Origin of the sequence: Tsukamurella sp. PLM1 (assembly GCF_023168325.1) — a bacterium.
Classification (GTDB): domain Bacteria; phylum Actinomycetota; class Actinomycetes; order Mycobacteriales; family Mycobacteriaceae; genus Tsukamurella.
The window spans coordinates 1,533,711-1,591,381 of the sequence record NZ_AP025688.1 but is presented as its reverse complement, the minus strand read 5'-3'; the positions used below and the strand labels follow the sequence as shown (position 1 = coordinate 1,591,381).

The following is a 57,671-nucleotide window of genomic DNA, read 5'->3' as shown; positions in this document are numbered from 1 at the left end:
TGGCGAACTGCGCCATCACCAGTTGATCGAAGCTGCCGCCGCCGGTGAACGGCACGCTGTGCGGGTTCGCCTTCCACGCGGCGGCGAGGTCCGCCACCGTCTTGTAGGGCGAGTCCGCGGGGACCACGAGGACGTCGTACTCCTCGAAGATCCGCGCGATCGGTGTGACGTCGTTCAGCGTCACGGCGGATTTCGTCTGTTGGACGCCGGCGAGCAGGCCGGTCCCGCCGACCATCACGACGTCGGCCCGCCCCGCCATCGAGTGCAGCCGGGACAGGCCGATGGTGCCGGCCGCGCCGGGCACGTTGACGACCTGGATGTTGGTGGCGATCTTGTGATCTCGCATGATCGCCTGCGACTCGCGCATCACGAGGTCCCAACCGCCGCCCGCTCCCGCGGGGGCGATCAGCGTCGCCTTGTTGCGGATGTCGGCCGAGAGGCCGCCGCGCTGGAACGAGAATCCCACCGCCGTCGCGATGACGACTACGGCGATGACGCCGTAGATCGCCAGCGCGATCACGTTCCGTTTGCCGGGCGGACGGTCCGCCTCGTTCTGTTCCGCGCTCTCCGTCACGTCCATGACCTCCTGGTCGAGCTGATGTGATGTCAGTCTCACCCAGTCCGTCATATGAGCGTCAGCATTTGGTCAAGGCCCGAAAGGGACAGAACGCGCGAAACGCGCAGAAGTCGAAGCCGGCGCAGGAGCAGTTGCGCCGCAGACGAAACGGCGCGGCAGACGATGTTCCTCGCCTGCCGCGCCGCTCCGGTGTTCGGTGGTCAGTCCGTCTGGATCTCGCTGCGGTCGCCGGACCACAGGGTGTGGAAGGTGCCGGGCTTGTCGACGCGCTTGTAGGTGTGGGCACCGAAGAAGTCGCGCTGGCCCTGGACGAGGGCGGCGGGCAGGCGGTCGACGTTGAGCGAGTCGAAGTAGCTCAGCGCCGTCGCGAAGCCCGGGACCGGGACGGCGGCCTGGGTGGCGGTGATGACCACGCGGCGCCACGCCTCCTCGCCGTCGCGGATCGCCTGCGCGAAATACGGGGCCTCGAGCAGGGTGTTGAGGTTCGGGTTGGCCTCGTAGGCGTCGGCGAGCACGTTGAGGAACTGCGCGCGGATGATGCAGCCGCCGCGCCAGATCTTGGCGACGGCGCCCTTGTCGATGTTCCAGCCGTACTTCTCCGCACCGGCGATGATCGCGTCGAAGCCCTGGGCGTAGGCGACGATCTTGGAGGCGTACAGGGCCTTCGCGACGTCGTCGACGAAGTTCTCGCCCACCTGCGGGGCGGTCGGGCGGGCGATGCCCAGGGCCTGGACGGCGTCGCGCTGGTTGCGCTTGGAGGAGACGGCGCGGGCGAAGACGGCCTCGGCGACGCCGCCGACCGGCACGCCCAGGTCGAGGGCGGTCTGCACCGTCCAGACGCCGGTACCCTTGCTGCCCGCCTGGTCGGCGACGATGTCGACAAAGGGCTTGCCCGTCTCGGCGTCGACGTGCTTGAGGATGTCGATCGTGATCTCGATGAGGTAGCTGTTGAGCGGCCCCTCGTTCCAGGTCTTGAAGATGTCCGAGATCTGCGCGGGCGTGTAGCCGGCGACGTTGCGCAGCAGGTCGTAGGCCTCGCCGATGAGCTCCATATCGGCGTACTCGATGCCGTTGTGGATCATCTTCACGAAGTGACCGGCGCCGTCGGTGCCCACATGCGTCACGCAGGGCTCCCCCTCGGCGACCGCGGCGATCGACGCGAGGATCGGGCCCAGGGTCTCGTACGACTCGGCGGTGCCACCGGGCATGATCGACGGGCCCTTGAGCGCGCCCTCCTCGCCGCCGGAGATGCCGGCGCCGACGAAGTGGATGCCCGTCGGCGCGATCTTCGCCTCGCGGGCGATGGTGTCGTGGAAGTTCGCGTTGCCGCCGTCGACGATGATGTCGCCTGGCTCGAACCGCTCCTTGAGCTGGTCGATCACCGCATCCGTGCCCGCGCCCGCCTGCACCATGATGATCGCCGTGCGCGGCTTGGCGAGGCTCGCGACGAACTCGTCGATGGTGTCGCTGGCAACGAAGTTCGCCTCGGGGTGGTTCTTGACAACCTCGTGGGTCTTCTCCGGCGAGCGGTTGTAGATCGCGACGGTGTTGCCCTCACGGGACGCCAGGTTGCGGGCCAGGTTCGAGCCCATCACTGCCATCCCCACCACTCCGATGTTCGCCTTTGCATCGTTGCTGCTCATCGCTTGTTCGTCCCTCTTCCTCGTGGTGGTTCACACTCGGCCCCTACGTTACGTCCCCACGCCCGACGGTGCCCCACCTTCAGCACCGCTGTCTCACCCCACGGAAACACTGCCGCAGTACCACCCGAACACGCCCACTAGGAAAGCGAGTCGAGTAATACCGACAACGCCTTGCTACGTTCCTATCTCAAAACCCATCGCGGCTACCCGATCCAGAATCCCCACCAACAACTCAGACTGAAATTCGGTGGGCATCTTGGCGGAATCGCAAACAACCCTAAGAGCGCGAACATCCTTCTCGGTCAGCGCCACCCCCTTATTGAGGGCATGCAGACGAACTTCACGCCACTTTGATGCGGGGACGCTCAGAGCTCGAACCTGCGCATCGATTCCTCGATCCATGCTCTGAAGCTTCGCAGCCGACTTCTTCTGTTCGGCACGCACATCAGCACTCACAAGGAGGGCGCGAACTTCGTCCGACAACACATGCTTCACAGCCTGCACTTCCGACCACAATTCCGCCTTCTTTGCCCACTCAGTCACGTTCTGCACCGGCCTATTTGACTTAGTCAACAGCGACCGAACAACGAGACCTATTTTCACAATCTCGTCCAAGATTGACTGATGAACGCCCTGCGAGTCCCATATCGCTCCAAGATCAACATTCTTTCGCCCCGGAAGCTGGCCTACCTCGAAAACAAACTTACCGATTGAATATGCTACAATGTTCGCCAAGTAACCAGGGGTGTACCATTCCGCATGACTGATACCTCGGCGAACCTCATTATAGAGCATCGCCTTCGCCACGAGTTCTTTAAAGAACAACTCATCGAAGCTGTCGGAGTTTCGCTCCCACCTCTTCGACATCATCGCAGCGAACTCAACGAAATTCTTCTGGGCACCCAGACTCACAACGTTAGGCGCCATCTCGAAGCACATGAAGTACTTCGCCGCATCACTCTTCGAGATCACCTGTGAGCGCGGAAATCTCCGCTCAAACTTGCGGCGTTCGACGCCAGTCAACCGTGAACGCTCATTTGCCCATTGTCCACGCGCTCGTTCATAGAACCATCGAGTCTGAACAATGTCACCTTCGCGCGCCGGAACCAATACTCGACGGGAGTGAACTTCCAGTCTTTGATGAACAGGACTATTGGCAAAGAAGTCAACGTCGCTAACGCGATTCTGACTGTTTGCCGATCGAGAAATCTTCGGGACCATCTCATCACTCCGTGCAGAATCCACTATAACCAGCTTCATCTGAACAGCCACATCTGACAGGTCGACCCCTTTCCGATCGCGGCGAGCGTAGAACAAACTAGCAGTCGTCTGCCCCCCGTTCACGATCTGCAGATCGGATATTCTTCGCATCCGCGTGCGGCCCGCTACGTTCGATACAAGTACATTTGTCGCGGTGGCAGTGATACCGTTATTCAGAGCGAGGAACAAGTCCGGTTCCGACATCGCCGTCTGCTGAATCCCCTTGTTTACCTTCCCTCGGGCGCTCAAATAGGAACGAACATTGCTCTCAAGAAGACGACTTCCATAGAGCTCGTACAGATCAGCAATAATATCACCCGGGACCGCAGTCAAGAACGTCCTCACCGCAGCATTTGTCCCCGCTGCTTCTATCGCATCAAGGCCACCAGGAACCCATCGTTCCAAATCGATCGACAAATCGAGTCTCGCGGACGCCGCAGATGCGACATCATGGACACGAGCAATATCCCAGATTGAGAACTCTGAACGAACCGATCCAATCGTCGCGGTGGCGGGCAAATCGATCGAACGGCGAACCTCGCCGTCCGCAATCACCAAGAGAACAAGTCGCGTAATGGTACCACCGCGCATTCTCAACAACTCACCAAGCTGATAAGCGTCAGAACTTTCTTCGTGCGCTGCCGAGAAACGCCCCGACAGACACTCCTCCGCAAATCCCTCAAGTTCGGAGATTGCCTTACGCACGTCAACGACCGAGGTACCGCCCAATACATTCGATCCAGAGTATGCCGCCCTAATCAGTACCACGGACCCGTCGGGATCGTCGGCAAAGTAAGCATCCACGCCAATGCGTCGCCCGCGGGCTCCCACGCCATCGAAATAGCACGCCTCGATGCCGCCGATTTCCATCGCGTCGACCAATATATCGCCTACAGCGCCAACGAACGCCGACCGCATGTAGTCGTTCTCAGCCTCAGCTCTCGCGGCAACCTCTCCGACGAACTCCGCGTAGTACTCATTCAGAGTATTCATTGTTATCCCCTGTGAAGAAGTCGTAGGAAGAGAAAGAACGCCGCCGATAGCAAAAGTCCGGGAGCACCGAAAACTACTGATCGATTCAAGATCTAATTCATAGCTGGCAGAAACTATGGCGCCACTGGTATTCTCGCTTGCAATCCTAGGAAACGGTCCCGTCACAGCATATACATCAGGGCCGGCGACTAAATAGCATGCCTCGATCGCCGGGTCATCCTCATAGACTCCAATAGATCGCAATCGCTGCTCGAACACACTGGCAGATTCTCGCTCATTGAACAAGCTACGAACACGATCTATTTCCTGCTTCAGGGAAGTGCCCGCACCGTCAGCAGCAGGACTGAGCCGGTAGACAACCAAGAACACTTCTGGCACCGAGGCTAGGGAAAGTTGCTCCAAAGAGGAGACAGGGATCGAAGAGCGATCCGTGAGTACCGTCTTCACCTCGAACGCCCGGCGCCCAAGTATGTAATCCTTCGGCCATCCCATCGGACCCCGCCAAGCGTGAACGACATCTGCGGGCGAGTACTCAGAGATCAATTCATCGAAGCCCCAGAGTAGTTCACCGATCAGCCCGCGAACACTCCTATCTGAGAGCCTCCGCCGCGATTCCACAAACAACGCCCTCCAGCGGGCAATCGACCGATCAAGAACACGAATCGCTTGCGCCTCCGTCGAGGTACAAGTCAACTCCTCGACCAGGTCACTCGCTAGGGTGAGAAACTCATGAAGATACTCACGATGCACTAGTATAAAAGCCAGAGTCCACCTACCGTCAGAACTGCGACGCGAGCGCGAAATCTGCACGGCATCCGACAACACACGATCGCCAGGATCGTCGTAAAGGATAAGGAAGAACATCGCGCGGCCCAGGGAATCTGATCCGAACGCAACATGCGCGGTTCCCGCGATTCGCTCGATTCCATGCACATTCGGTGGGCCATCTAAAAGAGCCTTCCACCGTGCAGAAATGCGTTGACTACGACTCGAGGTCGTCATAGTCGTCCCCCGCCAGTGACGGATCCTCGAAGTTCGCGAACCAGCTTCTGATCGCTACACTATTCACAACATAAGTAACATCTTCTTCATCATTAAATTCGATCGACGAACCCGGGAAAGCGACCTTAATAGCGACATCAATAGAGCTCGCCAAATCGCCCCCGGATTTGGACTTACGACGCAATGGATACACCAGAAGAGCGGGGCGAGGAATATGCGCATAGTAGGCATCCTCGCTCGTGGCGTTAGCTGGTTCATCATCAGATGATGCGAACAAGTTGCTAAGATCGTCCTTGCCCGCGAGCCTAGAACTGCGGCCAGAGATTCGAAGATACGACTCACGCTGTTCCATCGCGCGCTCGGCAGTCCTGAACGTCACTCCCCCGTGAGTCTCTTCTGCCCCCCTGCCCCCAATAACTGTCACATCCCAGCTTCGGAGACGCCGGCTACGGGTGCTCCCGACAAATCTCGACATCGAGCCACCTGTAAAGGCCATCTGCGATGAGTGAGCCTGATACTTGTCAAGGAATTCTGCGATGACCTTCTGCGGAATGCCACGCCATATCGGATTTCTTCGCCTCGTCTGCTCTTCGACCGCACCGCAAGACCTGATATCAGACAACAGCGAAATGAACGCCTCATAATTCTGCGCCGACACGTCTTGGTCATCGATCAAACGTGTTATCTCAATATTCCTGCCTGCAAGTGAGATCTGACGAGGTCTTTCCTCCGCCGACCGCATCTTGTTGCGTGCGGTAACCAGGAGTGATCCAGGATGCTTTCGTACCGCCAAACCGAAGTCTTGAGGCGTATAGTTCCGCGCCATCATTTCTCGCAGGTCCGACCTTAGTTCAGCAACAGACGACGCGACAAACACGAAATCGTCGGCGACGCTTTCGTCCATCCACACTCTACATAAATCATCGTATCCGGGCCTGTAGCCAAACCACCGTGCCATCTGTAGCATCGTGTCGGACGCACCGGCCTTCCTGAAGAAGTAGCTGATCGTCAAGCCATCTAATGTCACCCCGCGGCTCAGTACATCGCCGCCTACCGCGACCATCCGATTAGGAGCTTCGCGCGCCTGCTCCCCTAGCGCAATACTCTTATTGCGGTCCGAATTATACAGTCTCGGACGTATATCTCGCACGGCCGACGGAAGCGCCATCAGCACGCTTTCCCAATTCTCGGGACATCCTCCAAAAATCTCGCGAAAGACGCTTCGGAATTCATCAATAACCGAATTCTCTCGACCGCGACCATAAGCCTCCGCATACAGCTCGACCGCGTTCTTCAGATCGAGGATCTCGTTCTCGACAAGGTCAAACACCTGCTTTTGAACATTCTTGAATCGGGATACGTTCACGAGCATGGATCGCGGCTTGCGATCCTTTCGAAGATCTCGGATAGAATTCGCGATGAAGAAGGCGATGAGTGCTCGCCTTAGCGAAAAAGGAAGCTCGTAGACATCCAAACTCGACTTGTGCTTGAATGGGAATATCTCCTCGGCATCATCGATGGCCACTACCACATCGGATGTTCGCCCGTCGGCGGTACCGAACGTTCGCTCAGAGCCGAAGTAGTTGGTCGGTGTCTCAAGAGCGTAGATGAAGTCACGCGGGAACAGATCGTTGTCATTCTCATGATCGATAAATATGTTAGCGAATGGAGTGGCAGTGAAAGCGACGTAGCTACTCGCAGCGAATGAGTCTAAGATCTTTCGGATAGACTCGTTGATAACAGTCGGGTCCTCCTCTTCCCGAGTGTTAACCGACGCGTAGTCAGATTCATCATCCAGGACAATCACTGGAAGATCGATTCGCCCATTCTGTCCAACCTGTTTGTTGAGCCACGAAAGGAGCGCACCGAGGACCGAACGATTCTTCTTTAGGACGAACACCCAAGGGCTGTTCTCGGCGGCCCGGACGCCGAAATTGGTTCCTTCATCGCTCGATCGTGTGAAACCTGACTTAGGTCAAATTAGTGCGCAAGGATTGCGTTGATCGCGTCCTGTAGTTCCGCGGGGACGGGGTCGGCGGCGGTGATGCTCTGTGGACCTGCCTGGATTTCGATGGTGCGGTAGCGGCGGGCGGTGGTGACGAACTTCTTGATTGACCATCCGGCCCGCCCCTCGACGAGCCTGGTGATCGCGAGGGCGGCGAAGACGATGGTCAGGTGCGCGTCGATGCTCTCGCGGAGGCGGTGGTAGATCGGGCGGGCGGCGAGATCACTTTTGGTCATCCGGAAGCTCTTCTCGATCCGCCACAGCTGGTGGTAGGAGCCGATCACGAACTCCGGTGTCGGGGCGTCGATGTTGGTGACGTACGCCTTCCATCCCGCGACGGCTCGGTTGCGGGCTTCGAGGTCACGGTTGACGCTCTTCTTCGCGTCCTTGATGGTGACGAACCGGTTCCGCTTGATCGGGATCTTTCCGTCAACAGCCCTCTGCGCCTTGATGATCTGCTCGTCGATACCCTTCAATGTCCGGCGGGCCCGGGCGGCCCGGTACTGGTAGTAGACAACGTGATCGCGGCGTTTGTCCGTCGGGCCGGCGGGCATCGGCTGGATGAGCACGAGTTGGTCATCGGGTTCCTGCCCGGGATGCCGTTTGCGCCAGTCGTCGATGATCCACGGCACGCTCGCGCCGAGGCGTTCGCCGATGATGAACCGCAACCCGGCGGCTTCGAGGGCCTGCTTGTTCGCCGCGGAGACCATCCCGGCGTCAGCGACCACCGTGACCTGCCCCGATTCGAGGTGGTGGGCGGCGGTGAACGCGGCAATCGTCGGCAGCATCGTGGTGGTCTCCGCCCGATTGCCCTCGAACGCTTCGATCTGCAACGGGAACCCCGACGGATCGGTCAACAAGCCCACAGTGATCTGCGGCTCAAGGCGGCGTTCCTTGGAGAAACCGGGCCTGCGGAACTCGTCCTCGGTGTCGGTTTCGAAGTAGAGCGTGGTCACATCGTAGAGCAACAACGTCGCCGGCCCGATTCCGGCGTGGTCGGCGCACGCGGCTGATAGTGCTTGCCGCCAAGCCGGTTTCGCATACACGGGCAGCCGCCGGGTGATCGTGCGATAGGACTGCGCCACGCGGCCGACCTCATCGAGCACCCGCAGCGAATCGAGTTTGCTCGTCGGTTCGATGATCCGGGCGAGCACCAGATCCCGGAACACAGCATCGCCGCCGGTCGCGGTATCGAATCCGAGCCGCCGGTAGGCGCCGTCGAGGGCATCCCACAGGACGGCCATCCGCGAGGCGGTGATCGGCAACGGACCCACCTGCGGCGCCTCGCCGATACCCAGATCCAACATGGTCTGACCTGCTGCGATCTTCTCCTCACCAGCAGCGCGCAGCGCGGCGAGCTGCTGCTCGTCATGCGCGGACCCCAGATGTTCAATCTTGCGGGACCCGCGGGTCGAGGACCAGACGATCTGCACCGCCGTCGCCCCCGACGCGGTCTTCACCGTCCTCACGTACGCCACCCCAGCAGCCTACGAACCCCACAATTTAGTGCGCAGATCCGCACCAACACGACACGATCACCGCAGCTCACCGCGGTGCATGCACGCGCATGTCCGAATCGTGTCCTAAGTCAGGTCCAACCTGTTTGTTGAGCCACGAAAGGAGCGCACCGAGGACCGAACGATTCTTCTTTAGGACGAACACCCAAGGGCTGTTCTCGGCGGCCCGGACGCCGAAATTGGTTCCTTCATCGCTCGATCGTGTGAAATCTTTAGTCACAGTGGTCATCCCGAACGCCGGAGGAAGGTCCGGGTTCACCGTTCCGACGCCAATATGTCTTGACTGGACCTTCACCCCTGGCCGTTGCAGCAACGTCGACGAGTCACGTCCGATAATTCCGCTGTCAACCCGCTCCTGCGTCTGCTGTCGGAGTGATTCAGTGTTTCCTGCCAGCACAATGACAATCCTGTAGCCGCAGTCGATCGCCTTATTCAGCAACCCCAGATAGGTCGCTGTCTTTCCGGACTGGACATCGCCCAAGACAAGGCCTCTTCGAGCCCATGAACCTTCACGGGTCGGATCGCCTGCCAAGTCGAGAATCGCGTCAGTCGACTCATCGAGTCGATCTAGAACTTTCAGTCCCATACCTGATGATCCTGCGAGATAGGTCTTGTACGCCAACCAACGTGACCAGTCAATTGATTGTTTGGCGTTGACAAGCCACGGTTCGTAATCATCTGTCCGGAGCACCGTCCCTACCTCGACCTCGACTCGATGTCTGTTGATCAAGGTAAGTAGCAACTCTTCAAGGTCTGAATCAGCTAGGTCCGGCGCGATAGTTGGCCGCATCCCGCACACCAAGTCTCGTATCGATTCCTCCGCAAAAGGTTCGGGCGTGTACTGCAGAACTAGCGAAACTGCCTGGTCCAGTCTCGCGACCACGTCGTCATGCGAAATGTTGCTGTTCACCGTGCTACATCCTCCACGATCTTAGATATATCGTCACGTCCCGCGAACGGTTCGGTCAGTTTCAGAATTGAAGTGATCGCCGCTATTCTTTGCGCCCCAGTGACTCCGCCCATATTGTCCCATATCGCTCGAGCAGTGTTCACCAATTCCAGATACTCCACTCTGGTCGATGGTGTCATTTCGTCTCTGACTCGGCCTGCCGCCTCATAGATCGGAAAGGTAGACTCGATGAGCCGAAGGAGGCTTTCTGTTCCTGAAGGGTCGCGAGCGAGCGCATCGGCGAGCGTCGGATGCCGGCGATTCACTTGGTATCGAAATTCGGATCGTTCACTAATCATTGTCCAGACTCGCTCTACACCATCGTTTCTATCAATCGATCTGCCCCGGTACGAGTGCGCGTCTCTGCTTGGCTTCGCCATTCTATCGACGATCCGCTTGAGTTGACTTTTCACCTCAGGAGGAGGCGCAGCCACCGCCTTCTTGATATCAAGGCTCCACAGGTGGTCTAGGGAGTTTGGAATGTCTACAACCACTCGCGTTAGACGGGTGTGCTCATCCTTCTTGATCATTCTAAACCAAGTAGCCCATATTACGAGTCTGTCGTTGCGATAGATGTAGAATCCTTGGTCATCTTTGAACGACGCACCAATTGAAGCCAACTGACGGTCTTCACGGGTCATCTTGTTCAGGAATGGCAGCGTATAGGCTTGGACCCGCACGCGAGAATTGCCGGTGCTGATATATTCCTCAGGACCTTTTTGAGTTCCCGGCCTGTTTGCCAAGAACGGGTCTACTCGATCAATGGACCGCCCGTTGACAGTAATTCGGATTCCGCGTTTCTCAATGATCCTGTGGAACACGAGGGCTATGTGCCGACGGACCCGAACTAGATCTTCGTTCAGTAGGCGCGCTGTGGTTCCCTTTTTCCCAGCCAGCACGTCCAGCTTCCGCCATATCACCATAGTCCCGTGTTGGTTCGCGTCTAAACTGGCGACTCCTGGGACTCCTTGAATCTCCGCCTCGTCAAGTTGGATTAGGCTCCATCTTCCAGTCTCGGCGAGGTGATCTAGATCCCAAGCGAATCCAACCAGTTGCCCGAACTTGGTCTTCGATACGACGGTAAGATGGCGACACTGCGAGAACGATGCGGTCTTCAGCCCGAGCCCAAATCGTCCGAGGTCGGTACTGGCGCGCCCCGCTAACGGGCTGTCACCAGCCAGAGTCATCGCCTTGATGACTGCATCAGCATCCATACCAATTCCATCATCTAGAATGGTCAATGCTTCCGGCCTCTCACTATCGAACTCTAGCTCGATTTGTGTGGCGCTTGCCGAAATGGAGTTGTCGATGATATCCGCGATCGCTGTTTCTACGCTGTATCCGATGGAGCGCATCGATTCTAACAGCTGGGGATCCGGTGGAGCGCTTATCTCGCTAGTCATGATAGGTCTTCCATCAGGTATCTGTCTGATCCAAAATCTGACATATGGTTGCACAATCAAGGTCTCGAATTGCACACATTCGTAGCGCCGCCTCTGACCCGACTGATACTAGTTGCGCGAGTGCTACTTTGACGTCGCTGTTCATTCCCTGATTACCCTCGGGAAGACGCATCAGGCTGACTACAGCCGACTTGACGCTACTATTTAGAACAAGTTGCGGTTCGCCGCATAATAGCTGCATTAGCCGTTTCTGAGCAGGGCTTAGATGCTCTATCAGTTCGTCGCTGGTGTACTGCAACCACTCTATTAGGGTGCCAATTTGCTTCCTCTTGACGTTGGAGGTGCTGGAGGCAAGTATGTCCTCCAGCAGATTTCTGTTCATGCCCTCTGCGCATTTCACAGGCTCCATCAATAATCTCGCCGTGCTTTCACCACAACGGTGCACCTCCAGATATGACGCTATAAATGCTGCGGTGGGCGTCATAGCTGGTCCAGTACAGCCACCAGACGGCTCGGCGACGCTGAACGGCGCGGTTCTTTAGCGCCTGGCGGATAATTGGTACTCTGTCGAGTTCCCGCTTTCCCGGTCTCTCAGCGATCGCGGATGCGACTGCCGCTCCGAGAAATGGGGGAACCGCGTTGCCAATTTGACGGAATGCGTCACTCCTAGTCCCGGCGAATCGAAATTTGTCAGGGAAGGTTTGGATACGCGCTGATTCGCGTACCGTCAAAGTTCTGTGCTCCCGAGGATGTATATACCAATACCCATCCTTAGCAATGTGTGCGGTGATTGTGCGACTTAGTCCGTGCCAATCTAGCCTCTTGTACTTGTCATCGAAAGTGTCTGCACGATACCTGCGCAGTCGCTCAGGTAGATCCGAATAGAGGGTGGTCGAGTCCATCAGTTCGAATGCTTCTCGGTCGTCGCTTCGCACCGGTCGAGTGATGTGATCGTAAACGACGCTCGGCTTTGTGCCATCCCGGAGGATTTTCGCTATTGAGCTACTGCTATCGGCATCGTACTGCATTTCTCGTTTCCCTGTGGTGCCCATGAGGTTTGGTAGATCCCCGATGGCGTCGCCAACAGTGGTAATGACACTACTCTGCTCGGGCCAAGAATTATTCTTTCCGTCGTTTCTCGCCTGGAGGATGAACCTCTTTCTATGTTGAGGCACCCCGTAGTGCCACGCGTCGAGTAGCCTGTAGTCGACTGCATATCCGGTTGCCTCGAGAATTCCCGCGATGGTTCGAATTACTACAAGATCGTCGCCAATTGCCATATCTGGCACGTTTTCCATTATGATCGCGCGCGGTCGTACTGCGCGCGCGACGTCGATGAAGGAGCGCCACAGTTCTTTCCGCTCGTCGATTGGAGATCTGGTGCCGGTGGCCACAAGGTGCTTAATCTTCGATCGACCGGCACGGCTAAACGGTTGACATGGAGGCCCTCCGACAATCAAGTCTACTGGAATACCCTTGAGTGATTTTATGATTCTTGACACTTGCGCTCGCTGGGACATGTCGATGTTTAGTGCAAGGCCGCGAAAATTGGCGCGGTGAGTCTCTATCGACTTCTGATCGTTGTCGACGGCAGCAATGACGGTCCAACCAGCCATTTCTACGCCGAGCCCTAACCCGCCTGCTCCTGAAAATAGATCGATCGCGAGTGGGCGCCCTGCGGCGTGTTCCTTCAGACACCATTGCTTAAAGTTTGTCTCGTCCGGCGCATCCACGTGTCGGTCCAACGCCAATGGTGTCGACCGTTCCAGCTTGACCCCATACGACCCCATTTGCTGATCCTGTCCGCGTCTTCGTAGTTGTCCAGACGACTCCCGCTTACGGCCTGTTGGTGGCCGTGTTGGCGCTGCGTGCGGGCAGTCGATGCCCTATCATCGCAGACTCGACTGACAAGTTCTGCGACGGATCGGCGTGTCGTTCGCGTATAGACGTACTGCTCACCGAGCGGGTGTCTGCACCCATCACCGAGCGTTATCGCAAGGATGATCACAGCTACACCGGCAGGGCGCCCAGTTCCTGGCCACGGATCCGCTGGGAGATCACTTGGGTGATTCCATCTCCGCGCATCGACACGCCGTACAGCGCGTCGGCGACTTCCATCGTGGGCTTCTGGTGCGTGATCACGATGAGCTGACTCTTATCCCGCAGCTGCTCGAACAACGAGATCAATCGCCGCAGGTTGGTGTCGTCCAGAGCGGCCTCGACCTCGTCCATCACATAGAAGGGCGAAGGCCGGGCCCGGAAGATGGCGACCAGCATCGCAACGGCGGTCAACGACTTCTCACCACCGGACAGCAGCGAGAGCCGCTTCACCTTTTCCCCGGCGGCCGGGCCTCCACATCGATGCCGGTGGTCAGCATGTCCGAGGGCTCCGTCAGGATCAGGCGGCCCTCTCCTCCGGGGAACAGGGTCTTGAACACCTCCACGAACTCGCGCTCCACATCCACCCAGGCCTCGGTGAACACCTGCAGGATCTTGGCGTCCACCTCCTCGACCACGCTCAGCAGATCCTCCCGCGCGGATTTCACGTCTTCGAGCTGCGTGGAGAGGAAGTTGTAGCGCTCCTCCAGCGCCGCGAACTCCTCGAGCGCCAGCGGGTTCACCCGCCCCAGGGTCGCGAGATCCTTCTCCGCCAGCTTCAGCCGGCGCTCCTGCGCCGCCCGCTCGAACGGCAGCCCCACGGGCCGCACCACGGTCTCGCCGCGCTCCCGCGCCGCCTCGTACTCCTCGAGCTCCAGCGACGACGGCGGCAACGGCACGTCCGGCCCGTACTCGGCCACCAGATCGTCGGGGGCCATGCCGAACGACTCGAGCACCTGCTCCTCGAGCTGCTCGATCCGCAGCGCCGCCTGCGCCCGCGCCACCTCGTCGCGATGCACGGCATCCGTCAGCTGCGCCAACCGCGCGCTCAGCGACGTCGCCTCCTGCCGCGCGACATCCAGCGCGCCGGCGCGCTGCGCCCGCGAGGCCTCCAGCGCATCACGATGCGCGGCGGCCCTCGAGACCGCACGCCCCAGCCGCGGCGTCACCAGCGCCGCGCCCTCCGCCACCGACGAAGCCACCGCAGCGGCGGCCAGCCGCGCAGCGGCCGCCGCCTCCGCCCGCTCCCGCGCGGCCCGCTCGGCTGCGGCGGCCCGTCGAAGACCCTCGGCCTTACCCCGCACGCCGGCCGCACGCTCCTCGGCGGTGCGCCGCGCAAGCCGGGCCTCCATCTCCACCGACCGCGCCGCGGCCAAAGCGGCAGCCGCGGCGTCCCGTTCGTCCGTACCCACGGCCGCGGACTCGTCCGGCAACTCCTCGGCGAGCCGCAGCCGCTCCTCGTGCTCCACCAGCGCGGCCCGCGTCTCGTCCCGCGACGCCTCGATCCGCTCCCGCTGCGCGACCAGCCGCTCGGCCTCGTCCCGCGCGCTCCGCGCCGCCTGCCCCAATCGGGCCAACTGCTCGTAGATCGCGCCGAGCTGCGCGTCCGACTCGTGCAGCGCCGCCAGCGCCGACTCCGTCACCTCGCGCCGCGCGGCCAGATCCTCGTTCGCCCCGGCCAGCGCCGCCGACAACGACTCCACCGACCGCCGGGTCTCCCCCAGCGTCGCCTCCGCGGCGTCGATCGCCTTCTGCACCTCCAGCGTCGACTGCCGCGCCGCCGACCCGCCGGTCAGCACCCCGTGCGAGATCACGTCACCGTCGGACGTGACGGCCCGCAGCTCGGGCCGCTCGGCGACCACGGCCACCGCGTCCACGACGGACCGCACGAGCACGTGCCCGGCCAGCGCCGCCGTCACCGCGCCCGCCAACTCCGACGGTGCCTCCACGCACTCGACGGCCCAGACGGCACCGTCGGGCAGGGAGCCGGTGGGCACCGCGCCGGGCGCGACGCCCTCGACGACGATCGCCGCCCGTCCCCCGTCCGCGTCGCGCAGGGTGGAGATGGCCGAAACGGCCAGATTCCGAGAGCCCGCCGCGACAGCCTCCGCCACCGGACCCAACGCGGCCGCCACGGCCTTCTCGTACCCGGCCCGGATCGCGAGCCGCGACGCCACGCCCGCCGTCACGCCGTCCACGTGCTCGACGACCCAGGCGGCGCCATCGCCGCGGTCGAGGTTCATCGTCAGCGCCTCGATGCGCGCGACCAGCGAGGCGACCTTCTGCTCCGCCTCCCGCTCCGACGCCCGCAACTCCTCCACGCGGGCCTGGGCGGCGTGGAGCGCCGCGGAACTGCGCTCGTGGTGCTCGTCGAGCGAGGCCTCGGAGGCATCCAGCTCGGCGATCCGCCCCTGGACCTGCTCGAACTCGGCCTCGGCCGCCTCGGCCCGCTCCACGGCCTCGGCGATGGCGGCCGTCAGCCGTCCCGACTCCGCCTCGACGGACTCGGCCCGGGTCCGCAACGTCTCCACCTGGCCGGCCAGTCGCGCCAGCCCTTCCCGACGGTCCGCGATCGCCGCGACCGCGGCCATGTGCGCCTTCTCCGCGTCCCGGGCGGTCTCCTCGCGCGAGGCGAGCTCCTCCGTGGCCTCCTCGAGGATCATGGCGGCCTCCTCGAGGGCCTCCATGAGCTCGGCCTCCTCCTCGGCGACGCGCTCGGCCTCGGCCTCGAGCTCGTCGGGGTCGCGGCCGGGGGCGTGCTGCACGGGCTCGGACAGCAGGCGGGCGCGCTCGGAGGCGATGCGCTCCGTCGACGAGACGCGCTCGGCGAGCGCCGAGAGCGAGAACCAGCCCTCGCCCGCGGCCTTGACCGCGGGATCCAGCTCGGCGACCGCCTCCGAGTGCGACGCGACCAGCGCGTTCGCCTCGTCCAACTGCTCCGCGACCAGGTTCTGCTCGGCCCGCACGGCCGCCTCGTTGCCGCTCTGGTCGGCGAGCTCGGCGCGCCGGCGCACCAGATCGTCGGCGGCCAGGCGCAGGCGGGCGTCGCGCAGGTCCGCCTGGATGGTCTGCGCGCGCCGCGCCACCTCGGCCTGCCGGCCGAGCGGCTTGAGCTGGCGCCGCAGCTCCGTCGTGAGGTCGGTCAGGCGCGCCAGGTTGGCCTGCATCGAATCGAGCTTGCGGACCGCCTTCTCCTTGCGGCGGCGGTGCTTCAAGACCCCCGCCGCCTCCTCGATGAAGGCGCGACGCTCCTCGGGCTTGGACTCGAGGATCGCCGCGAGCTGCCCCTGCCCCACGATCACGTGCATCTCGCGGCCGATGCCCGAGTCCGACAGCAGCTCCTGCACGTCCATCAGACGCGCCTTGGTTCCGTTGATCTCGTACTCCCCGGCGCCGTCGCGGAACATGCGGCGCGTGATGGAGACCTCGGAGTAGTCGATGGGCAGCGCACCGTCGGAGTTGTCGATGGTGAGGGTCACCTCGGCGCGCCCCAGGGGCGCACGGCCGGAGGTTCCGGCGAAGATGACGTCCTCCATCTTGCCGCCCCGCAGCCCCTTGGCGCCCTGCTCGCCCATCACCCAGCGCAGCGCGTCGAGGATGTTCGACTTACCCGAGCCGTTCGGCCCGACGACGCAGGTGATGCCCGGTTCGAGCCGAAGAGTCGTCGCCGAAGCGAAGGACTTGAAGCCCTTCAGCGTCAGAGACTTGAGATACACGATCAACGAGACTACCCGCTGTTCCGGGCACCTCGTCCGCCCGACGCGGCTACGCGTCCTCCCAGATCGACCCGAGACGATGGGCAGTGGCCTGCGTGAACCGCGCGGTGCCCGATTCCGCGAACAGGATCGCCGAGCGCACACCCTCGCCGAGAAAGACGAGCGAGCTCACGCACTCCGCGCCGTCGCCCACGAAGACCTCGACGGATCCGCGGTCCACGACGATGCGCAGCCGCAGGGCGTCGCCGTCGAACGGCGCGGCCCGATAGCCGCGCTCGCCGTACCCGGCGCGCCGGCGGTCGATCAGCACCCGCTGCGCGAGATCGTCGTAGGCGATGAGGATCTCGTTGCCGGTCTCGGTGCGCAGCACCATACCGACGCGCTCCGCGTCACCGTCGGCCAGTGAGACGGTGAGTTCGATGTCTGCGGCGTCGAGGTCGGGAAGGAGCGTCAGCTCCTCGTCGCGCCCGATCGTCACCTCCCCGAGGTCGACGGTGGCCGTGCGTAGCTGAGCGAACTCGGCCACCGGCATCGCGCACACCCGGAGATCGTCGGCGAGCGTGAGCTCCCGCGCCACGGTGAGCTGGCCGCACCAGGAGTCGCGCTGCGAGACGATCGGATGATCGAAGCCGCCCATCCAGCCGAAGGCGATGCGCCGTCCGTCCGGTGCCGTGAAGCTCTGCGGCGCATAGTAGTTGCCGCCCCAGTCCGCGGGCCGGTAGTCGGTGAGCTGGACGAAGTCCTCGCCCGGCGCCCAGTCCCCCACCACGTAGCCGGCGTTGTGCCCGTTGCGGAGGCCGTAGCCCTGCGGCTTGGGACCCATCGGGCAGTACACGATGACCCACTTGTCGCCGAGGGGGAACATGTCCGGGCACTCGAGCATGAAGGCGTTCGGGTCCGGATCGCGGAAGACGACGCGGTCGAACTCCCACGCGGCACCGTCGGTGGAGGTGTAGAGCCAGACCTCGCCGCGCTCGTCGGCCGAGCACACGCCGAAGACCATGTACCAGGTCTCGCCCATGCGCCAGACCTTCGGATCCCGGAAGTGCGGCAGCTCCGGCGGACCGGTGACGACCACGCCCTCCTTGACGAAGGTGATCGCGTCCGTGGACCGCGCGACGCACTGGACCTGGAGGTTGCCCTCGTCCTCGTTCACTCCGTTGCGCCAGCGGTGGCCGGTGTAGAAGACGACCAGGTCGTCGCCGTCGACGATCGCCGAACCGGAGAAGACGCCGTCGCGGTCCTCCTCGAGGCTGGGCGCCAGCGCGATCGGCTCGTGCCGCCACGTGACCAGGTCCGCGCTGGACACGTGGCCCCAGTGCATCGGGCCCCACTGCGCGCTGTAGGGATGGTGCTGGAAGTACACGTGGTAGCGGCCGCCGAAGTAGCACAGGCCGTTCGGGTCGTTGATCCAGCCGGCGTTCGCGGCGATGTGCGTCAGCGGGTACCACCGGTCCCCGCGTCCCGCGGCCAGTGCTGCCACCGCGGCCTCGGCGCGTGCCAGTTCCGCTTCCATGGTCACCCCGGTCAAGTCCCTGCCGTTCATGGTCTCTCCGTTCGCTTCCGTGCCGTGGATGCTCGTCATGCGTCGGCCTTGGCGGTGTCGAGCGGCTCCTGGCCGTCTCGGTAGAAGGGATCGCCGTCGACCTCTTCGTCGTCCTTCTTGAGGATGAGGTACCCGACGGTGCTGGCCACCGCGACGATGCCGGAGATGATGAAGAACGTGGTCTGGTAGCCCATGGCGTCGCGCAGTGCGCCCAACGGCGGCGAGAGGATGACCACGCCCACCTGCGAGGCGATCTGGAAGCCCACCATGTACAGCGTGGCCGACAGCTTCGAGTTGAAGTGCAGCGTGAAGTAGCGGAAGACGCCGAGGATGCACAGCGGCACCTCAAGGGCGTGGAACATCTTGACGATCGAGACCATGATCGGGTCGCTGAAGATCGCGGTGCCCAGGATGCGCAGCGTCATCACGGTGAAGCCGAGCAGCAGGACGTTCCGCACACCCACCTTGCGCATGAGGATCGGGACGACGCCCATCATGGCGGCCTCCAGGAACACCTGGACCGAGTTGAGAACGCCGTACACCTGCTCGCCCTGTTTCACGTCGCTGAAGAGGTGGGTGTAGAAGTCGGGGAACATCTGCTGGTCGTAGACGGTGTAGAAGGTCCAGGTGCAGAAGACGATCAGGATGATCTTCCACAGTCGGCCCATCTTCAGCAGCGCGGCCATCTCGCTCAGGGACGGAGTGCTCGGCTCGACGTGCGTCGCGGCCTCGGCAGGAGTCTCGTCCTTCCAGAAGATCTGGACCAGCAGGCAGGCGATGCCGAAGGCGGAGCCGACCATGAAGTTCAGGTGCGGATCGATCGAGAACAGGAAGCCGGCCACCAGGGCGACGATCGCGTAGCCGAAGGAGCCCCACATGCGGGCCTGACCGTACTCGAAGCCGAACCGTCGGCTGGTGCGCTCGCTGACGGCCTCGAGCAGGCCCGCGGCGGCAAGGAAGCCGAAGGAGAGGTAGATCGCGCCCACGATCACGCCGAGCATGAACGAGCTCTTGAGCAGCGGCTCGTAGACGAAGATGAAGAACGGGCCGACGGCCGCCATCGCCACCGAGGCCAGGATCACCAGGTGCCGCTTGAGCCCGAGCTTGTCCTGCACCGTGCCGTACACGAACATCACGATCAGTGCGGCGATCGAGTTGGTGGAGTACACCGTGCCCTGCTCCGCGCCGGTGAGGCCGAGGCCGCCCTCCTCCGGGCTCTTGAGGAGCCACGGGGAGAAGAACGACCACCAGATGCCCCACGAGCCGAAGAACAGCAGGAAGGTGACCGAAGAATGTAGGTAGGCCCTGTTCTTCAAGGCCTGAGTGAACGATGCCATGCGGGTGTTCCAAACTCTCGCTGTGATACAGCCGACCGCCGTCGCCTGAATGTGACGAAGACTACAACGATGAACGCACGCTGACAAGAGGTTAAACGATTTAGTGAATCGTTTTAACAGCCGGATCGCCCCAGCGCCCTTCTCACTTCTCACTCCCGCGGACCGCGACGTCGGCTCAGCGGAGCGCGATCGAACCCCGCTCCACGAGCGCCATCGGCACCTCGTGGACGACGGGGACCAGATCTCCGGCGACGAGCAGGTCGACCGCGCGCGCACCCATCTCACGGTGGGGCAGGGCGACCGATGTGAGGCCCGGCCGCATCCAACCGGCGAGCTGGGAATCGTCGAAGGAGACGACCGAAACATCGTGCGGCACAGACAGTCCGGCGTCAGAAAGCGCCTGGTACGCTCCGAAGGCCGTACGGTCGTTCGCGCAGATCAGGGCCGACGGCATCGTCGACTTCAACAGCGCGGCCACCACCCGGCGGCCCTCCTCCGGGATCCACTCGCACTCGACTGTGCTCGCGAGTTCGATCCCAGCGGCCGCGAGTTCCTCCTCGATCCCCCGCAGACGCTGGTGACCCGCGTAGATCCCGTCGGGATGCAGTGCGGATATCTGCCGGCCGCCGACGTGGTGGATCCCGTCGCGGTGACCGGCGCGCAGGAGTGCGCCGGCGGCGGTCCGCCCCGCGGTCATCTCGTCGGGGATCACCGCCGGTCCCGTCAGCTTGTCGGGCAGGCAATTGAGGAAGACGTGCGGGACGGTGGAGAGTCGCGCGGGCGGCACGACCTCGCGGGTGTACATGGCTCCGTACATCAGACCGTCCACCCGCCGGTCGAGCATCGCCTCCACGAGATCCGCGCCGTCGGACGAGTAGTCTTCGGTCTCCGCAAGGATGACCATCCGTGACGTCGCGGACGCCTCTTCGATCGCGCCGCGCACCATGTACCCGGCGTAGGGCTCGGACCCGATCGTGTCGGAAACGAGTCCGAGGGTCATCGTCGACTGCGCCCGGAGGCTCCGGGCCGCCAGGTCGGGCCGATACCCGAGCCGCTCGCTCGCGGCGCGCACCCGGTCGGCGGTGGACTCGGTGATCCGCATGCCCTCCCGCCCGGAGAGCACGAACGACACCGTCGTCACCGAGACGCCCGCCTCCCGGGCGACGTCAGCGAGGGTGACTCGGTGCTGCTTCACGACGCGACCGTCAGAGCACCGCCATGGCCACGATCAGGCCGAGCGCCACGTGCGACGCCGCGATCACGCGGGCCTGCGGCAGGAACACCTCGGAGTACATGAGCTCGTCCATGTCCACGCCCGTGACCAGGTCCAACACGCGGACGGACACGATCTGCGCGACGATGCCGACCACGCCGTACACCAGGGAGTAGACGATGCCCGCCCACAGGTCGCCGCCGCCGGTGTAGTTCGCGTAGATCGCGACCACGATGATGAACGCCATCGAAAGCATGCCCGCGCCGGTGATGTAGGTGGCGTTCGGCTTGCCGGCCTTCACCAGGTCGCGCAGCTTGCCGGGCGTCGAGAGGTCGACGGCGTAGAAACCGGCCACCATCAGTACGAGGCCCACCAGGGCGTAGAGGCAGATCGCGCCGATGCCCTTGCCCAGGGTGCCCAGGTCGGCGGCGGCGAGGAGGGTCGTGTTCATGATGCGGTCGTGCCTTTCGGGGTGATGCGGTGCGGGATGAACGCGGCACCGTCGTCGGTGATGAGTCCGGAGGTCTCGCGGATGCCGATCCCGGCGGACTCGTCGCCGACGACCCAGGCGCCGATCACGGGACGGTAGCCGTCGAATTCGGGCAGGGGGTCGAACATCTGGTACACGTAGCCCTCGGCACCGTAGACGCCGCCCGTCGCGGTCTCGCGGCCCGAGTCCACGATCGTGAGGTTCGCGCCCTCCCTGCCGAGCTTGGGCTTCTTCACGTACTCGGTGAGGAATCCGGGGCTGTCGATGAAGGCGGGCAACAGGTTCGGGTGGTCGGGGTACATCTCCCAGAGCACCGCGAGGATCGCCTTGTTGGAGAGGATCGCCTTCCACAGCGGCTCGATCCACGTGGTGGCGGGGATCGATTCGACGACCCGCTTACCGAAGTCGTCCTCGAGGATCCACTCCCACGGATAGAGCTTGAACACCGAATGGATCGGGGCGTCTTCGAGATCGACGAAGGTCTTGAGGTCGTGATCCCAGCCGATGTCCTCGATCGGCAGGCCGACGGTGTCGAACCCGGCCTCGGCGGCCGTCTCCTGCAGGTAGCCGGTGGTCACGTGGTCCTCGCCCGTCGCGTCCGCGCCGGACCAGGTGAAGTGCAGCTCCGACGGCGGGATCACGTTGCGGACCTCGCCCCAGCGCGCGACCAGCGCCTCGTGCAGCGAGTTCCACTGGTCGTAGCCGCCCTCGTCCCAGGAGCGTTTGTCCGGCACGGTGTCCTGGAACCAGTACCACTGCACCACAGCAGCTTCCAGCAGCGAGGTGGGCGTATCGGCGTTGTACTCCAGCAGTTTCGCGGGCCGTCGGCCGTCGTAGCGCAGGTCGAACCGGCCGTACACGTGCGGGTCCTGCCGCTTCCACGACTCCTCGATCGGGCCCCATGCCCACTCGGGGATGCCGAAGTCGGCGTACCGCTCGGTGAGGATGACGTTCTCAACGGCCTTGAGGCACATCGAGTGCAACACCTCGACCTGGGCCTCGAGGGCGAGCACCTCGTCCATGTCGAACTCGTAGAACACCGACTCGTCCCAGTAGTTCCGGCTGCCGCCTGCGCCGTCGCGGGCGGGGGTGCCGAACACCAGACCCTGCGATTCGACGGTGCGCTGCCATCCCTCGCGGGGCGTTCCCCGCATGCGCCGCATCTACGAGCCGCTCGACTTCGAGCCGCCGGAGCTGCCCTTGTTGGACGCGCCGAGGCCGCCGCGGTCGATGTTCTTGCTGCGGCCGCTGCTGCTCCCCGCGTTGCTGCCGCCCTTCGTCGAGCTGCCCGAATTCGCCGCGGGCGGAGCGGGTTTGCTGCCGGCGTTGGTCTGCCCGCTCGACCCGAACGACGTGGTCTTCGCCGGGTCCACCGCCGTACCCGACCGCGTGCGGAACGCCGTGTTGGTCGGCCGGTCGTAGGTACCGCCGGTGAGCCGGCCGTTGCTATAGGTACCGCCGTAGTTGTAGCGGTAGCTCATGCCGTTGAGCAGAATGAAGCCGGTGACGGGATTGTACGTGCCGCTCGAGCAGTAGCTATCGGCCACCACCTCGCCGTTCGCCGTGCAGTACGCGGTCTGGGTGTTGACGTTGCGCGCACCGTCGTTGTCCGGGATCGCGACGTACAGCAGGGCGATCGCCCCCACGACGCCCACGCCGACACCGGCGCCGATCATCTGCTTGCGCCTGCGGGACTTCTTCCGCGCTGCCTCCGCGGCCTCCTGAGCCTCGCGCGCCTGATCCTCGGCCCGCTGGCGCTGTGCCCGCTGCCGGGCCCGCGCCTCGGCCACGGACTCGGGGCGGGCGGTGGTGTTCTCGTCCTGCTCCCGGATGCGCCCCGGCCGCCGCGGCGGTTCGACGGTGCCGGGCAGGTTCACCTGCGGCGGCAGGCCCGGGGTGGGCGGGAGATAGTCGGCCTCCGGGCCGGGGATGTAGCCGGATGGGCGGTTCTCAGGTACGGGCGGCTGCATCGATCACCTCTCCTCGAAGACCGGGAGCCCGCCGCGCGCGGGCCGTACAGTTCCACCACCACGTCCACTCGGCCGGGCGAGTCGCCCGACCACAGACGTTCGAGCAGAGTGTCGCACGCCTCGCGGCTTCCCTCCACCACGACCCGCACTCGGCCGTCCGGCTGGTTGGCGGCGTACCCGACCAGCCCCAGCTCCAGCGCCTGGGTCTTGGTCCAGTAGCGGAATCCGACGCCCTGCACGTGGCCGTGCACCCACGCCGTCATCCGGGCCTGCTCCTCGACCACGAGCTACTCCGTGGTGATGTCGAGGTTGACCGTCGCGCCGGCCTTGATCGTGCGGCCGACCGTGCACACCTGGTCGACCGAGCGACGGGCCACCGTGAGCAGCCGCTCCCGCGCCGCCTCGTCCAGCTCCGACATGTCCAGCTCCAGGACCTCGTTGAGCTCCGGGTACACCTCGTTCTCGCGGTCGGCGTCGCCGGACACTCGGACGGTCGCGTCGTAGTCGTCGCCGAGGCGCCGGGCGAGCGGCAGATCGGTGGCCATGCCGGTGCACGCGGCCAGCGCGATCTTCAGTAGCTCACCGGGGGTGAACACGCCCTCCACGTCCGCCGAGCCCACGAGCACCTCGGCGCCGCGGGAACTGCGGCCGGTGTACCGGCGCACGCCGGTGCGCTCGACCCAGAGTTCGGTGGACGGTGCCTGCGAATCAGCCATGCCGCCAATCTACCGCGCGGTACTCACGCGGATCGGACACGGTTTCGGCGGTCGAACACCGGCGAGTCGCCCGCCGGTTCCGCGTCCGATACCAGATCTGTAGCATTGCGAACATGAGACCTCGGTGGTGGGTGTTCCTCGGAGCCGTGATCGCGTGCGCTGCGTCGCTGGCCTGGGCGGCATCGTCGGGCCCGGACCCGTTCCCGACGCACTGGAACGCGAGCGGCGAGGGCGATGCGTTCTCCCCGCGCGGCACGGCGCTGGCGATCAACGCGGCCGTGGCCGGCGGGGTCGCCGTGCTGTTCGGCCTGCTCGCGAAGTGCGCTCCCGCGATCCCCGATTCGCTGATCAACCTGCCGCCCGGCGCGCGGGCCTACTGGCTGACGCCGGAGCACCGCGGAGAGTTCGACGCGATCCTCGAGCGCTCGATGCTGCTGATCGGCACCGGGGTGATGCTCCTGCTGAGCATCACCGTGGTGGGGACGATCGTCAGCTCCGGGCCGAATACCGTTCTCGCCGTCTCGACCTGGGTCTTCCTCGCCCTGGTCCTGGCCAGCGTCGCGCACATGGTCTGGGTGCTGGTGCGGACGCCGAAGCGCGCGTCGTAGCCCCGCCGGCCGCTACCCTCGACCCATGGCCGACGCACTCGATGACGGACCGTTCTTCCACGGCACCACTGCCGATCTGCGGCCGGGCGAGCTGCTCAGCGCCGGCTTCCGCTCCAACTACCGGCCCGACGTGGTGATGAACCACATCTACTTCACCGCCCTCCGGGACGGCGCGGGGCTCGCTGCGGAGCTCGCCGCCGAACTCCAGTCCGACGGTGCCGCCCCGCGCGTCTACGAGGTGGAACCCACCGGCGCGTTCGAGAACGACCCGAACGTGACCGACAAGAAGTTCCCCGGCAACCCCACCCGCTCATTCCGCAGCACCGAGCCGCTGCGTGTCGTCGCCGAGGTGCACGACTGGACGCGGCTGACGCCCGAGGCGCTGCAGATGTGGCGCGACACCATCGTCTCGAAATCACCCGCCGACCGCGGCGAGATCATCAACTAGCGCCGGCCAGCACGTCCCGCAGGGCGACCGCGAAGGCGCGGGCGTCGCGGGACACCAGCCGCGCATAACTGAGCACGAGTCCCGAGACCCGGTGTCCGGCGCACTGGCTCGTCAGTGATCGGGTCCTCCAACCCGCCACGTCGAGAGCGCGGACCACGTCCTCGTCGTCGTGCCGCGGCAGCAGGACCACCAGGTGCAGGCCGGCCTCCACGCCGATGACTTCCAGACCCGGGCATTCCTCGACCAGCGCGGTCACCAGCCGCTCGCGTCGATCGCTGTAGACGCGCGCGGACCGCGCCAGGTGCCGGTCCATCGCGCCGGAGCCGATGAACTCCCCCAGCGCGTCCGCGGGCAGGGCCGACGGTCCGCGGCGGTGCACGGCGAGCCACCGTTCGAGCGGCCGGCGCAGCGCCGCGGGCGGCAGGCACCACGCCACCCGGAGGTCCGGGGCCACCGACTTCGACGACGTGCCCACGTAGGCGACGTGCTCGTCGGCGCCCGGAAGCGTCACCAGCGCCGGCAGTGGCGCGACCCCGTAGCGGTACTCGCCGTCGTAGTCGTCCTCGATCACCAGCGACCCCGTGCGGCGCGCCCACTCCACCAGCGCGACCCGGCGCTCCACGCTCATGCGGTGGCCCAGCGGGTACTGGTGCGCGGGCGTGGTGAACGCGATCGCGGCCTCGGCGCCGCACGCGCGCGCGTCGAGACCGTCCGGGTCGGCCGGGTGCAGGCGCACGTCGAGACCGAGGTCGCGGGCCACCAGCAGCGCACCCCGGTATCCGGGGTCCTCTGCATGGAGGGTGACGGTGCGCGCGCGGGTGCGGCCGTCGCGGTGGGCGGCACCGTTGTCGCTGCGGGCATCACCACGGTCACCGTCGCGGGTGGCCACGACGGCGGCGCACAGCGCGGCGATCGCCGAGCGCGAGCTGTCGAAGAGCAACGGGTCAGCGTCGGCGATGCCGCGGTGCCGGCGCAGGTGCCCGGCGAGCGCCGCCCGCAGCATGGGGCTGGGCTCTTCCCACGGGTTCACACCGGTCATCCCCTCGGCCGTGGCCGCCCGGACCGCCCGGCGCCAGGCCCGCGGATCCACCAGGCCGGCATCGGGGATCCCGGCCGGAGATCCCGCGGCGAGCGTCCGGCACGCGGCTGCGCGACGGGGACCGGCGCACCGTCGGACCCGCCCCGCGTGCGCGCCCCCGCCCGGGCCGCCTGCCCCGCGCCCGCACTCACGCGCGTGCCGGAACCGCGCGCGGAGACGACGAAACCCGCCGCCGCGAGCTCGTCGAACGCGCGCACGACGGTGCCCCGCGACACCCCGGTCTGCTCGGCCAGGGCGCGGGTGGACGGCAGCCGGTCACCGTCGGCGAGGGCGCCGTCGGCGATCCGCTCGACGATCGCCCCCACCAGATCGGCGGCGCCGGTCACCTCGCCGAGGACGAGCGATCCGGGACGGGCGGTGCGAGCCATGCGACGAGTCTAAGTGGACCCGTCGAATCGACCGAAGTGGACCTTTCACTTGAACCTCTTGCGCGGTGGAATGGTCGCCATGACCACGTACCGGCAGTCCGACCGCCTCCGCGACGTGCGCTACGACGTGCGCGGCCCGATCCTCACCGAGGCGATGCGCCTCGAGCGGGAGGGCCACGACGTGCTGCGCCTGAACCTCGGCAACCTGCGACCGTTCGGGCTCGACGCCCGCGACGAGATCGTCGGCGCCGTGGCGGCCAATCTCGGCGCGGCGCAGGCGTACTCGGACTCCCGCGGCATCCCGTCGGCCCGCGAGGCCGTCGCCGGACACTACCGGCGGCGCGCCGGCCTCGACATCTCGGCCGAGGACGTGTTCCTGGGCAACGGCGTCAGCGAGCTCATCACGCTCACGCTGCAGGCGTTGGTGAATCCGGGCGACGAGATCCTCGTGCCCGCACCGGATTACCCCACCTGGACGGGCGCAGTGAACCTCACCGGCGGCGTGCCGGTGCACTACCTGGCCGACGAGGCGAACGGGTGGAACCCGTCGCTCGAGGACATCGAGTCGAAGGTGACGCCGCGGACCACGGCGCTCGTGCTGATCAACCCCAACAACCCGACCGGCGCCGTGTACAGCGCGGAGACTGTGCGCGGCATGGCCGACATCGCGCGGCGCCACGGCCTGGTGCTGCTGAGCGACGAGATCTACGAGGAGCTCGTGTTCGGCGAGGCGCGGCACCACTACGCCGCCGCGGCGGCCGGCGACGACGTGCTGTGCCTGACGTTCGGCGGGCTGTCGAAGGCCTACCGCGTGTGCGGCTACCGCGCCGGCTGGGTCGTGACGACGGGGCCGCTCGACCGCGCGGGCGATCTGCTCGAGGGCATCACACTGCTGTCCAACATGCGGGTGTGTCCCAACGTCGCCGGGCAGCACGCGATCGAGACCGCGCTCGGCGCAGGATCTCCCGGCTCGTCGTTGCCAGCCGGGATCGTCGATCCGGACGGGCGCCTGGAGAAACAGCTCGCGCTGACCGCGGACGCACTCAATGCGATCCCCGGTGTGAGCTGCGTGGCCCCACGCGGCGCGCTCTACTGCTTCCCGCGGCTCGATGTGGAGGAATTCGGCATCGTCGACGACGAGGAGTTCGTGCTCGACCTGCTGCGGACCGAACACATCCTCGTCACCCACGGCACCGGGTTCAACTGGCCTGCGCCTGACCACTTCCGGATCGTGTGCCTGCCCGACGCCGCGGTGCTGGAGCGGGCCGTATCGTCCATCGGCGACTTCCTCGAGCGCCGGCGCCGCCGCGCCGCCTGACACCGCCGCCGGCCCGCCGGCGCAGATTCGGATGCGATTCCGGCGGCCGTTCACCGGCGTGTCGCCCGCCGGAACCGTATCCAATGGCGGAGAAGTATGCTGCTCGCATGGATTTCGCGGTGTGTAGTCTCGCGGAATCGGTGTCGAAGGCGGACGCAGCGGCGACGAGGGAGTTCTACGCGGCGAGGCCCGTGGTCTCGGCGATGACGAGCCACGCCGAGGTGGTGCGCGCACGAGCGTCGCGCGACGGACGCATCATCGGGTCCAGTCGAGCGGAGGCGGCGCAGCTGGACGTGGGTGGGCGCACCGTCGCGGTCCGGATCATCGAGCCACGACACCGTCCGATCACCGGTGTCCTCCTGCACCTTCCGGGTGGCGGCTTCTACCTGAGCTCTGCCGTGGCCGACGACGAGAGGAACGTGCGCCGCGCCGACGCCACGGGGCTCGTCGTGATCAGCGTCGACTACCGCCTCGCCCCCGAGCATCCGTGGCCGGCCGCCCCGGACGACTGTGCCGCGGCCGCCGAGTGGTTGATCACGCACTCGCGCATCCGATTCGGCACGGACCGACTCCTCCTCAGCGGCTTCTCCGCGGGCGCGACCCTGGCCGCGGCTACCCTGTTGCGGCTCCGGGACGACGGCACCGTCCGCGCGTTCCACGGCGCGGTCCTGGAAGCCGGCACCTACGACCTGACCGCCCACTGCCCCTCCGGAGCGGTCGTCGTCGACGACTACTTCGTCGAGGCGTACGCCGGCCACGTCGAGGACCGCGCCGCCCCCGACGTCTCGCCCGCATACGGGGACCTGCGCGGCCTGCCGCCCACCTTGATGGTCGTCGGCGCTGACGACGTCGTGCTGCCGGACAACCTGCTGATGGCCGCGCGCCTGTCAGCCGCCGGCAACGACATCGCGCTGCGGATCTATCCGGACGTACCGCACGGATTCTCGAATCATCCGACGCCCGTGGGCCGCACCGCTGCTCTCGCCATCGACACATGGCTCCGCAACACCGGAACCGCCCGGTGACCCCAGCGATTCAGATGCGGTTCCGGCGGCCGTTCACCGGCGTGTCGCCCGCCGGAACCGAATCCAACAGCGCGGTCAGCCCGACAGCGCGGTCAGCGGCGCGGGTGAGCCCGGAAGCGCCGGCGGAAGTCTCGTCATCGCGCGTTCTGGCTCAACGAATCGAGAGGAAGGCGAGGAGCCATGGATATCACTGAACTGGTTGACCGAATTTCCGGCAACCTCAGCGAGCGCGTTGCAACCAGCGTGGAGACCGCTCATCCTGGTTCGTACGCAAACCAATGGTGGCGTGCTCTGGGAAGCGACGCTCGAGTCAATGCGCACATCGTTGCCGACCATCTGGACCTGGTTCTGCCCGATGATCTTCGCGACTTCCGACGGGTCGTGCGATCACATTCTGCAGTGGCGCCGGTCAATGTGATTCAGGAGAACGGGCAGCCATCCTCAGCACTACTCTACTGCATACCTGAAGACGGTCATGACCTCGACGACGTGGAGTACTGCCACTACTTGCTCGGGCTTGATCCAGTTACACCCGAGACAACAGAAGCTTCGCGCTTATACGGTTCACTGAGCGGATCATTCCAGAGATTCTACTCTCTGATTCACAATGGGTTCGCCGTTGATATTGAGCACGACGTAGGCGGGATTCCCACCCTCGAAAACATTGCCACCTGGAGAGATCGCACCGGTGACAGCTCACCCGACGATATTCGTCAGAGCCTATTAGGGGACGAACCTTACGCTCCCGACCCCAATCAGATGGTGATCGTATTCGACGGGGGCGGCGACCTGGTATTCACCGTCTTGGACCATTCGAATGATAACTGGCAATACGCAGGAGGGTCCTTCTTCTACTATTCCGAGATCTCAAGGTCCGGCCGCAGGATCACGCCACTGGTCCTCATCGAAATGCTGATCCTCGACAGCTATCTCGACTACGCCATGCCGATGCCGTTCGAGTAGCCGACACCGCAGCAAGACGCCGAGTCGATCCACCTGCGCCTGATGGTCATCACCGAGCACACACTCGTCTCCCACAACACCGTTCAATCGGCTCGTGCCGGGACCGATTCCCTCCCCGGGGAATCAGATGCGGTTCCGGCGGCCGTTCACCGGCGTGTCGCCCCGGAACCGTATCCCACAGCGCAGTCAGCCCGACGGCGCGGTCAGCGGCGCGGCTGGGGCTGGCACTTCGGGCAGAAGTGCGAGCCGCGGTTCATGAACGACTCCCGCCGCATGATGGTGCCGCAACGGCGGCAGGGGTCACCGTCGCGCCCGTAGGCGTCGAGGGACCGCGAGAAGTACCCCGACTGGCCGTTGACGTTCACATACAGCGAGTCGAAGCTGGTGCCGCCCTGATCGAGCGCCTGCCGCATGACGTCGGTGGCGTCGTCGATGAGCCGGCCCAGCGCGGGCTTGGTCAGCGCGGAGGCGCGCCGGCGTCCGTGCACCTGCGAGCGCCATAGGGCCTCGTCTGCGTAGATGTTGCCCACGCCGGAGATCACGGTCTGGTCCAGCAGTACGCGCTTGATCTCGGTGTCCTTGGCCTTCATCCGCCGGACCACGGCGTCGCGGTCGAACAGCGGATCCAGCGGATCACGGGCGATGTGCGCCACCGATTCCGGTACGAGCGTCCCGGAAACCTCCACGAGCGGGTCCACGGCCCAGCTGCCGAAGGTGCGCTGATCGACGAAGCGGAGCACGGCACCGTCGGACAGTGCGGCCCGGATGCGCAGGTGCGATTCGTTCCCCGAACCGTCCACGAGCATCTGCCCGCTCATGCCCAGGTGCACCACGATCGCGGCATCGGCGGGGCGCCGCCGCGTGCCAGCGGCAGCCACAGGAACTTCCCGCGCCGCTGCGCGGATTCGACGGTGGCGCCGGTGATCTGGCCGATGAGATCGGCCTCGCCCGCGGCATGCCGGCGCGCGGCACGCGGGTGCAGCACCTCGACGGTGACGACGGATCGGCCGACCAGGTGGTCGACGAGCCCGCGTCGCACCACCTCGACCTCGGGCAGCTCGGGCATCAGGCCGGCTCGGCGTCCGGCGCGTCCACGACACCGGTCCCCACCCCGGCCTCGGCGCCGGAGTCCGCGGTCCCGGAATCGGAGGCCTCGTCGGAGTCCAGCGACTTCCACGCGGCCGCAGCGGCCTTCTGCTCGGCCTCCTTCTTGGTGCGGCCCACGCCCTCGCCGAGGTCGCTCTCGTCCACCACGACGACGGCGGTGAACTCCTTGTCGTGGTCGGGCCCCGTCGACGAGATGCGGTAGGCCGGCGCACCCAGGTCACGCTCGGCGGCGAGTTCCTGCAGGGAGGTCTTCCAGTCCAGCCCGGCGCCCATCGACGACGACGCGGTCAGCAGCGGCTCGAACAGCCGCAGCACCACCTCGCGGGCGGTGTCGATCCCGTGCTCGATGTGCACGGCGCCCAGCAGCGCCTCGGTGCCGTCGGCCAGGATCGAGTCCTTGTCCCGGCCACCGGTGAGCTCCTCGCCGCGGCCCAGGTACAGGTGCGCGCCGAGGCCGCCCTCCCCCAGCCCGCGGGCCACCCGCGCGAGGGCGTGCATGTTCACCACGCTGGCGCGGATCTTCGCGAGTTCGCCCTCGGGCTTGTCCGGGTGCGTGGTGTACAGCCATTCGGTGACGGAGATGCTGAGCACGCTGTCGCCCAGGAACTCCAGCCGTTCGTTCGTGGGCAGCCCGCCCGCCTCGTAGGCGTACGAGCGGTGGGTCAACGCCAGGGTGAGCAGCTCGTCGTCGAGCTCGACGCCCAGCGCTTCCAGCAGCGGGGCACGATCCGAAGCCGGAGGCACCGGGAGACGCTTGCTCACTTGCCGTCGGCCTCGCCCTCGGAGGCGAACTTGGCGAGCCCGGCCCACCGGGGATCGATCTGCTCGTGCGCGTGCCCGGGCTCGAGATCGGCGAGCTTCTCGCCGCAGCCCTGGCACAGGCCCGGGCAGTCGTCCGAGCACGTGGGATCGAGCGGGAGCTCCATGCCGACGGCGTCGATGATCGCCTGCTCGAGATCGATCAGATCGTCCTCGATGCGGTACACGTCATCGTCGTCCGACGTCTTGTCGGTCTCGCTGTCCGGGTACGCGTACAGCTCGGTGAGGAACAGGTTCAGCGCACCCGACACGTCGCCGAGGCAACGCGCGCACTGCCCGCTGGTATCGGCGCTGACGGTGCCGGTCACGAGGACACCCTCGGACACGGCTTGGACCTGCAGGTCGAGGTCGATCTCCTCACCGGCGTCGATGCCGACGAGATCGACCCCGATCCGCTCGGGAGCGGCAACGGTGCGGTGCACCTGCGCAGAGGTGCCCGGCCGGCGTCCGAAGGCGCGCACGTCGAGGACGTACGGCTTACCGGCCGGCTGGCGCACGGCCGCACTGGTTTCGTTCACAATTGACCTCGGTATGTCTCGGGTTGGTTCGGCTGGTCGAGCCAAACACCCCATTGTACGTCACCGGGCGGGTGGGGCGCTCTCAGCGGGCGTCGACACGGGATTCCGCGAACTCCTCGAGGTAGCCGTCCGCGGCCCCGTGGTCGCTGTAGTCGTGCACACCGGAGGCGGTGCGCAACTGCTGGCGGCCGCGGTTCACCGACCGCATGGTGGCGCCCAGCACCTCCTCGAACTGCGAGAGCTTGGTGTCGACGTACACGTCGCACTCCCCGCGCAGGCGGTCCGACTCGGCGTGCGCCGCGTCGATGATCCGGTCCGACTCGGCCTTCGCGGCGGCCACGACCTCGGTCTCGGAGACGAGGCGCTCCTGCTCGGTGATGCCCTCGGCCACCGAACGCTGGTACGCGGCGTTGCCATCGGCCACCAGACGCTCGGCCTCCGACCGGGCCCGGCCCGTGACGGCCTCGTACTCGCGCTGCGCGCCGCGGCGGATGCGCTCGTCCTCGGCGCGGGCCTCGGCGACGAGGCCGGTCGCGTGCTGGTGAGCCTCGGCCACCATGCGGTCTGCCTGGGCCTTCGCGTCCGCGAGCAGACGGTCGGCCTCGGCGCGCGAGCGACTTAGCGTCGCGTCGGCCTCGGAGTTGGCCTGGGAGACGGTGGTGTCGTAGTGGCTGCGCGCCTCGCCGATCAGCCGGTCCTTCTGATCGAGCACGTCCTGCGCGTCGTCCAGGTCGGCGGGGAACGCGTCGCGGATGTCGTCGAGGAGCTCGAGCACGTCACCGCGGGGCACGAGGCATCCGGCGGTCATGGGGACGCTGCGCGCCTCCTCCAGGATGGCGCCCAGCTCGTCCAGGGCTTCGAATACGCGGTACATGCTCCCATTGTGACGCGTGGGCCCCTGCGATGCCGGTATCCGCCCCGGCCGCGTGTCGAGCTCGGGCGCGTGTCGAGCCCGGGCGCGTGTCGAGCCCGGGCGCGTGTCGAGCCCGGGCGCGTGTCGAGCGGGCTACGCCAGCTTGGCGCTCAGCGCGGCCTGCACGTTGGGCGGGAGCAGGGCCGACACGTCACCGCCCAGCTTCGCGACCTCCTTGACCAGCGAACTCGACACGTACGAGTACTGGGGCGCCGTGGTCAGGAACGCCGTCTCGACCCCGGTGAGGTGCATGTTCATCCCGGCCATCGGCAGCTCGTAATCGAAGTCCGTCGAGTTGCGCAGGCCCTTGAGGATGCACGCGACTCCCTGCTCCTTCGCGTACTCCACGAGCAGGCCCGTCCACCGGTCGACGGTGACGCCGGGCAGGTCCGCGACGTTCTCCTCGATCAGCGCGATCCGCTCGTCGATCGAGAACATGCCCTGCTTGTTGGGGTTGACCACCACGGTGATCACCAGCTCGTCGAAGATCTTCGCGGCGCGCCGGAAGATGTCCAGGTGGCCGTTGGTCATCGGGTCGAACGACCCGGGCAGCACGCCTTGCTCATGACGCCCGATCCTGCCAGACGGCCACCTCGATGCGGGTCTCCCCGTAATCCCGCGCGAGTTCCAACTCGAGGCCTTCGGGCCACGTGACCGCAGGGGTGCGCGCGGACCGCTCCACCACGACGAACGCGTCGGGTGCGAGCCACCCACCGGTCAGGGCGGCGAGTTCGCCGTCGACCACGTCGGCGGGAACGTCGTACGGCGGGTCCAGGAAGACCAGGTCGAAGGGCCGGGCCGGGAGCTCCAGGAACGCCCTGGCGGTCCGACGGTGCGCCTCGGCCCCGTCGAGGCCCACGGCCCGCGCGTTGCGGCCGAGCACGGCCACGGCCTTGGGATCGGAGTCCACGAGAACGGCGCTCCCCGCGCCCCGCGAGAGCGCCTCCAGGCCCAGCGCCCCCGAGCCCGCGTACAGATCGAGCACGGCGGCACCGTCGAAGTCGAGGCGGGAGGCCAGCGCGCTGAACACCGCCTCCCGCACACGATCCGACGTGGGCCGAGTGCCGCGGGGCGGCACCGCGAGCCTGCGCCCGCGTGCCGCCCCGGCGATGATCCTGGTCATCGCACCACTGTAAACGCGCCGTCAGCTGGCCTTGGCGAGCCGCGCCTCCTCGATCTGCGCCAGCCGGGTGGCGTCGGTGTCCGGGCCCGGGATCTCGGTGCCGCGGATCGAGCAGCCCTTCGTCTCCTGCAGGAACGGAAGCGCGATCAGGCCGATCACGCAGGCGCCCATCATGTACCACGCGGGGAACACGCTGGAACCCGTGGATTCGATCATGGCCTCATTGACGTACGGGGCGGTGCCACCGAAGGCCGCCGTGGCCACGTTGTAGGAGATGGCGAACCCGGCGAACCGCACCGGAGTGGGGAACATGGCGGGGAACGTCGCCGTAATGGTGGCCAGCTGCGGGATGTACAGCACGCCCAGCACGACGAGTGCCAGCATCGCCAGGGCGGTTCCCTGCTCCATGAGCTGGAACAGCGGCCAGGCGAGAACCAGCAGACCGATCAGCGAGATCCACCACATCGGTTTGCGCCCCGTGCGGTCGGACAGGGCGCCGAAGAACGGAATCAGCGCGGCCATGATCACCTGGGCGACCAGCAGTACCTTGGACCCGGTTTCGGGATCCATGCCGATGGCCCCGTGCAGGTAGGTGGGCATGTACGCGATCAGCGTGTAGTTCGAGACGTTGAGCGCGATCACGAGACCGAAGAGGATGAGGATCGGGCGCCACTGCTGAGTGAGCAGCTGCTTGAGCCCGCCGACCGCCGAATCCTGGTTCTCGTGCTGGTCCTGGATCTCGACGAACACCGGGCTGTCGTGGATCTGGTTACGCAGGTACCAACCGATGAAGCCCATCGGCAGCGCCATCAGGAACGGGATGCGCCAGCCGTAGTCCTGCATCTGCTCCTCGGAGAGGATGACCTGCAGGAGCAGGACGATCGCAGTGCCTCCCGCGAAGCCGCACATGGTGCCGAACTCGAGGAAGCTGCCGTACTTGCCGCGCTGGCGATCCGGTGAGTACTCGGCCATGAAGGTCGCGGCGCCACCGTACTCGCCGCCCGTCGAGAAGCCCTGCACCATGCGGAGAACGATCAGGAGGGCGGCACCGAGCCACCCCGCGACGGCGTAGGTCGGAAGGAACGCGATCAACGTGGTCGACCCGGCCATCAGCAGGATCGTGGTGGCGAGCACGGCCTTTCTGCCGATCTTGTCGCCGAGCGGCCCCCAGACGAATCCACCGAGTGGCCGCAGGACGAACGAGATCGCGAACCCGAGCAACGTACCGATCGTGCCGTTCTCGGGGAACAGGGCGTTCGCGATGTAGACGGCCGTCGAGGCGTAGACGCCGTAGTCGAACCATTCGGTGAAATTGCCCATCGCAGACGCACCGATGGCTTTGTGCAGCGACTTCTTTCGCTGCGACTCCGTCTCCTGGAGTCCCGCGAACGAGAGCGGCGAACTTCCGGGTGTTGTTGAGTTATCAGGCATGCAGATCAGCCCCTGGCGTTGGTCACCGTGCGGACCGGGCTTGCCTGTGGCTAGACACTGCTGGGCCCACCGGACGTGTGATTACCGCGCGTTCGACGTTAACACCAATCAACGACCGTTTCCCCGCCGGACGGTTCACCTGGTGGACACCCCACGGCGTCGCCGCTGGTAACCCTGCGTTCCCCCGTCGGGAACCCGATTGGGGCAACGTCATCGCAATGCCCCTCAGTCGAACCCCGCTGTCCCGCCGTTCCGTTCTCCAGGCCGGTTCCGCCGCCGCGCTGCTCATCCCCGCCGGCTCGTTGCTCTCCGCCTGCGGCTCCTCGTCCGACGGTGCCGCCGCCTCCTCCTCGCCCGGCGTCGTCCGCGGCCGCCCCACCCTCACGCACGGCATCGCATCGGGCGATCCGCGCGCCGACGGTGCCCTCATCTGGGCCCGGTCCGACGCCCCCGCGAGGATGATCGTCGAGACCGCGTCGTCCGAGGCCTTCGCGAACCCGCGCCGCTTCGAGGGCCGCGGCTCGATCCCTCGTCCGACGGTGCCGGACGGTTCCGCATCACCGGCCTCGAACCCGGCCAGACGGTGCACTACCGCGTCACGCTCGAGGGCGAGAGCGGCGCGACGTCCGAGCCGCTCACCGGGACGTTCCGGACAGCACCGTCGGCGCCCGGGAACGTGAGCTTCACCTGGTCCGGCGACGTGGTGGGCCAGGGCTGGGGCATCAACCGCGACGGCGGCATGGCGATCATGGGGGCCATCGCCGACGCGCGGCCCGACTTCTTCCTGCACTCGGGCGACGCGATCTACGCCGACAACCCGGTGCCGGAGACGCAGAAGCAGAACGACGGCGACACGTACCGCAACGTCACGGCCGAGGCCAAGAACCAGGTCGCGCAGACGCTCGACCAATTTCGCGGCAACTACGCCTACAACCTCACGGACGAGCACTACCGGCGGTTCGCCGCGAACGTGCCGCAGCTGATCCAATGGGACGACCACGAGGTGGTCAACAACTGGTTCCCCGGCGAGAGCCTCGCGGGGCAGAACCGCAAGGGCTACACCGAGACCGACGTGAACAAGCTGGCGGAATTCGCCTACCGGGCGTGGCGCGAGTGGCAGCCGGTGCAGCCGACCGAGGCGGCCGACGGTCGGCTGTACCGCAAGATCTCCTACGGCCCGCTGCTCGACGTGTTCGTGCTCGACATGCGCAGCTACAAGGACCCGAACCCGAACGCGTGGGCCGAGGAGAACGACGGCGGGATCCTCGGCGCGAAGCAGACGCAGTGGCTGATCGACGGGCTGAAGGCGTCGACGGCCGTGTGGAAGGTGGTGGCCAACGACCTGCCGCTGAGCATCGTCGTGCCCGATAAGGCGACCGACCCCAAGGACGGCGGACCGAAGTCGATGGAGGCGGTCGCGCAGGGCGACAACGGCGCGCCGCTGGGCCGCGAGATCGCCTTCTCGCGCATCCTGTCCCAGACCAAGGGCGTGCCGAACATCGTCTACCTCACGGCCGACGTGCACTACACCGCGGCGATCTCGTACCACCCGGACAAGGCAGGGTTCCAGGACTTCTCCCCGTTCTGGGAGTTCGTGTCCGGCCCGCTCAACGCGGGCGCGTTCCCGCAGAGCCCGCTCGACGGCACGTTCGGCGCGCAGTACGAGTTCGTGCACGCCCCCGACGAGGCGAACGTCTCACCGGCGGAGGGCTTCCAGCACTTCGGCCAGGTGAGCATCGACGGCGGCAGCCGCACACTCACGGTGCACCTGCGCGACGCCAAGGGCGCCGCGCTCTACACCAAGGAGCTCACGCCGGCGTAGGAACGGCGCTGCTGTAGCGGAACCGCTGGGCGGGGTGATCGGCCGCGAGCCGGTCACCTCGCCCGAACAGCTTGTTGCGCAACGTGCCCGGCGCGTACTCGGTCGGGTACACGCCCCGGCGGCGCAGCTCGGGCACGATGAACTCGACGATGTCCTCGAACGTGCCCGGGGTGATCGCATATGCGAGGTTGAACCCGTCCACGTCCGTCTCATCGACCCACTCCTGCAACTCGTCGGCCACCCGGGCAGCGGATCCGACCAGCACGGGCCCCATCCCGCCGATCCGGCCCCACTTGCCGATGTCCTCGACCGTCCACTCCTTGCCCGACGGGTCCGCCTGCTGGAAGTTCGAGACCGCCGAGATGATGGCGTTCGACTGCACGTCGCCCACCGGATCGCTCGGGTCGTACGCGCCCAGGTCCACGCCCATCCATCCGGACATGAACACCAGCGAGCCCTCGACGCTGGCGTAGCGGTGGTACTCCTCGAGTTTCGCCTGCGCCTTCTCCTCGGTCTCGTCCGTGACGATGGTCAGCAGCGTGTAGACCTTGGCCGAGTACGGGTCCCGGCCGTTGGCCACCAGCCCCTCGCGCACCGTCCGGACCACGCCCTTGAGGATCGCCTTGGTCGGGGCAGCGACGAAGATCGCCTCGGCGTTGCCGGTCGCGAACCGCAGGCCGCGCGGCGACGCCCCGGCCTGGTAGATCACCGGGCTGCGCTGCGGCGACGGCTCGCCCACGTGGATGCCGGGTACGTCGAAGTACTTGCCGTGGTGGTTGATCGGGTGCACCTTCGACGGGTCCGTGAACACACCCGTCTCCCGGTCACGGATCACCGCGTCGTCCTCCCACGAGCCTTCCCACAGCTTGTAGAGCACCTCCAGGTACTCGTCGGCGTGGTCGTAGCGCTCGTCGTGCTGCAACTGATCGAGCTGGCCCATGTTCTTCGCCGCCGACGGCAGATAGCCCGTCACCACGTTCCAGCCGATCCGGCCGTTCGTGAGGTGGTCGAGCGTGGTGAGCCGGCGGGCGAACGGGAACGGGTGCTCGAAGCCGGTACCGGCGGTGATGCCGATGCCGAGGTGCTCGGTGGCGCCGGCGATCGCCGAGGCCAGCAGGATCGGGTCCGAGACCGGCACCTGCGCGGCGTGTTTGATCGCGGCGTCACCGTTGCCGTTGTACGCATCGTAGATCCCCAGCACGTCGGCGATGAAGATGCCGTCGAACGTGCCGCGCTCCAGCAGCTTCGCCAGCTCCGTCCAGTAACTCAGTTCCTTGTACCGGTGCGACTGGTCCTTCGGGTGCCGCCACAGGCCGGGCGACTGGTGGGCGACGCAGTTCATGTCGAAGGCGTTGAAGCGGATCTGGCGGGTCATGGGGCCCGACGGTAGGCCGTGGTCGGGCACGCGCCCACCCTTGCGCTCACCGTGACGCCAGCGCGCTCACGCCAGGTTGAGCTGCCAGGACACGCCGAACCGGTCGCCCACCCAGGCGAACGCGGTGGAGAAGCCGTAGGAGTCGAGCGGCATGTAGGTCTTCCCGTCCGCGCCGAGGACCTCGGTCAGGCGCTCGAGTTCGGCGCGGTCGTCGCATTCGACGAACAGCGAGGTGGACGGCGTGAAGTCGAACGCGTGCTGCACCGCACTATCGCTCACCAGCACCCGCTGGCCCTTGAGTTCGAGCTCCGCGAGCTGGATCCCCTGGGCCGGGTCGCCGTGCGGCACCGAGGAGACGACGGCACCGAGGAGACGACGGCACCGTCGAAGGTGCCGATGTAGAGCTCGATGGCCTGCGCGGCCACGCCACCCTGGCACATGAGGAACGGACGAATCGAAGTCATGCGCCGAGGCTACGGGGTGCTCCTTCACGATTTCGGGTTCTGCGGCACCGGATGCGTTCTGCGCACTTCCGGTGCCGCAGAACCCGGCATCGTGAACCACACCGGCCGGCGGATCGGGTTAGTGTTCGGCTATGACGTCGGTGGTCGTGGTGGGCAGCGTGAATCTGGATGCGATCACGGTGTGCGAGCGGTTCCCGCGGCCGGGCGAGACGGTGACCGGGGTGTCGGTGGCGTTCGGACAGGGCGGCAAGGGCGCGAACCAGGCTCGGGCGGCCGCTCGGGCGGGGGCCGCGACGGTGTTCGTCGGCGCGGTCGGCGACGACGATGCGGCGGACACCGTTCTGGGGTCGCTCGAGTCCGCGGGAGTGGACGTGTCCCGGGTCCGGCGCACCGGCGGCAGTACGGGTTTCGCGAACGTCACCGTGGACGCGTCCGGAGAGAACCACATCATCGTGGTGCCTGGCGCCAACGCCTCGGTCACGGCCGACGACGCGGCGCGCGCCGCCATCGCCGATGCCGACGTGCTGCTCCTACAGCTGGAGATCCCGCTCGACTCGGTGCTCGACGCCGCCCGCGCGGCGCGCGACGGGGAACCGTCGTGCTGCTCAATCCCTCCCCGGTGCAGAAGCTCCCGGGCGAGCTCATCGGGCTGCTCGACGGCGTGATCGTGAACCGGGACGAGGCGCGAGCGCTCGCGGACGCCCTGGCCCCGGTGCCGCACGTCGTCACCACCCTCGGGGCCGACGGTGCCCGCGCGTCCGGGCCGGACGGCGAGGTGTCGACGCCGGGCTTCGCCGTGGACGTCGTGGACACCACCGGCGCCGGCGACGCGTTCGCGGGTGCCTTCGCCGCGTCCTGGCACCTGCCGGCCGCCGAACGCCTGCGCCGCGCCGACGCCGCGGGCGCGCTCACCGCCACCGCGCCCGGCGCCGCGGCCGCTCCGACGGCCGCCGACGTCGACGCCTTCCTCGCCGCACAGGAGACCGCCCGATGACGATCACCCTCCACGACGTCCCCGGAGACGGCCCGTACGCCTTGACCACCGGCCCGGACGGCGCCCTGTGGTTCACGCTGGTCGGCAGCGGCGAGATCGGCCGGTACGACGTCGCCACCGGCGAAACGGTGCGGCATCCCGTGGGCACGGACACCGGGCCGACGATCATCACGGCGGGCCCCGACGGCGCGCTGTGGTTCACGGAGTACCGCGCCCATCGCCTCGGCCGGATCACCGTCGACGGAGATCTCGCGCACGTCGACCTCCCGCCCGGATGCGGCCCCTTCGGCCTCGCGGCCGGGTCCGACGGCGCGCTGTGGTTCACCGCGACGGCCACCGACCGGATCGGCCGGGTCACCATCGCGGGCGACGTCACGGAGTTCGACCTGCCGACCCCGGGCGCCTTCCTCCGCGATCGCCGCCGGACCGGACGACGCCCTGTGGTTCCCGCTCAACCAGGCCGACGCGATCGGCCGCATCGACGCCGCGGGGGCCGTCACCGTGTTCGGCCTGGACTCCCCCGGCTGCGCGCCGGTCGGCATCGCCGCGGGGCCGGACGGGGCCCTGTGGTTCGCCGAGATCGGCGCGGGACGGATCGGCCGGATCACGCCCGACGGGGACGTCACGCACCACCCGCTCCCCGATGCCGCCGCCCGCCCGCACGGCGTCTGCGCCGGCCCCGACGGCCGGGTGTGGTTCACCGAGTGGGCCGGCAACGCCCTCGGTTCGGTCGACGCCGAGGGCGAAATCCGCAGGTACGAGCTCCCCGAGGCGGCCTCGGAACCGCACGGGCTCGCCATCGGGCCCGACGGTGCCGTCTGGGCGGCCCTGGAGGCGGGGGCGCTCGCCCGAGTGACGCCCTAGCTACACGGATGTGATCCATCTCACATTGACCCGCCTCGCTGGGGATACTCGGGGGTTCCGATGCCCGATTCCGAACGCCGGGTGACTTACTCACACGCGGTTGTTAGCGTCGAACGCGATGAGCCCGTCTCACAAGAGCGATCCCACGGCCACCGCGCAAGCGGGGTCTCCACCCGACGTCCATCCCTCGAGGACGGTGTCAGGTTGTGGGAGATCGCACGCGACACCGAGGTTCTGGACCTCAACTCCACCTACGCGTACACGCTGCTGTGCCGCGACTTCGCCGACTCCTCCATCGTCGCCGAGCGCGACGGTGCGGTCGCCGGCTTCGTCACCGGCTATCGCCGCCCCGACCGCCCGGACACCCTGTTCGTGTGGCAGGTGGCGGTGGACGCCGCTCACCGCGGCCACGGCATCGCGGGGCTCATGCTCAACGATCTGTTGGATCATCTTGCGGTGGCGGGCGTGACACGCCTGGAGACCACGATCACCGCGTCCAACACGGCGTCCCAGGAGCTGTTCGGCTCCGTCGCACGGCGACGCCATTCCACCCTCACGGTGCACGACCTGTTCGCCCCGCACCACATCTCCCCCGAAGAATCCGACCCGCACGAGGCGGAACAGCTGTACGTCATCGACCCCGCTTGAGGACGTCATCCGCCCGCCCATGAGGAGGACCCATGTCCACCCTGACCGAGGAAAACACCAACACCGAGGATTTCGAGCAGCCCTCGATCTTCAGCACCCGCGAGTCGCAGGTGCGCAGCTACTCCCGTGGCTGGCCAGCGGTGTTCGACCGTGCCGAGGGATCGTGGCTGATCGACCGTGAGGGACGCCGCTACCTGGACTTCTTCGCCGGAGCCGGCGCGCTGAACTACGGCCACAACCATCCGAAGCTCAAGCAGGCCCTCGTCGACTACATCACCGAGGGACATATCACTCACTCGCTCGACATGTCGACCGTGGCCAAGGGCGAGTTCCTGCAGACCTTCGAGGACAAGGTGCTGCGCCCCCGCGGCCTCGACTACAAGGTCCAGTTCCCCGGCCCGACCGGTACCAACACCGTGGAGGCCGCGCTCAAACTGGCCCGCAAGGTGAAGGGCCGCGAGTCGATCATCAACTTCACCAACGCCTTCCACGGCATGACGCTGGGCGCGCTGTCGGTGACCGGCAACTCGATGAAGCGCGGCGGCGCCGGCATCCCGCTGGTGCACGCCACGCCGATGCCCTTCGACAACTACTTCGACGGCGTGGCGCCGGACTTCCAATGGTTCGAGGCCGTGCTCGCCGACTCCGGCTCGGGCCTGAACAAGCCGGCCGGCGTCATCGTCGAGACCGTCCAGGGTGAGGGCGGCGTGAACGTGGCGCGCCCCGAGTGGCTGCGCGCGCTGGCCGACCTGTGCGAGCGGCACGACATGCTGCTCATCGTGGACGACGTCCAGATGGGTTGTGGCCGTACGGGTCCGTTCTTCTCGTTCGAGGAGGCCGGGATCACCCCGGACATCGTGACGCTGTCGAAGTCGATCGGCGGCTACGGCCTGCCGATGGCACTCACTCTGATGAAGCCCGAGCTGGACGTGTGGGGCCCCGGCGAGCACAACGGCACGTTCCGCGGCAACAACCCCGCGTTCGTGACCGCCAAGCACGCGATCGACGAGTTCTGGTCGGACGACACGCTGGAGAAGGAGACGCTCCGCAAGGGCGCGCACATCGAGCAGCGCTTCGACCAGCTGTGCGCGGAGTTCCCCGAGCAGCTGAGCCACCGCGGCCGCGGTATGGTCCAGGGCCTCGTGTTCGCCGACGCCGACAAGGCCGGCGAGGTGCGCCGCCGCGTACGAGCAGGGCCTGCTCGCGGAGACCTCCGGCCCGTCCGACGAGGTGGTCAAGCTGCTCCCGCCGCTCACCATCAGCGATTCCGATCTCGATCTCGGCCTGGACATCCTGGCCACCGCCACCCGAAAGGTTCTCGCAGCATGATCGTCCGTACCACCGCCGAAATCACCGGCACCGACCGCGACGTCGCCGCCGGCCACTGGCGCAGCAAGCGCATCGTGCTCGGCGGTGACCGGGTCGGTTTCTCGTTCCACGAGACCACCATCGAGGCCGGGTCGGTGAACGAGTTCCACTACGCGAACCACGTCGAAGCCGTGTGGCTGGTGGAGGGCGAGGGCACGCTGCTCGACCGCGAGACGGGCATCGAGTACCCGCTCGCCCCCGGCACGATGTACCTCCTCGACGGCAACGAGCGGCACACGGTGACCACGAAGACGCAGATGCGCATGCTGTGCGTGTTCAACCCGCCCGTCGTCGGCACCGAGGTGCACGACGAGAACGGCGTCTACCCCCTGGTCGCCGTCGACTGATCATCGCCTCGAATTGAACACCGTTTCGGACAGAAGACCCAGGTCGGAATGTCGGAAACGGTGTTCAATTGCGTTAGAGGGTGAGGGCGAGGGCGCACACCGCGAGGACCACCAGGCCGGCGAGGGCGTCGATGCAGCCGGGGCCCGCGGCACGCACGACGAGGCGACCGGTGCCGCCGCGAGCGGCGATCGCCTCGCCCATCTCGGTCGCCCGGCGCAGCGCCACCACCATGGCGGCGACGCACAGGTCCACGAGCTCCGCACGCCGGGAACGTCTCACCGCCGATGGTGGCTGCAGCCGCCGCGCCGCGCCGAGGGTGCGGAACTCGTCCACCATGAGCGGCAGCGTGCGCAGCGACAGCGCGACTACTACCGCCCATTCGTCTACGGGCAGGCCCAGTTTCGCGAGCGGCCGACCGAGGCGGGCGAGCGCGGGCGCCACGTCGGCGGGATCGGTGGTCCAAGCGACCAGCGCGCCCGCCCCGAGCAGCACGAGCCCGAGCACAACGACCCGCGCCAGGTTCAGCAGCCCGCCCAAGCCGATCGACACCGAACCGAGAGTCAGGTCGGGTGCGCCGCCGCTCGCCACCATGAGGCACCCGCCGATCGCGAAGACCACGAGCACCCACCGGGGCACGCCGGGGACGCACGACGCGGGGATCCGCGCCGCCGCGGCCGCCACGACCAGCAGAACGGCGAACATCCCCACCACGGGCCACCCGGGATCCACCGTGAGCACGATCGAGATCGCCAGCACCGCCAACAGTTTGGTGCCGGCCCACAGGTCGTGCAGGTAGGAACGCCCCGGTACCGGGCGCAGCACGATCGCGCCGCGGCTCATGCGACCTCCTCCCGGTCCACGACCCCGCCGGACAGATGGACCGTGCGGTCGCAGAGCCGGTCCAGGTGGTCGACGTCGTGGGAGATGATCACGATCGTCTGCCCCGCGTCCCGCACGGCGACCAGCAGCTCGATCAGCTCCCGCTGCGACGGCAGATCCAGCCCGGCGAGCGGCTCGTCGAGGATCAGTACCCGCGGGTCGCGCGCGAGCAGGCCCGCTAGCGCGACCCGGCGGAGCTGACCTCCGCTGAGCCGGTCGACCAGCAACTCGCCGATCGCCGCAGGCAGGCCCACCGTCGCGAGTGCCGCGGCGACGGCGGCACCGTCGTCGGGCCGGTAGCCGGCGAGGGCGGCCAACGCCCCGCCGGCCGTGCCGCGGACCAGCTGCAGCCGCGCGGACTGCAAGGCGAGGGCGACGGCGCCGACCCGGGCCGCGGTCGGCGCACCGTCGACCTCGCACGAGCCGGACGTCGGCTCCACGAGCCCCGCCATCACCCACGCGAGCGTCGACTTGCCGGATCCGTTGCCCCCGCACAGCAGCACCGCCTCGCCCGCGCGGATGCACAGGTCCACCCCGCGCAGGGCGGGGCGCCGCCACGGTGTGCCGGCGTCGTACTCGAAGTGCACGTCGTCGAGGATGAGAACGGGGTCGCCGAGCTCGGGCCGGGCAGCGGTCCGCTGCGGCGGGTCCGGCCGGTCCGCCCGGGCCGCGGTCCCCAGGTCGACGGTGCGGTCTGCCCCGTCGGCCTCCTCCGGGTAGTGGGTGATGTTCACCAGCCCCAGGTCGTGGTCGCGACTCAGGCCCCGCAGCAGGCCGAGGAGTTCGGTACGGCCGTCCCGGTCCACCATCGTGGTCACCTCGTCGGCGACGACCAGGGCCGGCCGCCGCGCGAGGGCGGCGGCCACGGCCAGGCGCTGCGCCTCGCCGCCGGACAGGCCCGAGGTGTCCCGGTGCCCCATCCCGGCGAGGCCGACCTCCGCGAGCAGCCCGTCGACGTCGACCTCGACGTCGGGCGGCAACCCCCACACCACGTCGTCCGACACGCGGATACCGAGCACCTGGCTGTCGGCGTGCTGCAGCACCACCGCGGTGCCCCCGACCCGGCCCAGGCCCACCGGTCCGGGCCGGGTGACGGTGCCGCTCGTCGGCGTGTATCCCGCGAGCACGCGCATCAACGTGGACTTGCCGGTCCCGTTCGCGCCGGTGACCGCCAGGTGATCGCCGGGCGCAACCGTGAACGACACCCCCGTCACCGTGTCCCGCTCCGCCCCGGGGTAGCGATAGTGCACGTCGCGCAGGATCAGCGGAAGCGGCCGGGGCGCAGTGGAACCCGTCTCGACGGGAAGCAGGTCCTGCGGCGCCGCGCTGCTGGCCCGGACGCGGCGCAGCACCGGGGTCAGGATCCGCCACGCGAAGGAGCAACCGAACACCACGATCAGCCACACCGACACCCACACGAACACCGGCCATCGCTCGAGCCCGAACTCGGCGAGGCGGTGCAGCGCCGCCCCGGTACCCGCCCCGAAGGGCACGGACTCGAACAGCGCCCCGAGCCCGTGCACGTTGGCCGCGAACACGCCGAGCACGATCGTCCGCAGGTCGGCGAGGACGCCGAGGAACGCGAAGACCGCCGTCGCGACGACGACGCCCCACAACGCCGCCACTGCGAGCATGGTGCCCGCACCGCGGTTCCGGCGCCGCACCTGACCACAGATCACGCCCATGTACACGCAGGTCCACGCCGAGACGAGGCCACCGAATCCTGCAAGGAGGAAGGCGATCCCGCCGCACGCGACCGCCGTCGCGACGGCCACCCGGGCGCGGTGGTGGTAGGCGAGCACCCCCATCGGTACCGCGCCCGCCCAGGCGAAGACGACCGCTCCGGGTACCACCATCGAGAGCACCGCGATCACCGACATGAGCGCAGCCGTCACCGCGGCATGGGCGAATTCGACCGGCCGAAGCGGGCCCGACTGCATGTCCGACATCGAATCACCCTATCGGCCGGGCGATGGTCGGAGCGGCACCGACGGGCACCGTCGAACCGATGGCGCCGCGTGGTCGGATCCCCCAGACTGGAGCCATGACCTCGCTCGCCGATCTCGCCACCACTCTCAAGTCCCTGCACCGCAAGGGCGATCCCGTGGTTCTGCCGACCACGTGGGACGCCTGGTCCGCGACCACGGCCGTCGCCGCCGGGTTCGCCGCGCTCACCGTCGGCTCGCATCCGATGGCCGATTCCATCGGCAAGCCCGACGGTGAGGGCATGTCTTTCGACGAGGCGATGACCCGCGTCGCGCAGATCACCGCCGCCGCGGAAGTGCCGGTCTCGGTCGACATCGAGTCCGGCTACGGCCAGTCCGCCGAGCGGATCATCGAGGGCCTGCTCGGCGCCGGCGCCGTGGGCCTGAACGTCGAGGACACGGTGCACTCCGACGGCGGGCGGTTCCGCGACGCGCAGGAGCACGCCGACCTGGTGGCGGCCCTGCGCGCCGCAGCGGACGCGGCGGGCGTGCACGTGGTGATCAACGCCCGCACCGACATCTTCAAGAACCAGGTGGGCGAGGCGGAGGATCGGGTCGAGCGCGCGATCGCGAGGATGCAGCTGTGCGCCGACGCGGGCGCCGATTCGCTGTACCCGGTCGCGTTCCACGACGCGGCCACCCTGCGCCACCTCGCGGACGCGCTGCCGCTGCCCGTCAACGCCATCGCCAATCCGGCGACCGATGATCTGGCCGCCCTCGCCGCCGCCGGCGCCGGGCGGATCAGCTTCGGCCCGATCTGGCAGATGGCACTCACCGAGCGCTCGAACGAACTCCTCGCCCGCTGGCGCTAACCCCACCGTCGGGCTTCGACCACGCGAGGCGCCACAGGGAGCCCGTCCGTGTGACGACTGCCCCGCCGCTCGGGCCCGCACGGCTCGCCCTGCCGCTCCCGCTCACATAGGGCCGTTCGAGTTCGCCCACCCGCGCCGGCCGGCGGTCATCACCGAGGCCGGTTCACGCTCGTGCGATGCATCGATCAGGTTCGCAAATGCGCGGATCACACTTGACTTCTCGGTGTGACCACGCTTACATCTTTGGGGTCAGTATTTGAGCACTTAGATAGTTGCTCCCCGCTCCACCAGCCCCGAGGAGCCCTCACACGATGAGTACAATTGCAAATCCGGTTCGCGCTGAAGTGATCGGCGCCCGGATGGAACGACTGCCCCGCGGACGCTGGCACATCAAGGCCCGCGTTCTCGTGGGAGCCGTCACCTTCTTCGACGGTTTCGACCAGCTCATGATCGCCTACTCGATGCCCCAGCTGGCGGCGCAGTGGGACCTGGGCTCGGGAGCCATCGCGTGGCTGATCGCGATCGGCGGCATCGGCATGCTGTTCGGCGCGCTGCTGGGTGGCTGGTGCGCCGATCGGTTCGGCCGGCTCCCCGTGATCATCGGGTCGCTCGTGCTGTACTCCGCGCTCAGCATCGCGATGGCCATCACCGGAGACCTCGAGTGGTTCATGGTGTTCCGGTTCATCCAGGGCGTGGGACTCGGCGCCGAGGTCCCCGTCGCCGCGAGCTACATCGGCGAGATCACCCGGGCACACGGCCGCGGCCGGTTCGTCCTGCTGTACGAGACCATCTTCCCCGTCGGTCTGGTCGTGTCGGCCCTCGTCTCCTCGTTCGTCGTCCCGCGGTGGGGCTACGAGGTCCTGTTCGCGATGGGCGCGATCCCGCTGCTGCTCGTGCCCGCACTCCTGCGCCTGGAGGAGTCGCCGCGCTGGTTGGCCTCCCGCGGTCGCATCGACGACGCCGTGCGGAGCCTGGAGCGGATCGAGGCGAAGATCGCGGCGCAATTCGGCGAGCTCCCTGCGTACGACCCCGATCCGCCCGCCGAGTCGGTGGTGCGCAGCAGCTTCCTCGTGCTGTTCAGCCGGCGCTACCTCCACCGGACCCTCATGCTGTGCGCCGCATGGTCCACCGCGTACTTCGTCAATTACGGCATCGCGTCCTGGCTCCCCACCCTGTTCACCCGGGTGTACAAGGTCGACGAGGCCACGGCCCTGCACTACACCGTGATCACCTCCGTCGCGGGCCTGATCGGTTGCGTCACCGTCGCGCTGCTCGTGGACCGGCTCGGCCGCCGCGTGTGCATCGCCGGCGCACTCGCCCTCGCCGGGCTGTTCCTGTTCGCCCTCGCGCTCGTGGGCACAGGGAGTGCGGCGAGCGTGGTGATGTGGGTGGCCCCCGCGGCCCTGTTCATCTTCGCGGTCAACATGACCCTGTACGTCTGGACGGCGGAGCTCTTCCCGACGGCGGTCCGCGCACAGGGCAGCGCGGTCGGCGGTGCAGCCGCGCGGATCGGCATCGTCCTCGGGCCGATCGTGGTCGGCCAGATCCTCGAACTCAGCAACAACTCGCTGAGCCTGCTGTTCACCGTATTCGGTGCGGTCGCCCTGGTCGGATGCCTCATCGTCGCGGTGTTCGGCATCGAGACCAAGGAGCGCACCCTGGAGGAGATCAACCGATGACAATCACCACCGGACGCCCCGTCCGCGAGCACACCGCACCCCCGGCCTTCCAGCCGGTGCCCGACGAGATCCTCGTCGGTGGCCAGTGGGTCACCGGGCGCGGCGGCGGGTCCGAGATCATCAACCCCGCGACGGGCGCTGTGCTGCAGACCGTTTCGCACGCCACTGTCGACGACGTGGACGCGGCCGTGGCGGCCGGCCACCGCGCGGCGGAGGCACCGTCGTGGCGGATCTCCTCCCCCACCAGCGCGCGCGGGTCCTGACTCGGATCGCCGACGCGATCGAGGACAACGCTCCCCGGCTCGCCGCCCTGCAGACCGCGAACACCGGCAAGACCCTCACGGAGACCTCGGCGCTGGTGGCGAGCGCGGCGGGTACCTTCCGCTACTTCGCCGCAGCCCTGGAGACCTCGGACGCGGATCTCACCACCCCGCGCGGCGAGTACCTGACGATGAGCCTGTGGGAGCCGATCGGCGTGGTCGGCGCCATCACGCCGTGGAACTCGCCGATCGCCAGCGACGCTCAGAAGATCGCTCCCGCGCTCGCCGCCGGGAACGCCGTGGTGCTCAAGCCGGCGGCCTGGACTCCCTGGTCTCGCTGGCCCTCGCGCGCATCATCCACGAGAGCGGCCTGCCCGAGGGCCTGTTGTCGGTCCTCCCGGGTCGGGGCTCCGTGGTCGGCGACGCGATCGTGCGCCATCCGGGCGTCGGCAAGGTGACGTTCACGGGCGGCACCGGCACCGGGCGCAACCTCGCCCACGAGGCGGCGGAGAAGCTCATGCCGGTCTCCCTGGAACTCGGCGGCAAGTCCCCGACCGTCGTCCTCGACGACGCCGACCTCGACGTCGCCGTCAACGGCGTGCTGTACGGGATCTTCTCGTCGAGCGGGCAGAGCTGCATCGCCGGCTCCCGGCTGTTCGTCGCCGAGTCCCTGTACGACGAGTTCGTCGACCGGCTCGTTCGCCGCGCTCGCGCTCTCCGGGTGGGACCGGGAACCGATCCCCGCACCCAGGTGGGTCCGCTCGTGCATCCGCGGCACCGGGAGGACGTCGCGCGATACGTCGATCTCGCCCGCTCCGAGGGCGGCCGGATCCTGTGCGGCGGAGCCGTACCGGACGACCCGGCGCTCTCCGAGGGCGCGTACTACCTTCCGACCGTGATCGACGGGCTCGCCAACTCGGCCCGGGTGTGCCAGGAGGAGATCTTCGGCCCCGTGTTGATCGCCCTCCCGTTCACCGACGAGGAGGACCTGATCACGCAGGCGAACGACACCGTCTTCGGCCTGGCCGCCGGGGTGTGGACCTCGGACTACCGCCGCGCGTGGCGGCTCGCCCGCCGCCTGCAGGCCGGCACCGTCTGGGTCAACACCTACAAGCAGTTCAGCATCTCGACCCCGTTCGGCGGGGTCAAGGAGAGCGGGCTCGGCGTCGAGAAGGGGCGGGCGGGGATCGCCGCCTACTCGCGCCAGAAGTCGGTGTACCTGGGCCTGGGCACCGAGCCCAACCCCTGGGCCGACTGACCGCCCCCCGGCCCGTCCTCGCGAAGGGCTTCCCATGCCCACCAAAAATCTTAGCGCTAAGCAACCAGAGAGGGATCGCCATGAGCCAACCGATCGCCCACATCCGCACGCTGCGGTCCGTGGAACTGCGCGTGCCCACCGTCGGCGATTCGACCGACTTCTATGAGAACGTGTGGGGCCTGCAGGTCGTCGAGCGCGACACCGGGGCCGCCTGGCTCCGCGGCACCGGCCAACAGCACCATGTGCTCCAGCTGTCGGACGCGGAGCGGAACGGCCTGGGCCGCATCGCCTTCGCCGTCGCCACGCCGCGGGAAGTCGACGAGGCGGCCCGCCGGCTCGAGCAGCGCGGCATGCCCGTCGTCGCCGGCCCCGGCCCGCTCGACCAGGTGGGCGGCGGCTACGGCCTGCGGTTCGTGGACCCGGAGGGACGCCTCATCGAGCTGTCCGCCGACACCCTTGCAGTCACCGAGCGTCGCGCCGACGACACCGCGCCCGTGGGCGTCACCCACGTGGTCCTCAACACCGTGGACATCGACGCCGCCGTGGCCTTCTACACCGATGTCCTCGGCATGCGCGTGTCCGACTGGTCCGAGCATCAGATGGCCTTCCTGCGGTGCAATTCCGACCACCACAGCATCGCGTTCAACCAGGCGCAGTGGACGTCGGTGAACCACGTGGCCTACCAGATGCCCACCGTCGATCACTTCATGCGCGGCATCGGCCGGCTGCGGCACCACGGCATCACGCCGCTGTGGGGACCGGGCCGCCACGGGCCCGGCGACAACACGTTCTCCTACTTCGCCGACCCCGCGGGCCTGGTGTGCGAGTACACGTCCGGGATCGCGCAGGTGGACGAGGACGCGTGGCTCTGCCGAGTGTGGCGTCGCGTGCCCGAGCTGTCAGATACCTGGGGCACCGCCGGGCCCCCATCGAAGGACGTGCGCACCCACATGGCCGGCATCCCCGACCCCGGTCCACTCGCAGACGGCCGCCAGGCCGCCGACGCCGACTCGTTCGCCGCGCCCGCGCCGGAGCCTGCACGATGACCATCCACGTCGACGCCGCGGGTACCGGTCCCGCGCTCCTGATGCTGCACGGCATCGGCGGATCCGCCGACAGCTTCGCCGAGCAGTTCCGCGGAATCCACGGGCTCCGCCTGATCGCCTGGGACGCGCCGGGATACGCGCGCAGCGCCGACCCCGACGCCGCTCCCGGGCTCGACGGGTACGTCGACGCCGCGGCACAGGTCCTCACCGATCATGCCGGTGAGGGCGGCGCCCACGTCCTGGGGATGTCCTGGGGCGGAACCATCGCCATCGGTCTCGCCCTGAAGCACCCGCACCTGGTGCGCAGTCTGATGCTGGGCGACTCGCTCGTCGGATCCGGCGTCACCGCCGAGAAGGCGGACGCGATGCGCGCCCGCGGCGACGAACTCGATGAGCTCGGCGTGCAGGAGTTCGCGGCGCGTCGCGCCCGGCGACTCCTGGCCCCCGGCGCCTCCGAGGGCGCCGTGGCCGCCGCCGCAGCGCGGATGGCGGAGACGATCCGTCTCCCGGGCTACCGCTGGGCCGCGGAATCTCTCGCGGCGACCGACCACACCACGGACCTGCCCCGGATCGCGGCGCCGACCCTCGTACTGTGCGGCGACGAGGACCGCGTCACCGGCAGGGACGCGAGCCAGATCCTCGCCGGCGGCATCCCCGACGCGGTGTTCGTCACCGTGCGCGGCGCCGGCCACCTCGCCAATCAGGAACAGCCCGAGGCGTTCAACGCCTGGATCGAGTCCTTCGTCCAGATCACCGAACGCCTCATGACCCGCTGACCGCGTCAGCACCACCGACCCCACGAGAACACCACACCGAGGAGGAACACCATGACCACCGCGAGCGCTCCCGTCGACTACCTGGAGCAGGACCTCACCGAGTACACCGAATCGCTGATCCTCACCAAGGACAGCCGGTACGAGGACTGGGACACCCTGGGCTTCCAGGCGAAGGCCGGCGACCAGTTCCGCCGCGCGCAGATCCGCTACGTCGGGTCCGGCGCCACCGGCGACCACGCCACCGATTCGCGGACGATCCCGTCCCGCGGCTTCACCTTCTCCAACATGCTGCTACCGCCCGGCGGCGAGGGCCCCGAGCACACCCACCACGACGTGGAGGAGGCGTTCTTCGTCCTCGAGGGCCAGGTCGAGGTGGGTGTGCACCGCGACGGCGAGGTCGTCAAGCGGACCCTCGGCTACCGCGACATGATCGTGGTCCCGGCTGGAGTCCCGCGCAGCCTCAAGAACACCGGCGACACCGACGCCCTGTTCTGCGTGATCATCGGCACGCAGAAGCCGCAGCTACCGACGTACCCCGAGACCTCCGCCATGCACGGCGTCACCCGGGACTAGGCATGACCGCACCCGATCCCGCTCGGCCGCTGACCGGCCGCCGCGTCCTCGTGACCGGCGCCGGCCGCGGCCTGGGCCGCGCCATCGCCGCCCGGCTGGCACGCGCCGGAGCCCGACTCTGGCTCGCCGACGTCCGCACGGACTGGGGTGAGACCGCCGTCGCCGAACTCCGAGCGGAGGGTGTCGAGGCACGCTTCGTTCCGGTCGACCTGCGCAGCGAGGATTCGGTGGCGACGATGGCGGAGACGGTCGCCCGCGAGGCCGCGGCTTCCGGCGGGCCGCTGTACGGGTTGGTCAACAACGCCGCGCTCGCCGACGGGGTCGGCGGCAAGGCGGTGCACGAGCTGGAGGTCTCCGAGTGGGACCGCGTGCTGGGCGTCAACCTGCGCGGCAGCTTCCTGGTGAGCCGTGCGGTGATCCCGCAGCTGATCGCCGGCGGCTCGGGCCGGATCGTCAACATCGGTTCGGACGCGGCGCTCTACGGATCCGGCCGCCTGTGCCACTACATCGCCTCCAAGGGTGGGCTCTCGGCGCTGACCCGGGCGATGGCGCGTGACCTCGGCCCGCACGCGATCACCGTCAACACCGTGTCGCCGGGCCTCACCGAATCCGAGTCCGCCGAGTTCGTGCCCGAGCACCGACACCGTCTGTACCGGGACAACCGGGCGCTCTCCCGCGACCAGCGACCCGAGGACCTGGTCGGCGCCGTGGCGTTCCTGCTCGGCGATGAGGCCGGCTACATCACCGGACAACAGCTCGTGGTCGACGGCGGCTTCGTCTTCCACTGATCATCAACCATCACAACGCAAACGAGGAGATCGACGTGGACCTGTCCCTCAGCGGCCACACCTACCTGGTGACGGGCGGAAGCTCGGGCATCGGCCTGGCGACGGTGCGCTTGCTCCTGGCGGAGGGCGCCAACGTGGCCACCTGCGCCCGCGACGCGTCCCGGCTCGCCGCGGTCCACGAGGGCGCACCGGGCGCGAAGCGCCTCCTCACCACCGCCGCGGACGTCCGCGACCGGGAATCGATGGACCGCGTGATCGCCGCGGCCGACGACCGGTTCGGCGGGCTCGACGGCCTGGTCAACAACGCTGGAGGTTCGCGGATGAAGCCCCGGACCAGGTGACCCTGGACGACTGGCGGGACGAACTGGACCTCAAGTTCGCGGGGGTGCTCAACACCGTCGACGCCGCCCTGCCGCACCTGCGGCGGTCCAGCGCACCGTCGATCGTCAACATCAACGCCGTACTGGCCCGGCAGCCCGAACCGCGCCTGGTGACCACCAGCGCGGCACGGGCCGGCCTGCTCAACCTGTCGAAGTCGATGTCGCTCGAGTTGGCGGCGAGCGGGATCCGAGTGAACTCGGTCGCGCTCGGCCTCGTGGACACCGGCCAGTGGCGCCGCCGCTACGAGGCCGAGGCGACCTCGCGCTCCTTCGCCGAATGGGAGGCCGAGATCGCCGCCGATCGCGGCATCGGCCTCGGCCGGTTCGGCCGCGCCGACGAGGTGGCGCCGATCATCGCGATGCTGCTGTCGCCGGTGTCCTCGTACGTCACCGGTACCACCGTCGAAGTGGACGGCGGCGTCGCCCGCTACGTCTGACCCCGCTCCCCATCAGCCCTCAGCCCCAGGAGAACCCATCATGAACCCGAACGGCGGCGACCTGCTCGTCCAGGTACTGCGCGAGGCCGGTGTCGACACCGTCTTCGGCATCGTCAGCGTCCACAACCAGCCACTGGTGGAGGCGGTCAGCCGGGACCTGCGTTTCGTGCCGGTGCGGCACGAGGCGTCCGCGGTGAACGCCGCCGACGGCTACGCCCGGGCCACCGGCGGGCTCGGCTGCGCCGTCACCAGCACCGGCACGGGCGCGGGCAACGCGGCCGGCGCGCTCGTCGAATCCCTCAGCGCGGGAACGTCCGTGCTGCACGTGACCGGGAACATCGACAGCGCCCACCTGGGGTCGGGGCGTGGATTCATCCACGAGACCAAGGACCAGCTGGGCATGCTCACCGCGGTCTCGCACCATGCGGAGACCATCCTGGACGCCGCGAACGCGGCGAAGCAGCTGCGCGACGGGATCTCCCGGGCGCTCGCCGCGCCGGGCGGCCCCGTCAGCATCGAGTGGCCGATCGACCTGCAGTACGCGGACCAGACCCTCGATCCCGAGGCGCCGCCGGCCGGGCCGCCGCTCCCGCACCGGCCGCGGCCGAGATCCGGGCGGCGGTCGCGCGGCTCCGCGTCTCGCGGCGGCCGGTGATCTGGGCCGGCGGCGGCGCGGCGCGGGCCGGCGCAGCGCTGACGGAGATGGTGCAGCGGTGGGGAATCCCGCTACTCACCAGCAACTCCGGCCGCGGGGCCGTCGACGAGGACCACGAACTCTGCATCGGCAACTACGCCAATTCGCCCTTGGGCCGCGAGCTGCTCGCCGACGCGGACCTGCTGATCAGTCTCGGAACCCACTTCCGCTCCAACGAGACCGGGGACTACACGATGCCGGTGCCCGCCGAGCACGTGCAAGTGGACCTCGACCCGCGCGCGATCGGCCGGGTCTACCCCGCGACCGCGGGCATCGTCGCCGACACCGCCGCGACGCTCCGGGCGCTCCTCGCGGACCCGGAGGCGGTGCCCTCCGTCGACGCGGAGTGGACGGCCCGCGGCCGCGACACGCCGCGACGTGCGGGCCCGGCAGCGCGCCGGCCTCGGCCCGCACGCCGAGCTGCCGGACGCGATCGCCGAGGTGTTCCCGGCCGACGCCGTGGTCGCGCGGGACGTGACCATCGCGTCCAGCTCCTGGGGGAACCGTCTGCTCCCCATCCATGACCCGCGGGCCAACGTCTTTCCCCGCGGCGGCGGCATCGGCCAGGGCCTCGGCATGGCCCTCGGCGCCGCCCTGGCCGACGAGACCCGTCCCACGCTCGGCATCGTCGGCGACGGCGGCCTCGCCGTGCACTTCGGCGAACTGATGACGCTGGCCCAGGAGCGTCCGTGGCTGGTGCTGCTGGTGTTCAACGACCGCGGGTACGGGGTTCTGCGGAACATGCAGGAGAGCCTGGGCCAGCGCCCGTACGGCGTCGACCTTGCCACCCCCGACTTCGCGGCGCTGTCCGCCGCCCTGGGACTCGACTACCGCCGTATCGGCGACGCCGGCGACGCGCGCGCCGTGCTCCGCGACGCGGCCGCCCTGCGCGGTCCGGTCCTCGTCGAGGTCGACCTGGCGAGCTACGGGGACATGCCCGCGCCGTTCACCCTCCGGTCTCCGTACCGGGCAAGGAGGCCTGACGCCGTGCAGGCCACCGCCATCACCATCCCGCACCACGAAGGCAGAAGCTCATGAACGCACCGGAGACCCTCGACCTGTTGGTCCGCCAGATCCGTTGGGAGTCACAGCACGTGGTCTCACTCCTGTTGGAGCAGGCCGACGGCACGTCGCTCCCGGCCTGGGACCCGGGCGCCCACATCGACCTCCACCTCGGATCCGGGCTGATCCGCCAGTACTCGCTGTGCGGGGATCCCGACGACAAGACCCGGTACCGGGTCGCGGTGCTCCGCGAGGAGGCCGGGCACGGCGGCTCGCGGTACGTCCACGAGTCCCTACGGCCGGGCCAGTCGGTGCCGGTGGCCGGCCCGCGCAACAACTTCGACCTCAAGGATTCGCCGCACTACCTGTTCCTGGCGGGCGGCATCGGCATCACCCCGATCCTCGCGATGGTCCGCGAGGCGGAGCGGCGGGGCGCCGACTGGGAACTGCACTACGGCGGTCGCTCCCACGAGAGCATGGCGTTCCTGGGCGAGCTGGCCGAGTACGGGGACCGCGTGCACCTCGTGCCGCAGGACACCTGCGGGATCCTCGACCTGGGCGCGCTCCTCGGCGAGGCCCGGCCGGACACCCTCGTGTACGCCTGCGGCCCGGAGGGGCTCCTCACCGCGGTCGAGGAGCAGGGGACGGCGTGGCCCGACGGGGCCATCCAACTGGAGCGCTTCAAGGCGGCGCCGAGGGAGGTCGGGGCCGACGCCGGCGACACCGAGTTCCGCGTCGTGTGCGAGCAGTCCGAGGTGTCGGTCACCGTAGCGCCCGGGATGTCGATCATGGAGTCGCTCGAGGGAGTGGGCATCGACGTGCCCAACTCCTGCCGCGACGGCATCTGCGGGAGCTGCGAGACCCGCGTCCTGTGCGGCACCCCCGACCACCGCGACTCGATCCTCTCGGCGGCGGAGCAGGAGACCGGCGACACGATGATGTTGTGCGTCTCCCGATCGCTGTCCGACGAGCTGGTCCTCGACATCTGACACCCCGATTTCCGCAGCCCATCAGAACTGGAGAACGAGAGAGATGATCCACACCGACGACGGCCAGTACCTGGTACCGGACCAGGCCCGGACCGCACCGAACACACCGTACGACGAGAAGCTCGCCGGGGCGCTCCGGGAGATCTTCGCGTCGGGGGCGCACGCGCTCGACGCCGTGGTCTCCGGACTCAACGGCATGGGCATCCATGCCCCGGATGGAAACCCCTGGACCAGTGAAACATTCACCGCCGAGATGAGCGTGAAGGGAGCGTAGT

44 protein-coding genes and 9 pseudogenes (1 of these 53 only partly in view) are annotated in these 57,671 nt (G+C 67.5%); 22 read left to right on the top strand and 31 right to left on the bottom strand.

Translation table 11 applies throughout. The features are described from left to right. The 17 genes and pseudogenes from MTP03_RS08225 to MTP03_RS08145 all read right to left on the bottom strand — a co-directional run. Positions 1-616, bottom strand: partial view of a tripartite tricarboxylate transporter substrate binding protein gene (locus tag MTP03_RS08225; protein WP_248491538.1) — the 5' portion only. It extends 449 nt beyond the left edge of the window; only the first 616 of its 1,065 coding nucleotides appear in the window; it begins with the start codon at positions 614-616; its stop codon lies beyond the left edge, outside the window. A 161-nt stretch (positions 617-777) separates the two neighbouring features. Then, positions 778-2,220, bottom strand: a complete 1,443-nt coding sequence (gene gndA, locus MTP03_RS08220; protein WP_248491537.1) for an NADP-dependent phosphogluconate dehydrogenase — start codon at positions 2,218-2,220, stop codon at positions 778-780. A gap of 174 nt (positions 2,221-2,394) precedes the next feature. Continuing rightward, a complete protein-coding gene (locus tag MTP03_RS08215; protein WP_248491536.1) occupies positions 2,395-5,406 on the bottom strand; it encodes an AIPR family protein in 3,012 nt (1,003 codons plus the stop codon). Positions 5,407-5,455: 49 nt separating this feature from the next. Beyond that, positions 5,456-7,282: a Z1 domain-containing protein gene (locus MTP03_RS08210; protein ID WP_248491535.1), complete on the bottom strand. Its 1,827-nt coding sequence runs from the start codon at positions 7,280-7,282 to the stop codon at positions 5,456-5,458. 173 nt (positions 7,283-7,455) lie between these two features. Then, entirely contained in the window at positions 7,456-8,913 is a 1,458-nt protein-coding gene (locus MTP03_RS08205) for an IS1634 family transposase (protein ID WP_248492090.1), read from the bottom strand. A 112-nt stretch (positions 8,914-9,025) separates the two neighbouring features. Beyond that, on the bottom strand, positions 9,026-9,907 hold the full coding sequence (locus MTP03_RS08200; RefSeq protein WP_248491534.1) for a hypothetical protein: 882 nt from the start codon (positions 9,905-9,907) through the stop codon (positions 9,026-9,028). Further along, positions 9,904-11,301, bottom strand: coding sequence for an ATP-binding protein (locus tag MTP03_RS08195; RefSeq protein WP_248491533.1), 1,398 nt, complete (start codon positions 11,299-11,301; stop codon positions 9,904-9,906). The genes MTP03_RS08200 and MTP03_RS08195 overlap by 4 nt, the downstream gene beginning before the upstream one ends. 476 nt (positions 11,302-11,777) lie before the next feature. Further along, positions 11,778-12,965: a DNA cytosine methyltransferase gene (locus MTP03_RS08190; protein ID WP_248492089.1), complete on the bottom strand. Its 1,188-nt coding sequence runs from the start codon at positions 12,963-12,965 to the stop codon at positions 11,778-11,780. A 394-nt stretch (positions 12,966-13,359) separates the two neighbouring features. Continuing rightward, a pseudogene (smc, locus tag MTP03_RS08185) lies at positions 13,360-16,943 on the bottom strand (chromosome segregation protein SMC). Positions 16,944-16,992: 49 nt separating this feature from the next. Beyond that, positions 16,993-18,489, bottom strand: coding sequence for a glycoside hydrolase family 32 protein (locus MTP03_RS08180; RefSeq protein ID WP_248491532.1), 1,497 nt, complete (start codon positions 18,487-18,489; stop codon positions 16,993-16,995). 35 nt (positions 18,490-18,524) lie between these two features. Continuing rightward, positions 18,525-19,826 carry an MFS transporter gene (locus MTP03_RS08175; protein ID WP_248491531.1) on the bottom strand — a complete coding sequence of 434 codons (1,302 nt, stop codon included), beginning with the start codon at positions 19,824-19,826 and terminating at the stop codon, positions 18,525-18,527. Between the two features lie 175 nt (positions 19,827-20,001). After that, positions 20,002-21,021, bottom strand: a complete 1,020-nt coding sequence (locus MTP03_RS08170) for a LacI family DNA-binding transcriptional regulator (protein WP_248491530.1) — start codon at positions 21,019-21,021, stop codon at positions 20,002-20,004. A 10-nt stretch (positions 21,022-21,031) separates the two neighbouring features. After that, positions 21,032-21,490: a DUF350 domain-containing protein gene (locus MTP03_RS08165; protein ID WP_248491529.1), complete on the bottom strand. Its 459-nt coding sequence runs from the start codon at positions 21,488-21,490 to the stop codon at positions 21,032-21,034. Next, entirely contained in the window at positions 21,487-22,692 is a 1,206-nt protein-coding gene (locus tag MTP03_RS08160) for a glutathionylspermidine synthase family protein (RefSeq protein ID WP_248491528.1), read from the bottom strand. Before MTP03_RS08160 ends, MTP03_RS08165 begins: the two co-directional genes overlap by 4 nt. Beyond that, positions 22,693-23,499, bottom strand: a complete 807-nt coding sequence (locus MTP03_RS08155; RefSeq protein WP_248491527.1) for a hypothetical protein — start codon at positions 23,497-23,499, stop codon at positions 22,693-22,695. A gap of 3 nt (positions 23,500-23,502) precedes the next feature. Beyond that, positions 23,503-23,762: pseudogene (locus MTP03_RS08150) on the bottom strand (acylphosphatase). A gap of 24 nt (positions 23,763-23,786) precedes the next feature. Next, positions 23,787-24,215 (bottom strand): OsmC family protein, encoded by a 429-nt coding sequence (locus tag MTP03_RS08145; RefSeq protein WP_248491526.1) that lies wholly within the window; start codon positions 24,213-24,215, stop codon positions 23,787-23,789. 113 nt (positions 24,216-24,328) lie between these two features. Here MTP03_RS08145 and MTP03_RS08140 point away from each other — a divergent pair, with 113 nt between their 5' ends. Together MTP03_RS08140 and arr are read left to right on the top strand one after the other, a co-directional pair. Further along, entirely contained in the window at positions 24,329-24,823 is a 495-nt protein-coding gene (locus MTP03_RS08140) for a DUF1648 domain-containing protein (RefSeq protein WP_248491525.1), read from the top strand. Positions 24,824-24,848: 25 nt separating this feature from the next. Further along, positions 24,849-25,271, top strand: coding sequence for an NAD(+)--rifampin ADP-ribosyltransferase (gene arr / locus MTP03_RS08135; RefSeq protein WP_248491524.1), 423 nt, complete (start codon positions 24,849-24,851; stop codon positions 25,269-25,271). Here arr and MTP03_RS08130 read toward each other — a convergent pair. Both MTP03_RS08130 and MTP03_RS08125 read right to left on the bottom strand, forming a co-directional pair. Continuing rightward, the gene (locus tag MTP03_RS08130) at positions 25,264-26,301 is read right to left on the bottom strand and encodes a PLP-dependent aminotransferase family protein (protein WP_248492386.1); all 1,038 of its coding nucleotides are present in this window, start codon (positions 26,299-26,301) and stop codon (positions 25,264-25,266) included. The two genes, arr and MTP03_RS08130, sit on opposite strands and share 8 nt — an antisense overlap. Positions 26,302-26,306: 5 nt before the next feature. Further along, positions 26,307-26,738 (bottom strand): GntR family transcriptional regulator, encoded by a 432-nt coding sequence (locus tag MTP03_RS08125; RefSeq protein WP_248491523.1) that lies wholly within the window; start codon positions 26,736-26,738, stop codon positions 26,307-26,309. Between the two features lie 79 nt (positions 26,739-26,817). Between MTP03_RS08125 and MTP03_RS08120 the strand changes: the two genes are divergently transcribed. The 3 genes from MTP03_RS08120 to MTP03_RS08110 all read left to right on the top strand — a co-directional run bounded on the left by MTP03_RS08120 (position 26,818) and on the right by MTP03_RS08110 (position 30,044). Further along, the gene (locus MTP03_RS08120) at positions 26,818-28,056 is read left to right on the top strand and encodes a pyridoxal phosphate-dependent aminotransferase (protein ID WP_248491522.1); all 1,239 of its coding nucleotides are present in this window, start codon (positions 26,818-26,820) and stop codon (positions 28,054-28,056) included. Positions 28,057-28,163: 107 nt separating this feature from the next. Further along, entirely contained in the window at positions 28,164-29,081 is a 918-nt protein-coding gene (locus MTP03_RS08115) for an alpha/beta hydrolase (protein WP_248491521.1), read from the top strand. Positions 29,082-29,261: 180 nt separating this feature from the next. Then, a complete protein-coding gene (locus MTP03_RS08110; protein WP_248491520.1) occupies positions 29,262-30,044 on the top strand; it encodes a hypothetical protein in 783 nt (260 codons plus the stop codon). Positions 30,045-30,247: 203 nt separating this feature from the next. Here the strand turns inward: MTP03_RS08110 and mutM are convergent. From mutM to MTP03_RS08075, 7 genes and pseudogenes are all read right to left on the bottom strand, one after another. Beyond that, positions 30,248-31,110 (bottom strand): annotated as a pseudogene (mutM, locus tag MTP03_RS08105) (bifunctional DNA-formamidopyrimidine glycosylase/DNA-(apurinic or apyrimidinic site) lyase). Then, the gene (gene rnc / locus MTP03_RS08100) at positions 31,110-31,913 is read right to left on the bottom strand and encodes a ribonuclease III (RefSeq protein WP_248491519.1); all 804 of its coding nucleotides are present in this window, start codon (positions 31,911-31,913) and stop codon (positions 31,110-31,112) included. Before rnc ends, mutM begins: the two are co-directional and overlap by 1 nt. Beyond that, positions 31,910-32,488, bottom strand: a complete 579-nt coding sequence (locus MTP03_RS08095; protein ID WP_248491518.1) for a DUF177 domain-containing protein — start codon at positions 32,486-32,488, stop codon at positions 31,910-31,912. The genes rnc and MTP03_RS08095 overlap by 4 nt, the downstream gene beginning before the upstream one ends. Positions 32,489-32,570: 82 nt before the next feature. After that, a complete protein-coding gene (locus MTP03_RS08090; RefSeq protein WP_248491517.1) occupies positions 32,571-33,362 on the bottom strand; it encodes a DivIVA domain-containing protein in 792 nt (263 codons plus the stop codon). A gap of 132 nt (positions 33,363-33,494) precedes the next feature. Beyond that, entirely contained in the window at positions 33,495-33,932 is a 438-nt protein-coding gene (gene coaD, locus MTP03_RS08085; protein ID WP_248492088.1) for a pantetheine-phosphate adenylyltransferase, read from the bottom strand. Between the two features lie 31 nt (positions 33,933-33,963). After that, positions 33,964-34,524, bottom strand: coding sequence for a 16S rRNA (guanine(966)-N(2))-methyltransferase RsmD (rsmD, locus tag MTP03_RS08080; RefSeq protein ID WP_248491516.1), 561 nt, complete (start codon positions 34,522-34,524; stop codon positions 33,964-33,966). A 21-nt stretch (positions 34,525-34,545) separates the two neighbouring features. After that, positions 34,546-35,955, bottom strand: a complete 1,410-nt coding sequence (locus MTP03_RS08075; protein WP_248491515.1) for an MFS transporter — start codon at positions 35,953-35,955, stop codon at positions 34,546-34,548. Positions 35,956-36,173: 218 nt separating this feature from the next. On the opposite strand from MTP03_RS08075, the pseudogene MTP03_RS08070 reads away from it, so the two are divergent. Then, positions 36,174-37,777, top strand: a pseudogene (locus MTP03_RS08070) (alkaline phosphatase). On the opposite strand, the gene MTP03_RS08065 reads toward MTP03_RS08070, so the two are convergent. From MTP03_RS08065 to MTP03_RS08055, 3 genes are all read right to left on the bottom strand, one after another. Further along, positions 37,764-39,152, bottom strand: coding sequence for an LLM class flavin-dependent oxidoreductase (locus tag MTP03_RS08065; RefSeq protein WP_248491514.1), 1,389 nt, complete (start codon positions 39,150-39,152; stop codon positions 37,764-37,766). The pseudogene MTP03_RS08070 and the gene MTP03_RS08065 overlap by 14 nt on opposite strands. A gap of 66 nt (positions 39,153-39,218) precedes the next feature. Beyond that, positions 39,219-39,431, bottom strand: coding sequence for a VOC family protein (locus MTP03_RS08060; protein ID WP_248491513.1), 213 nt, complete (start codon positions 39,429-39,431; stop codon positions 39,219-39,221). Then, positions 39,428-39,616 (bottom strand): hypothetical protein, encoded by a 189-nt coding sequence (locus MTP03_RS08055; protein WP_248491512.1) that lies wholly within the window; start codon positions 39,614-39,616, stop codon positions 39,428-39,430. The genes MTP03_RS08060 and MTP03_RS08055 overlap by 4 nt, the downstream gene beginning before the upstream one ends. A 131-nt stretch (positions 39,617-39,747) precedes the next feature. On the opposite strand from MTP03_RS08055, the pseudogene MTP03_RS08050 reads away from it, so the two are divergent. The 5 genes and pseudogenes from MTP03_RS08050 (at position 39,748) to MTP03_RS08030 (ending at position 43,837) form a co-directional block, all read left to right on the top strand. Then, positions 39,748-40,610 (top strand): annotated as a pseudogene (locus tag MTP03_RS08050) (PfkB family carbohydrate kinase). A 501-nt stretch (positions 40,611-41,111) separates the two neighbouring features. Further along, positions 41,112-41,474 (top strand): hypothetical protein, encoded by a 363-nt coding sequence (locus MTP03_RS08045; RefSeq protein WP_248491511.1) that lies wholly within the window; start codon positions 41,112-41,114, stop codon positions 41,472-41,474. A 204-nt stretch (positions 41,475-41,678) separates the two neighbouring features. Further along, a complete protein-coding gene (gene ectA / locus MTP03_RS08040) occupies positions 41,679-42,122 on the top strand; it encodes a diaminobutyrate acetyltransferase (RefSeq protein ID WP_248491510.1) in 444 nt (147 codons plus the stop codon). A 32-nt stretch (positions 42,123-42,154) separates the two neighbouring features. Beyond that, positions 42,155-43,451, top strand: a pseudogene (gene ectB, locus MTP03_RS08035) (diaminobutyrate--2-oxoglutarate transaminase). Then, on the top strand, positions 43,448-43,837 hold the full coding sequence (locus MTP03_RS08030) for an ectoine synthase (protein ID WP_248491509.1): 390 nt from the start codon (positions 43,448-43,450) through the stop codon (positions 43,835-43,837). Before ectB ends, MTP03_RS08030 begins: the two are co-directional and overlap by 4 nt. A 73-nt stretch (positions 43,838-43,910) precedes the next feature. Here the strand turns inward: MTP03_RS08030 and MTP03_RS08025 are convergent, their stop codons facing one another. Continuing rightward, positions 43,911-44,678, bottom strand: a complete 768-nt coding sequence (locus tag MTP03_RS08025) for an energy-coupling factor transporter transmembrane protein EcfT (RefSeq protein ID WP_248491508.1) — start codon at positions 44,676-44,678, stop codon at positions 43,911-43,913. Beyond that, the gene (locus MTP03_RS08020; protein WP_248492087.1) at positions 44,675-46,657 is read right to left on the bottom strand and encodes an ATP-binding cassette domain-containing protein; all 1,983 of its coding nucleotides are present in this window, start codon (positions 46,655-46,657) and stop codon (positions 44,675-44,677) included. The genes MTP03_RS08025 and MTP03_RS08020 overlap by 4 nt, the downstream gene beginning before the upstream one ends. 104 nt (positions 46,658-46,761) lie before the next feature. Here MTP03_RS08020 and MTP03_RS08015 point away from each other — a divergent pair, with 104 nt between their 5' ends. The 11 genes and pseudogenes from MTP03_RS08015 to MTP03_RS07965 all read left to right on the top strand — a co-directional run bounded on the left by MTP03_RS08015 (position 46,762) and on the right by MTP03_RS07965 (position 57,670). Next, entirely contained in the window at positions 46,762-47,514 is a 753-nt protein-coding gene (locus tag MTP03_RS08015; RefSeq protein ID WP_248491507.1) for an isocitrate lyase/phosphoenolpyruvate mutase family protein, read from the top strand. Between the two features lie 359 nt (positions 47,515-47,873). After that, positions 47,874-49,193 carry an MFS transporter gene (locus tag MTP03_RS08010; RefSeq protein ID WP_248491506.1) on the top strand — a complete coding sequence of 440 codons (1,320 nt, stop codon included), beginning with the start codon at positions 47,874-47,876 and terminating at the stop codon, positions 49,191-49,193. Continuing rightward, positions 49,190-50,711, top strand: a pseudogene (locus tag MTP03_RS08005) (aldehyde dehydrogenase family protein). Before MTP03_RS08010 ends, MTP03_RS08005 begins: the two are co-directional and overlap by 4 nt. 80 nt (positions 50,712-50,791) lie before the next feature. After that, positions 50,792-51,757 carry a VOC family protein gene (locus MTP03_RS08000; RefSeq protein WP_248491505.1) on the top strand — a complete coding sequence of 322 codons (966 nt, stop codon included), beginning with the start codon at positions 50,792-50,794 and terminating at the stop codon, positions 51,755-51,757. Continuing rightward, a complete protein-coding gene (locus MTP03_RS07995; protein ID WP_248491504.1) occupies positions 51,754-52,533 on the top strand; it encodes an alpha/beta fold hydrolase in 780 nt (259 codons plus the stop codon). Before MTP03_RS08000 ends, MTP03_RS07995 begins: the two co-directional genes overlap by 4 nt. Before the next feature lie 51 nt (positions 52,534-52,584). Beyond that, positions 52,585-53,106 (top strand): cupin domain-containing protein, encoded by a 522-nt coding sequence (locus MTP03_RS07990; protein WP_248491503.1) that lies wholly within the window; start codon positions 52,585-52,587, stop codon positions 53,104-53,106. Between the two features lie 2 nt (positions 53,107-53,108). Beyond that, positions 53,109-53,894: an SDR family oxidoreductase gene (locus tag MTP03_RS07985; protein WP_248491502.1), complete on the top strand. Its 786-nt coding sequence runs from the start codon at positions 53,109-53,111 to the stop codon at positions 53,892-53,894. Between the two features lie 35 nt (positions 53,895-53,929). Continuing rightward, positions 53,930-54,711 (top strand): annotated as a pseudogene (locus tag MTP03_RS07980) (SDR family oxidoreductase). 40 nt (positions 54,712-54,751) lie between these two features. Next, positions 54,752-56,388: pseudogene (locus MTP03_RS07975) on the top strand (thiamine pyrophosphate-binding protein). Between the two features lie 51 nt (positions 56,389-56,439). Continuing rightward, positions 56,440-57,396 (top strand): PDR/VanB family oxidoreductase, encoded by a 957-nt coding sequence (locus MTP03_RS07970; RefSeq protein WP_248491501.1) that lies wholly within the window; start codon positions 56,440-56,442, stop codon positions 57,394-57,396. Between the two features lie 43 nt (positions 57,397-57,439). Next, positions 57,440-57,670, top strand: coding sequence for a recombinase-like helix-turn-helix domain-containing protein (locus tag MTP03_RS07965; RefSeq protein ID WP_248491500.1), 231 nt, complete (start codon positions 57,440-57,442; stop codon positions 57,668-57,670). Position 57,671 lies beyond the last annotated feature (1 nt).

Coding starts and splice junctions, on each gene's coding strand:
- MTP03_RS07990 (WP_248491503.1), top strand. CDS start 52,585: ATGACCACCGCGAGCGCTCCCGTCGACTACCTGGAGCAGGACCTCACC.
- MTP03_RS08115 (WP_248491521.1), top strand. CDS start 28,164: ATGGATTTCGCGGTGTGTAGTCTCGCGGAATCGGTGTCGAAGGCGGAC.
- MTP03_RS08175 (WP_248491531.1), bottom strand. CDS start 19,826: ATGGCATCGTTCACTCAGGCCTTGAAGAACAGGGCCTACCTACATTCT.
- coaD (WP_248492088.1), bottom strand. CDS start 33,932: ATGACCAACGGCCACCTGGACATCTTCCGGCGCGCCGCGAAGATCTTC.
- MTP03_RS08030 (WP_248491509.1), top strand. CDS start 43,448: ATGATCGTCCGTACCACCGCCGAAATCACCGGCACCGACCGCGACGTC.
- rsmD (WP_248491516.1), bottom strand. CDS start 34,524: ATGACCAGGATCATCGCCGGGGCGGCACGCGGGCGCAGGCTCGCGGTG.
- MTP03_RS08010 (WP_248491506.1), top strand. CDS start 47,874: ATGGAACGACTGCCCCGCGGACGCTGGCACATCAAGGCCCGCGTTCTC.
- MTP03_RS08160 (WP_248491528.1), bottom strand. CDS start 22,692: ATGCGGCGCATGCGGGGAACGCCCCGCGAGGGATGGCAGCGCACCGTC.
- MTP03_RS08015 (WP_248491507.1), top strand. CDS start 46,762: ATGACCTCGCTCGCCGATCTCGCCACCACTCTCAAGTCCCTGCACCGC.
- MTP03_RS08145 (WP_248491526.1), bottom strand. CDS start 24,215: ATGGCTGATTCGCAGGCACCGTCCACCGAACTCTGGGTCGAGCGCACC.
- MTP03_RS08140 (WP_248491525.1), top strand. CDS start 24,329: ATGAGACCTCGGTGGTGGGTGTTCCTCGGAGCCGTGATCGCGTGCGCT.
- MTP03_RS08075 (WP_248491515.1), bottom strand. CDS start 35,955: ATGCCTGATAACTCAACAACACCCGGAAGTTCGCCGCTCTCGTTCGCG.
- MTP03_RS08090 (WP_248491517.1), bottom strand. CDS start 33,362: ATGTACCGCGTATTCGAAGCCCTGGACGAGCTGGGCGCCATCCTGGAG.
- MTP03_RS08055 (WP_248491512.1), bottom strand. CDS start 39,616: ATGACTTCGATTCGTCCGTTCCTCATGTGCCAGGGTGGCGTGGCCGCG.
- MTP03_RS08195 (WP_248491533.1), bottom strand. CDS start 11,301: ATGCGCTCCATCGGATACAGCGTAGAAACAGCGATCGCGGATATCATC.
- MTP03_RS07985 (WP_248491502.1), top strand. CDS start 53,109: ATGACCGCACCCGATCCCGCTCGGCCGCTGACCGGCCGCCGCGTCCTC.
- MTP03_RS08020 (WP_248492087.1), bottom strand. CDS start 46,657: ATGCAGTCGGGCCCGCTTCGGCCGGTCGAATTCGCCCATGCCGCGGTG.
- MTP03_RS08155 (WP_248491527.1), bottom strand. CDS start 23,499: ATGCAGCCGCCCGTACCTGAGAACCGCCCATCCGGCTACATCCCCGGC.
- MTP03_RS08190 (WP_248492089.1), bottom strand. CDS start 12,965: ATGGCTGGTTGGACCGTCATTGCTGCCGTCGACAACGATCAGAAGTCG.
- MTP03_RS07995 (WP_248491504.1), top strand. CDS start 51,754: ATGACCATCCACGTCGACGCCGCGGGTACCGGTCCCGCGCTCCTGATG.
- MTP03_RS08000 (WP_248491505.1), top strand. CDS start 50,792: ATGAGCCAACCGATCGCCCACATCCGCACGCTGCGGTCCGTGGAACTG.
- gndA (WP_248491537.1), bottom strand. CDS start 2,220: ATGAGCAGCAACGATGCAAAGGCGAACATCGGAGTGGTGGGGATGGCA.
- MTP03_RS08120 (WP_248491522.1), top strand. CDS start 26,818: ATGACCACGTACCGGCAGTCCGACCGCCTCCGCGACGTGCGCTACGAC.
- MTP03_RS08110 (WP_248491520.1), top strand. CDS start 29,262: ATGGATATCACTGAACTGGTTGACCGAATTTCCGGCAACCTCAGCGAG.
- MTP03_RS08180 (WP_248491532.1), bottom strand. CDS start 18,489: ATGAACGGCAGGGACTTGACCGGGGTGACCATGGAAGCGGAACTGGCA.
- MTP03_RS07970 (WP_248491501.1), top strand. CDS start 56,440: ATGAACGCACCGGAGACCCTCGACCTGTTGGTCCGCCAGATCCGTTGG.
- MTP03_RS07965 (WP_248491500.1), top strand. CDS start 57,440: ATGATCCACACCGACGACGGCCAGTACCTGGTACCGGACCAGGCCCGG.
- MTP03_RS08165 (WP_248491529.1), bottom strand. CDS start 21,490: ATGAACACGACCCTCCTCGCCGCCGCCGACCTGGGCACCCTGGGCAAG.
- MTP03_RS08065 (WP_248491514.1), bottom strand. CDS start 39,152: ATGACCCGCCAGATCCGCTTCAACGCCTTCGACATGAACTGCGTCGCC.
- MTP03_RS08125 (WP_248491523.1), bottom strand. CDS start 26,738: ATGGCTCGCACCGCCCGTCCCGGATCGCTCGTCCTCGGCGAGGTGACC.
- arr (WP_248491524.1), top strand. CDS start 24,849: ATGGCCGACGCACTCGATGACGGACCGTTCTTCCACGGCACCACTGCC.
- MTP03_RS08025 (WP_248491508.1), bottom strand. CDS start 44,678: ATGAGCCGCGGCGCGATCGTGCTGCGCCCGGTACCGGGGCGTTCCTAC.